This window comes from Paenibacillus sp. GCM10023252, assembly GCF_042653305.1.
In the GTDB taxonomy this organism is placed as follows: Bacteria; Bacillota; Bacilli; order Paenibacillales; family Paenibacillaceae; genus Pristimantibacillus.
Genome location: NZ_JBHSHW010000003.1, coordinates 1 through 57,671 on the forward strand (window position 1 = coordinate 1; position 57,671 = coordinate 57,671).

Annotated in this window: 48 protein-coding genes, 8 tRNA genes and 1 other RNA gene (1 of these 57 running past the window's edge); 52 read left to right on the forward strand and 5 right to left on the reverse strand. The window is 51.9% G+C overall.

Annotation, left to right across the window (positions count from 1 at the left end):
* The first annotated feature begins 195 nt into the window (after window positions 1-195).
* The 33 genes from ACFO9Q_RS02620 to ACFO9Q_RS02780 all read left to right on the forward strand — a co-directional run bounded on the left by ACFO9Q_RS02620 (window position 196) and on the right by ACFO9Q_RS02780 (window position 26,444).
* Window positions 196-272, forward strand: a tRNA-Met gene (locus ACFO9Q_RS02620).
* Between the two features lie 16 nt (window positions 273-288).
* A tRNA-Val gene (locus ACFO9Q_RS02625) sits at window positions 289-364 on the forward strand.
* Between the two features lie 7 nt (window positions 365-371).
* Window positions 372-448 (forward strand) — tRNA-Met (locus ACFO9Q_RS02630).
* A gap of 42 nt (window positions 449-490) precedes the next feature.
* Window positions 491-567: transfer RNA gene (locus ACFO9Q_RS02635), tRNA-Asp, on the forward strand.
* Window positions 568-586: 19 nt separating this feature from the next.
* A tRNA-Phe gene (locus ACFO9Q_RS02640) sits at window positions 587-662 on the forward strand.
* 42 nt (window positions 663-704) lie between these two features.
* Window positions 705-789, forward strand: a tRNA-Tyr gene (locus ACFO9Q_RS02645).
* 13 nt (window positions 790-802) lie between these two features.
* A tRNA-Lys gene (locus tag ACFO9Q_RS02650) sits at window positions 803-878 on the forward strand.
* A gap of 111 nt (window positions 879-989) precedes the next feature.
* Window positions 990-1,937, forward strand: coding sequence for an MraY family glycosyltransferase (locus tag ACFO9Q_RS02655; protein WP_379178403.1), 948 nt, complete (start codon window positions 990-992; stop codon window positions 1,935-1,937).
* Between the two features lie 72 nt (window positions 1,938-2,009).
* The gene (locus ACFO9Q_RS02660; protein ID WP_379178405.1) at window positions 2,010-3,155 is read left to right on the forward strand and encodes a PucR family transcriptional regulator; all 1,146 of its coding nucleotides are present in this window, start codon (window positions 2,010-2,012) and stop codon (window positions 3,153-3,155) included.
* Window positions 3,156-3,247: 92 nt separating this feature from the next.
* Window positions 3,248-4,369, forward strand: coding sequence for an ABC transporter ATP-binding protein (locus ACFO9Q_RS02665; protein WP_379178407.1), 1,122 nt, complete (start codon window positions 3,248-3,250; stop codon window positions 4,367-4,369).
* A gap of 115 nt (window positions 4,370-4,484) precedes the next feature.
* Complete coding sequence (locus ACFO9Q_RS02670; RefSeq protein ID WP_379178409.1) at window positions 4,485-5,060, forward strand: sigma-70 family RNA polymerase sigma factor; 576 nt, start codon at window positions 4,485-4,487, stop codon at window positions 5,058-5,060.
* Complete coding sequence (locus ACFO9Q_RS02675) at window positions 5,011-6,390, forward strand: DUF4179 domain-containing protein (protein ID WP_379178411.1); 1,380 nt, start codon at window positions 5,011-5,013, stop codon at window positions 6,388-6,390. Before ACFO9Q_RS02670 ends, ACFO9Q_RS02675 begins: the two co-directional genes overlap by 50 nt.
* Window positions 6,391-6,522: 132 nt before the next feature.
* Window positions 6,523-7,461 (forward strand): HPr(Ser) kinase/phosphatase, encoded by a 939-nt coding sequence (hprK, locus tag ACFO9Q_RS02680; protein WP_379178413.1) that lies wholly within the window; start codon window positions 6,523-6,525, stop codon window positions 7,459-7,461.
* Between the two features lie 29 nt (window positions 7,462-7,490).
* Window positions 7,491-8,489 (forward strand): prolipoprotein diacylglyceryl transferase, encoded by a 999-nt coding sequence (lgt, locus tag ACFO9Q_RS02685; protein ID WP_379178415.1) that lies wholly within the window; start codon window positions 7,491-7,493, stop codon window positions 8,487-8,489.
* 59 nt (window positions 8,490-8,548) lie between these two features.
* A complete protein-coding gene (ppaX, locus tag ACFO9Q_RS02690) occupies window positions 8,549-9,217 on the forward strand; it encodes a pyrophosphatase PpaX (RefSeq protein ID WP_379178417.1) in 669 nt (222 codons plus the stop codon).
* Complete coding sequence (locus ACFO9Q_RS02695) at window positions 9,204-9,704, forward strand: acyltransferase (protein WP_379178419.1); 501 nt, start codon at window positions 9,204-9,206, stop codon at window positions 9,702-9,704. The genes ppaX and ACFO9Q_RS02695 overlap by 14 nt, the downstream gene beginning before the upstream one ends.
* Before the next feature lie 422 nt (window positions 9,705-10,126).
* On the forward strand, window positions 10,127-11,356 hold the full coding sequence (locus ACFO9Q_RS02700; RefSeq protein WP_379178421.1) for an ATP phosphoribosyltransferase regulatory subunit: 1,230 nt from the start codon (window positions 10,127-10,129) through the stop codon (window positions 11,354-11,356).
* The gene (gene hisG, locus ACFO9Q_RS02705; protein ID WP_379178423.1) at window positions 11,353-11,994 is read left to right on the forward strand and encodes an ATP phosphoribosyltransferase; all 642 of its coding nucleotides are present in this window, start codon (window positions 11,353-11,355) and stop codon (window positions 11,992-11,994) included. The genes ACFO9Q_RS02700 and hisG overlap by 4 nt, the downstream gene beginning before the upstream one ends.
* A gap of 134 nt (window positions 11,995-12,128) precedes the next feature.
* Window positions 12,129-13,424: a histidinol dehydrogenase gene (hisD, locus tag ACFO9Q_RS02710; protein WP_379178425.1), complete on the forward strand. Its 1,296-nt coding sequence runs from the start codon at window positions 12,129-12,131 to the stop codon at window positions 13,422-13,424.
* A 42-nt stretch (window positions 13,425-13,466) separates the two neighbouring features.
* Window positions 13,467-14,072, forward strand: a complete 606-nt coding sequence (hisB, locus tag ACFO9Q_RS02715; RefSeq protein ID WP_379178427.1) for an imidazoleglycerol-phosphate dehydratase HisB — start codon at window positions 13,467-13,469, stop codon at window positions 14,070-14,072.
* A gap of 1 nt (window position 14,073) precedes the next feature.
* Entirely contained in the window at window positions 14,074-14,691 is a 618-nt protein-coding gene (gene hisH, locus ACFO9Q_RS02720) for an imidazole glycerol phosphate synthase subunit HisH (RefSeq protein WP_379178429.1), read from the forward strand.
* Between the two features lie 92 nt (window positions 14,692-14,783).
* A complete protein-coding gene (hisA, locus tag ACFO9Q_RS02725) occupies window positions 14,784-15,515 on the forward strand; it encodes a 1-(5-phosphoribosyl)-5-[(5-phosphoribosylamino)methylideneamino]imidazole-4-carboxamide isomerase (RefSeq protein ID WP_379178431.1) in 732 nt (243 codons plus the stop codon).
* 36 nt (window positions 15,516-15,551) lie between these two features.
* The gene (hisF, locus tag ACFO9Q_RS02730; RefSeq protein ID WP_379178433.1) at window positions 15,552-16,310 is read left to right on the forward strand and encodes an imidazole glycerol phosphate synthase subunit HisF; all 759 of its coding nucleotides are present in this window, start codon (window positions 15,552-15,554) and stop codon (window positions 16,308-16,310) included.
* On the forward strand, window positions 16,307-17,059 hold the full coding sequence (gene hisIE / locus ACFO9Q_RS02735; RefSeq protein WP_379178435.1) for a bifunctional phosphoribosyl-AMP cyclohydrolase/phosphoribosyl-ATP diphosphatase HisIE: 753 nt from the start codon (window positions 16,307-16,309) through the stop codon (window positions 17,057-17,059). The genes hisF and hisIE overlap by 4 nt, the downstream gene beginning before the upstream one ends.
* Window positions 17,060-17,182: 123 nt before the next feature.
* On the forward strand, window positions 17,183-17,989 hold the full coding sequence (gene hisJ / locus ACFO9Q_RS02740; protein ID WP_379179148.1) for a histidinol-phosphatase HisJ: 807 nt from the start codon (window positions 17,183-17,185) through the stop codon (window positions 17,987-17,989).
* Between the two features lie 96 nt (window positions 17,990-18,085).
* Complete coding sequence (locus ACFO9Q_RS02745; protein WP_379178437.1) at window positions 18,086-19,036, forward strand: ribose-phosphate diphosphokinase; 951 nt, start codon at window positions 18,086-18,088, stop codon at window positions 19,034-19,036.
* 225 nt (window positions 19,037-19,261) lie between these two features.
* Window positions 19,262-21,013 carry a tetratricopeptide repeat protein gene (locus tag ACFO9Q_RS02750; RefSeq protein ID WP_379178439.1) on the forward strand — a complete coding sequence of 584 codons (1,752 nt, stop codon included), beginning with the start codon at window positions 19,262-19,264 and terminating at the stop codon, window positions 21,011-21,013.
* A gap of 17 nt (window positions 21,014-21,030) precedes the next feature.
* Window positions 21,031-21,978: a thioredoxin-disulfide reductase gene (gene trxB / locus ACFO9Q_RS02755; protein ID WP_379178441.1), complete on the forward strand. Its 948-nt coding sequence runs from the start codon at window positions 21,031-21,033 to the stop codon at window positions 21,976-21,978.
* Window positions 21,979-22,222: 244 nt separating this feature from the next.
* Window positions 22,223-23,173 carry an ROK family glucokinase gene (locus ACFO9Q_RS02760; RefSeq protein WP_379178443.1) on the forward strand — a complete coding sequence of 317 codons (951 nt, stop codon included), beginning with the start codon at window positions 22,223-22,225 and terminating at the stop codon, window positions 23,171-23,173.
* 26 nt (window positions 23,174-23,199) lie between these two features.
* Window positions 23,200-24,087, forward strand: a complete 888-nt coding sequence (rapZ, locus tag ACFO9Q_RS02765; RefSeq protein WP_379178445.1) for an RNase adapter RapZ — start codon at window positions 23,200-23,202, stop codon at window positions 24,085-24,087.
* A gap of 33 nt (window positions 24,088-24,120) precedes the next feature.
* Window positions 24,121-25,086 carry a gluconeogenesis factor YvcK family protein gene (locus tag ACFO9Q_RS02770; protein ID WP_379178447.1) on the forward strand — a complete coding sequence of 322 codons (966 nt, stop codon included), beginning with the start codon at window positions 24,121-24,123 and terminating at the stop codon, window positions 25,084-25,086.
* A gap of 6 nt (window positions 25,087-25,092) precedes the next feature.
* Window positions 25,093-26,022: a DNA-binding protein WhiA gene (whiA, locus tag ACFO9Q_RS02775; RefSeq protein ID WP_379178449.1), complete on the forward strand. Its 930-nt coding sequence runs from the start codon at window positions 25,093-25,095 to the stop codon at window positions 26,020-26,022.
* Between the two features lie 152 nt (window positions 26,023-26,174).
* Entirely contained in the window at window positions 26,175-26,444 is a 270-nt protein-coding gene (locus ACFO9Q_RS02780) for an HPr family phosphocarrier protein (RefSeq protein WP_379178451.1), read from the forward strand.
* Between the two features lie 131 nt (window positions 26,445-26,575).
* Here the strand turns inward: ACFO9Q_RS02780 and clpP are convergent, their stop codons facing one another.
* Both clpP and ACFO9Q_RS02790 read right to left on the reverse strand, forming a co-directional pair.
* Window positions 26,576-27,157 (reverse strand): ATP-dependent Clp endopeptidase proteolytic subunit ClpP, encoded by a 582-nt coding sequence (clpP, locus tag ACFO9Q_RS02785; protein WP_379179150.1) that lies wholly within the window; start codon window positions 27,155-27,157, stop codon window positions 26,576-26,578.
* 172 nt (window positions 27,158-27,329) lie between these two features.
* Window positions 27,330-27,404, reverse strand: a tRNA-Arg gene (locus ACFO9Q_RS02790).
* A gap of 246 nt (window positions 27,405-27,650) precedes the next feature.
* Here ACFO9Q_RS02790 and ACFO9Q_RS02795 point away from each other — a divergent pair.
* The 7 genes from ACFO9Q_RS02795 to ACFO9Q_RS02825 all read left to right on the forward strand — a co-directional run bounded on the left by ACFO9Q_RS02795 (window position 27,651) and on the right by ACFO9Q_RS02825 (window position 35,938).
* Window positions 27,651-28,694: a sugar-binding transcriptional regulator gene (locus ACFO9Q_RS02795; protein ID WP_379178453.1), complete on the forward strand. Its 1,044-nt coding sequence runs from the start codon at window positions 27,651-27,653 to the stop codon at window positions 28,692-28,694.
* Window positions 28,695-28,815: 121 nt separating this feature from the next.
* The gene (gap, locus tag ACFO9Q_RS02800; RefSeq protein WP_379178455.1) at window positions 28,816-29,820 is read left to right on the forward strand and encodes a type I glyceraldehyde-3-phosphate dehydrogenase; all 1,005 of its coding nucleotides are present in this window, start codon (window positions 28,816-28,818) and stop codon (window positions 29,818-29,820) included.
* A gap of 233 nt (window positions 29,821-30,053) precedes the next feature.
* Window positions 30,054-31,235 (forward strand): phosphoglycerate kinase, encoded by a 1,182-nt coding sequence (locus tag ACFO9Q_RS02805; RefSeq protein WP_379178457.1) that lies wholly within the window; start codon window positions 30,054-30,056, stop codon window positions 31,233-31,235.
* Between the two features lie 35 nt (window positions 31,236-31,270).
* Window positions 31,271-32,023: a triose-phosphate isomerase gene (gene tpiA / locus ACFO9Q_RS02810; RefSeq protein ID WP_379178459.1), complete on the forward strand. Its 753-nt coding sequence runs from the start codon at window positions 31,271-31,273 to the stop codon at window positions 32,021-32,023.
* Between the two features lies 1 nt (window position 32,024).
* Window positions 32,025-33,560, forward strand: a complete 1,536-nt coding sequence (gene gpmI / locus ACFO9Q_RS02815; protein WP_379178461.1) for a 2,3-bisphosphoglycerate-independent phosphoglycerate mutase — start codon at window positions 32,025-32,027, stop codon at window positions 33,558-33,560.
* Between the two features lie 87 nt (window positions 33,561-33,647).
* Window positions 33,648-34,940 (forward strand): phosphopyruvate hydratase, encoded by a 1,293-nt coding sequence (gene eno, locus ACFO9Q_RS02820; protein ID WP_379178464.1) that lies wholly within the window; start codon window positions 33,648-33,650, stop codon window positions 34,938-34,940.
* A gap of 224 nt (window positions 34,941-35,164) precedes the next feature.
* Window positions 35,165-35,938, forward strand: coding sequence for a sugar phosphate isomerase/epimerase family protein (locus ACFO9Q_RS02825; RefSeq protein WP_379178466.1), 774 nt, complete (start codon window positions 35,165-35,167; stop codon window positions 35,936-35,938).
* Window positions 35,939-35,975: 37 nt separating this feature from the next.
* On the opposite strand, the gene ACFO9Q_RS02830 is transcribed toward ACFO9Q_RS02825, so the two are convergent.
* A complete protein-coding gene (locus ACFO9Q_RS02830; protein WP_379178468.1) occupies window positions 35,976-36,902 on the reverse strand; it encodes a DUF3221 domain-containing protein in 927 nt (308 codons plus the stop codon).
* 213 nt (window positions 36,903-37,115) lie between these two features.
* Between ACFO9Q_RS02830 and secG the strand changes: the two genes are divergently transcribed.
* The 9 genes from secG to ACFO9Q_RS02875 all read left to right on the forward strand — a co-directional run bounded on the left by secG (window position 37,116) and on the right by ACFO9Q_RS02875 (window position 50,221).
* Window positions 37,116-37,352 (forward strand): preprotein translocase subunit SecG, encoded by a 237-nt coding sequence (gene secG, locus ACFO9Q_RS02835; RefSeq protein ID WP_379178470.1) that lies wholly within the window; start codon window positions 37,116-37,118, stop codon window positions 37,350-37,352.
* A gap of 172 nt (window positions 37,353-37,524) precedes the next feature.
* Window positions 37,525-40,494, forward strand: a complete 2,970-nt coding sequence (gene rnr, locus ACFO9Q_RS02840) for a ribonuclease R (RefSeq protein WP_379178472.1) — start codon at window positions 37,525-37,527, stop codon at window positions 40,492-40,494.
* Between the two features lie 252 nt (window positions 40,495-40,746).
* Window positions 40,747-40,947, forward strand: coding sequence for a cold-shock protein (locus ACFO9Q_RS02845; RefSeq protein WP_028609190.1), 201 nt, complete (start codon window positions 40,747-40,749; stop codon window positions 40,945-40,947).
* Window positions 40,948-41,171: 224 nt separating this feature from the next.
* Window positions 41,172-42,542 carry a cytochrome P450 gene (locus ACFO9Q_RS02850; RefSeq protein WP_379178475.1) on the forward strand — a complete coding sequence of 457 codons (1,371 nt, stop codon included), beginning with the start codon at window positions 41,172-41,174 and terminating at the stop codon, window positions 42,540-42,542.
* Window positions 42,543-42,676: 134 nt separating this feature from the next.
* Window positions 42,677-43,156 carry an SsrA-binding protein SmpB gene (smpB, locus tag ACFO9Q_RS02855; protein ID WP_379178477.1) on the forward strand — a complete coding sequence of 160 codons (480 nt, stop codon included), beginning with the start codon at window positions 42,677-42,679 and terminating at the stop codon, window positions 43,154-43,156.
* A 216-nt stretch (window positions 43,157-43,372) separates the two neighbouring features.
* Window positions 43,373-43,738, forward strand: a transfer-messenger RNA (tmRNA) gene (ssrA, locus tag ACFO9Q_RS02860).
* A gap of 214 nt (window positions 43,739-43,952) precedes the next feature.
* Window positions 43,953-46,490, forward strand: coding sequence for a GH39 family glycosyl hydrolase (locus ACFO9Q_RS02865; protein ID WP_379178480.1), 2,538 nt, complete (start codon window positions 43,953-43,955; stop codon window positions 46,488-46,490).
* A gap of 195 nt (window positions 46,491-46,685) precedes the next feature.
* The gene (locus ACFO9Q_RS02870; RefSeq protein ID WP_379178482.1) at window positions 46,686-47,930 is read left to right on the forward strand and encodes a PTS sugar transporter subunit IIC; all 1,245 of its coding nucleotides are present in this window, start codon (window positions 46,686-46,688) and stop codon (window positions 47,928-47,930) included.
* 89 nt (window positions 47,931-48,019) lie between these two features.
* Window positions 48,020-50,221, forward strand: a complete 2,202-nt coding sequence (locus ACFO9Q_RS02875) for a beta-glucosidase family protein (RefSeq protein ID WP_379178484.1) — start codon at window positions 48,020-48,022, stop codon at window positions 50,219-50,221.
* A gap of 170 nt (window positions 50,222-50,391) precedes the next feature.
* Here ACFO9Q_RS02875 and ACFO9Q_RS02880 read toward each other — a convergent pair whose 3' ends face one another.
* Both ACFO9Q_RS02880 and ACFO9Q_RS02885 read right to left on the reverse strand, forming a co-directional pair.
* Window positions 50,392-51,507 carry a Gfo/Idh/MocA family protein gene (locus ACFO9Q_RS02880; RefSeq protein WP_379178486.1) on the reverse strand — a complete coding sequence of 372 codons (1,116 nt, stop codon included), beginning with the start codon at window positions 51,505-51,507 and terminating at the stop codon, window positions 50,392-50,394.
* Window positions 51,508-51,536: 29 nt separating this feature from the next.
* Window positions 51,537-52,622: a glycoside hydrolase family 172 protein gene (locus tag ACFO9Q_RS02885; RefSeq protein ID WP_379178488.1), complete on the reverse strand. Its 1,086-nt coding sequence runs from the start codon at window positions 52,620-52,622 to the stop codon at window positions 51,537-51,539.
* Between the two features lie 126 nt (window positions 52,623-52,748).
* On the opposite strand from ACFO9Q_RS02885, the gene ACFO9Q_RS02890 reads away from it, so the two are divergent.
* From ACFO9Q_RS02890 to ACFO9Q_RS02900, 3 genes are all read left to right on the forward strand, one after another.
* Window positions 52,749-53,639, forward strand: coding sequence for a helix-turn-helix transcriptional regulator (locus ACFO9Q_RS02890; RefSeq protein WP_379178490.1), 891 nt, complete (start codon window positions 52,749-52,751; stop codon window positions 53,637-53,639).
* Between the two features lie 143 nt (window positions 53,640-53,782).
* Entirely contained in the window at window positions 53,783-54,832 is a 1,050-nt protein-coding gene (locus ACFO9Q_RS02895) for a peptidyl-prolyl cis-trans isomerase (protein ID WP_379178492.1), read from the forward strand.
* A 40-nt stretch (window positions 54,833-54,872) separates the two neighbouring features.
* Window positions 54,873-57,671: the 5' portion of an S-layer homology domain-containing protein gene (locus ACFO9Q_RS02900; protein ID WP_379178494.1), read on the forward strand. The gene runs 909 nt beyond the window's last position; the window shows 2,799 of its 3,708 coding nt (coding positions 1-2,799); the start codon lies at window positions 54,873-54,875; the stop codon falls past the right edge of the window.

Below are 57,671 nucleotides of genomic sequence, written 5' to 3' on the forward strand. Positions count from 1 at the left end.
CTACTATGTAAGACTTTAAGATGACTTCAGCACTCATCGCTTTCGCATCCAGTTTTCAGGGTACAATTCCCATTGACCTAGATGGCCAAGAGCCATTATAGTCATAAGTGTTGTGATTGACATGTACTCATGTCGAACACCTGAATTGCATGTCATCCCCTGGCATTGCAAGGTAAGATCGTAGGGGACAAGCGTGGCGGTGTAGCTCAGCTGGCTAGAGCGTACGGTTCATACCCGTGAGGTCGGGGGTTCGATTCCCTTCGCCGCTACCATTACCATAATACCCAAGGACGCTTAGCTCAGCTGGGAGAGCATCTGCCTTACAAGCAGAGGGTCGGCGGTTCGATCCCGTCAGCGTCCACCATGAATGCCGCGAGGTGGAGCAGTCCGGTAGCTCGTCGGGCTCATAACCCGAAGGTCACAGGTTCAAATCCTGTCTTCGCAACCAAATCATTTTTCTTACGGACTTATTATCCGAAGAAGCATCTGTGGAGCTGTGGTGTAGTGGCCCAACATGCCTGCCTGTCACGCAGGAGACCGCGGGTTCGAATCCCGTCAGCTCCGCCACTAATTAAATAAGCAAGAAGGCTCGGTAGCTCAGATGGTAGAGCAGAGGACTGAAAATCCTCGTGTCGGCGGTTCGATTCCGTCCCGAGCCACCATTTTTTTATTCCTGCAGCATATGGCAGCATGAATGAATCTATGGAGGATTAGCGAAGTGGCTAAACGCGGCAGACTGTAAATCTGTTCTCTACGAGTTCGGTGGTTCGAATCCATCATCCTCCACCAGTTATCACAGCAAGAGCCATTAGCTCAGTTGGTAGAGCACCTGACTTTTAATCAGGGTGTCGTAGGTTCGAGTCCTACATGGCTCACCATTATACTTACCACTCAACCGTAGACAATTGTCTACGGTTTTTTTGTTTGCAACTGAGGCCTTATGGGGACAATGTGAACAAACAACCGTAGACAAGAGGGGACACATACAGATGGTTTATTTGGCAGCAGGATTGATTAGTCTTGCACTTGTATTCGCAGGTGTGCCGCTCTTCCGCAAATATGCACTTAGGCATGGATTCGTTGACCGTCCATCTGCTCGGAAAATTCACCATAAGCCCATTCCCTTAATGGGAGGAGCAGCGATCTACCTAGCATGTATAATTACCTTGCTCCTGTTCCAAGGGATAACACCGCTCAGCCTTACAATCACATCCGGCGGGCTGCTCCTAGTCATTACGGGGCTGATTGATGATGCTTACAAAGCTAAGGAGAAGGAGTTCCCCGTCTGGCCTCGCGTAATCATCTATCTTGGCGTATCCATGCTGCCGCTGTTCTTCGGAATCTCAATTGCAGGTGTGGCAAGCCCCAGCTCCGGATCCTTCATTGCGCTTCCAGAGTGGATATCCTGGGCGGGAACCATCCTGTGGATATTCGCGCTCATTAACATGATCAACTTCATTGATGGTGTCGATGGCCTGGCATCTGGCGTGTGCACCCTCTCCTCGCTGACGTTATTCGTAACGGCGATTGTGAAGGGCCAGCCGGATACGGCGTTGCTTGCTTTTATACTGGCGGCTGCTTGTATCGGATTCCTCACTTATAACTTCTATCCTGCTCGAATCTTCATGGGCGATGCCGGCTCTACCTTCCTTGGATTCACTCTCGCTGTCATTGCAGTAGATGGAGCCTTCAAGAAGGCGACCTTCATCACTGTCCTGGTTCCTATGCTAGCGCTTGGGCTTCCGATTCTGGATACGGCTATTGTCATGCTCAGAAGGTTAATCAGCGGCAAGGGTCTGCATCGCGCTGACAAGCTTCATACGCACCATGCCTTGATGAGATGGGGACTCAGCCAAGTTCAGACCGTGTCCTTCATGTACCTTATTGCTGCACTATTCTCCTTGCTGTCCATCATCCTGCTGCTGGTGATGGGCTGAACAACGATGTCGTTGTATGTTACAATGATGGCAAAAGCTGTTCATGGGCTATAGATAGGGGATAGGCAGAGAATGAGCAAGACAGACTGGGTCACTCCGCTGCAGCACATACTGAACTGTCCAGTTCAATTGGCGACCATGTCGCTTCCGGAGTGGAGAGCGATAGCGGAAGCAGCTGAAGCAGCGGAAGATCATGAGGAAGCAAGCCTGCTACAACCGAGAAGTGGCCATTATGTAGAGCACGAAGGACATTCATATCTTGTCATTCAGCAGCAGGATGCGACGAGCGTGCAGCTCCTTCACCTCGAAGGCAGAAGACTGACAGACACGGAGAGGGCACTGCTCATCTGGACCGTGCAGTCTCATACTCCGAAGGCAGGCCAGCGTGACGATGGACTGTCGGAAGCCGAGCGATTGGCAAGAAATCTGAGCGATTGGGTTGCTGAGCAGCTGGAATCGAGCGAGCCCAGCTATATGCTGCCAGATCATCTAACGAGTGGGGGGCGGCTGTTCGGGGAGATGATTCCATTCCTGCTGTTCACCGAATATTCGAGTACAGCGAAGACGACCTTCCCAGAGCTTGAGAAGCTGCTGCGCTCGTTCCTGGGAGACGACATTCTGCTCATTCCGTTGAAGTCACAAGAATGGTTGATCTGGGCACCAACCTCTATCCTCAGAGATGCGGACAGCGACTTCCTGCACGATGAAGAAGAGGAGTCTCTGGAGGAGAGCCTGTCTTCCATCTGCTTCGGCTTGCATGAGATGCTGGCCAGTGAATGGATCGGGGAGTGCCATCTATCCGTTGCCCATCCCGTATCGCCTGCACAGTCTCTGCTGGAGACAACGATTCAGCTAAGAGAGACGGTCTATCTTGGCCGCAAGTTCCATGTGGGCAGGAATATTCACCTCCCATGGCTGCTGCACCTGGAGCGGCTGCTCAACAGCATTCCCGAGGCACAGCGCACGAGATATGTCGAAGGAGCGCTTAAGCGTACAGACCTGTTCGTGGAGCCGGAGATTCTGAGTACACTGGAGACCTTCTTCTCATTAGACTGCAATGTGAGCGAGACGGCGAAGAAGTTATTCATCCATAGGAACACTTTATTATACAGGCTGGACAAGCTCAAGCAAGAGGCGGGGCTTGATGTTCGGCAATTCCGCGATGCGGTTCTTGTGAAAATCATTTTGCTTTTGTACAAAGTCACGAAAAGGAATTAGTTTTTTTGTAAAGTATGTGCATAGTCAGATATGGGCGGAAGAGATAAGATAGATCTATAAACTGAATCTTCTTTTATAGGGGGAAATGACACATGGCTGGCGTACGTTTAGAAAATGTGTACAAAAAATATCCAGGTTCCGACAAAGCATCGGTTACTGACGTAAATATTGATGTAAAAGACAAAGAGTTCCTAGTATTGGTAGGACCATCCGGTTGCGGTAAATCTACAACTCTTCGTATGATTGCAGGTCTTGAAGAAATCTCTGAGGGCAAGCTGTTCATCGGCGACCGCCTTGTGAACGATGTAGCTCCTAAAGACCGCGATATCGCGATGGTATTCCAATCTTACGCTTTGTATCCACATATGAACGTATATCAGAACATGGCATTCGGCCTTAAACTTCGTAAATTCAAAAAAGCAGACATCGACAAGCGTGTTCGTGAAGCTGCTAAAATTCTAGATATTGAACATCTGCTTGACCGTAAGCCTAAGGCATTGTCCGGTGGTCAACGTCAGCGTGTTGCCCTAGGCCGTGCGATCGTTCGTGAGCCGCAAGTATTCCTCATGGATGAGCCGCTCTCCAATCTAGATGCTAAGCTTCGTGGTCAGATGCGTGCGGAGATCTCCAAGCTGACTAAGCGTCTTGAGACAACTACAATCTATGTAACGCATGACCAGATCGAAGCGATGACTATGGGCGATCGTATCGTTGTTATGAAGGATGGCTTCATTCAACAGATGGCATCACCTGAGCAGCTGTACAACCACCCAGTGAACATCTTCGTAGCTGGCTTCATCGGTGCTCCTTCCATGAACTTCATCTCCGGTTCATTGTCTGAGCAAGGCGGCGCTCTTCGCTTCAAGACTACTGGCGTAGATGTTGCTCTTCCAGAAGGCAAGGCACAAGTGCTTCGCGACAAGGGTTATGTTGGCAAGGAAGTTATCCTAGGTATTCGTCCTGAGGATCTTCATGAGGAGCCAGTATTCATCGAGGCATCCCCTAACACGATCGTTAACGCACACATCGAAGTTGCTGAGAACCTAGGTCACGAGATGTACCTGTACCTGAACGGTATTGGCACTGAGACCGTTATCGCACGTGTAGACGGCCGCTCCGGTATGCGTGATGGCACAAGCGTGAAGCTTGCGCTTGACATGAACAAGGCTCACCTGTTCGACAAGCAATCCGAACTGAACATCTTCGAAGCGTAAGCTTCGTTCCATGGATAGAGGCTGTCCCCGAGAGGGGGCAGCCTTTTTTGATTCTAACACAAAACCGTATGGGGTGTTCACGCGTCTAATTCATGTGAAGGCTGGGAGGGCAGATATGAGGATAGAGAAACAGAGCGATAGGACTGATCAGAATGAGGACGGAGAGTGGCTGAACATCATAGAGATGGAGCGTAAGCGGATGTATGGCATAGCTTACGCGTATCTACGGAATCAAGCCGATGCCCTCGAGGCCATTCAAGAGACAGTCTGCCGAGTATGGATGAAGCGTCATACGGTTAGGGAGCTCCAATATCGGCGTACATGGATGATTCGTATCCTCATACGAGTCTGTATGGATACTAGGAAAAAGAAGAGGCGCGAGCTGCCTTCTGAGCGGACGGCGGACCGAGTTGCGGCTGAAGGAGAGGCAGCGGCTGGAGAGCGTCTGGATATGGCTGCCGCAGTGGAGGAGCTCCCGCCGAAGTACCGAATGGTTATTGTGCTTAAGTATTACCGGGATATGACGATTACGGATATCGCACAATTGCTGGAGAAGCCAGATGGTACGATTCGCACCTGGCTGAATAAGGCGCTGAAGCAGTTAAGGATAAGCCATTGGCTGAGGGAAGGGGGAGTGAGCCATGAGCAAGCAATGGGACGAGAGCCTAGAACTGCTGGAGAGGGAGATTGAGCAGGATCGTCTCCAGGTGGAACAAGGAGTGGCTCGGGTTGATGAGGCATTGCTGGAAGCGGCTATGCAGAGAGGCATACAGCACAGTGGCCGAAGAAGAACGGCAGTGACGCGCCGTCGTGTTGGTCTTGGTGTTGCCGCATCGATGCTCAGCCTATTGCTGCTGCTGACTGGCTTCGTCCGCGTATCGCCAGCCTTCGCAGCACTCATGCGAGATATTCCTGGATTCAGCGGCTTCGTTGAATTGATACAGAGCGACCAAACCTTAGTTGATGCCATTAATAATGAATATTATCAACCTGTTCATGTATCGGATACTAAGAATGGCTATACACTGACGGTTGACGGAATTATTGCCGATGAGCGGCGGCTCGTTATCCTATACTCTGGCAGCGGTCCAGGGGTGAAGAAGACGACAGGGTTCAAGGATTATGAGCTGAAGGATGAGAATGGCCGGGAGCTTGAGGCAGGAATTACCTCCTTCTACATGCCTGAAGATGAGAAGGACTGGCAAGATCAGAAGTTCTACGACAAGATTGAAGTCATTCTCGGAGTAGGAGGAGAGATGCCTCAGGGTATCCAGTTAAGCGGTATGCTCAAGAATCAGCGGCTTCAGGTGAGCTTCCCTATTGACCATAAGAGATTCAAGGGGAAGAAGGAAGTAATTCATATCAACCGGGATGTCTCGATAGGCGACCAGACTATCCATATCGGCAAGGTGTCCATTACTCCACTTCAAGTAGAGATTGAGATGGATGCGAATGAGCGTAATTCACGTCGCACGAATGGATTCATCGGATTAGCTCTCAAGGACGAGAAGGGCCATACATGGAACTGGAACTTCGGAATGGGGATTCTTGAGGAGGGAACGGTGGCTCAATTCCACAGCAGCTACTTCGAGAAGCCGAAGGAGCTACGACTGGTAGCCAAAGGGCTGAAGCTGTCAGATAGGGGGAAGTCCTTCGTCGTTAATACGAAGACTAATGACACGATAAGTTCGCCATGGGAAGGAATGACACTTGAGAGTGTGAGACCATTGGATGAACAAGAGCTGGAGCTGGTAGTGGAATTGAAGGGTCTTGACGATATTGATGCGGTAACGGGTTATAGTCTATTCGATGAATCTAAGATCTTCACTGATGCAAGTGGGAAGGCTTACTCATTCCATGGGATTGAGGGAACGAGAAGTGAGCATATGCAGGAGAATGGAATGAGGCTGGCTAGGTACTACTACCGCATCCCTAATGCGAACTACAAGCAGCCGCTTACCTTCCCCGTGGTCGAGTACCCGGGGTATGTGCTTGAGCAGGTGGATATCCGAATCAAATAGGCTGGGTAAGGCGCCGGGCGCAGCGAGGAAACGTTGCGTTTGGCGCTTTTTTCAGCTAGGATGAAGACATTGGGAAGTGAAGGGATCTTACATAAATAGACGACAGCCGTAAGGTTAGAGGAGGCTTGGGCAATGGCCAAGAAAGTGAAGGTGTCGGAGCTGGTCCAGCAATTCCAGCTTGAGATTATAGCAGGGGAAGACGGCCTGAAGCGAGCCATTACGGTGGATGATCTGTATCGGCCGGGCCTTGAGATGGCGGGCTACTTCCATTACCATCCGACTGAGCGTGTGCAGATGCTGGGACGTACAGAGATCTCGTTCCTGAACACGCTGGACAGCGAGGAGCGTAAGGATCGTCTGGACAGGCTCTGCCATGAGGAGACGCCTTGTATTATTATTACTCGCGGGCTTGAGCCTCCGCAGGAGCTGGTGGAGCAATCGAACCTCTCCCACGTGCCGGTACTGAGAAGCAATGGGGCGACAACGATTCTGTCCAGCCGCATCACAGACTTCCTGGAGCGCAAGCTAGCTCCTACGGCAACGATTCACGGCGTACTCGTAGACGTGTACGGAGTAGGGATGCTGATTACTGGCGGCAGCGGTATCGGTAAGAGTGAGACGGCACTGGAGCTGGTCAAGCGCGGACATCGCTTAGTCGCAGATGACGCGGTTGAGATTCGCCAGACGTCCGACGGGCAGCTGCATGGCAGCGCGCCGGAGCTGATTCGCCATCTACTTGAGATTCGCGGCCTCGGAATTATTAATGTCATGACCTTATTCGGTGCGGGCGCGGTTCGAACGATGAAGCGGATTGGCGTTGTCATTAAGCTGGAAAACTGGCAGCAGGATAAGCAGTACGATCGTCTTGGACTGGATGAAGAGACGACCAGAATTATCGATACAGACATTCCGCTCGTAACCGTGCCCGTACGTCCCGGTCGTAACTTGGCGGTTATTATTGAAGTTGCGGCGATGAACTTCCGCCTGAAGCGGATGGGCTACAATGCCGCGCTTCAATTCACGAACAAGCTGACCGAGACGATCGCTGACGATATGGACGATTACGATTGATTCAACTATTAATGGGGGCGTAAGAGAACATGCAGACGTTACTGCTTAATCCGGTGGCCTTCTCACTGGGATCATTAGAAGTGCATTGGTACGGGATTATACTCGGGACGGCCGCGCTCGTTGGCCTGCTGCTTGCGGTACAGGAGGGGAAGCGGTTCGGGATTCATCCTGATTTTTTCATGGACTTGCTGCTGCTTGGGGTCCCCTCCGCTATTATCGGGGCAAGGATCTACTATGTCGCCTTCAAGTGGAGTGAGTACAAGGACAATCCGCTCAAGGTATTCGCGATCTGGGAGGGCGGCATCGCCATCTATGGTGCGCTGATCGGAGCGTTCATCTGCGGCTACTTCTACTTCAAGCACAAGGGCTACAGCTTCTGGAGAATCGCTGACATCTGCGCGCCTTCGCTACTCGCTGGACAGATGATTGGGCGCTGGGGCAACTTCATGAACCAGGAAGCGTATGGCGGACCTGTAGAGGAGAGCTTCCTGAGGGATTCCCTGAACCTGCCCAATTGGATCGTAGAGCAGATGTATGTGGTTCAAGATTCCGGAGCTGCCTTCCATCACCCTACATTCCTGTATGAATCACTGTGGAACTTGGTGGGCATTCTGCTGCTGTTCGTCCTGCGCCGCCTGAGATTCACACGTGCGGGTGAGCTGTTCTTCGGTTATCTCATCTGGTATTCCATCGGAAGATTCTTCATTGAAGGGCTGCGTACGGACAGCTTGGCCTTCGACGGACCAGTGTGGCTGACGACGATGGTGAATACGCTATGGTCGCCGATGAAGGTTGCATTCGAAGCGGGGTATCTGGATCCGCAGTATGGCGATGTTCGAATCTCGCAGCTGGTGGCGATCCTCACTGTACTCGCGGCTATCTTCATGATCGTGCTGCGGCGTACTTCGGGGATGAGGCTGGAGCGGTACTCCGATCCTGTCGTATCTACGAAGCCGGAGCGGAACCAGGGCAAGGACAAGGACAAGGGCTCGAAGACGGACTCGACTGTGAATACAGATAATCCATAACGTATAGAGATACAGCATTCGGCTGGAGGCTGGAGCAAGAGCAGGAGGAAGACGATACTATGACTACAATAAGAACGATGCTGTTCGATCTCGACGGCACTATCATGGATACGAATGAGCTGATTATTCGCTCCTTCATCGATTCGCTTCAGGGGGTTGTACCCGAGGGGTTCTCAAGAGATCACATCATCCCGAGCATGGGTCAGCCGCTTACTGCGCAGATGCAGTTATTCTCCGGCCTAGAGGAAGTCTCTCATCTCGTTGCGGCTTACCGCGAAGTGAATCTCCGTCTGCATGATGATCTCGTGGAGGCCTTCCCGTATGTGAACGAAGTGCTGCGGCATCTCCATGAGAGCGGGATTCAGATCGGCGTGGTCACGACGAAGATGCGTCTAACGACGGAGAGAGGCCTGAAGTTCGTAGGACTGGACAAGTTCGTGGATTGTATCGTGACGATTGATGATGTGACGAATCCGAAGCCGCATCCGGAGCCAGTTCAGCAGGCGATTGAGCTGCTGGGAGCTGACCCGGCGACGACTCTCATGGTAGGAGACAGCACCGTGGATATTCTATCAGCCGAAGCGGCTGGAGCGGTATCTGTGGGCGTGGCCTGGTCGCTGAAGGGTGAGGACGTGCTGAGGGAAGCGGGGGCGCGACACATCATTCACGATATGCGGGACTTATATGCATTCGCTGGATTGGAGAGGGAGTCGTTTGCGGAGCGTTGAGCGCTACAAGATGGAAGGCCCGAACGCGCTATGGCAGGTGTATCGGACGGTAAGCCGGTTCAAGGCGGTTCGGAACTTCATCTTCATTCAGTTAGCTAGATACTGCCCGATCCTCCCTTGGAAAAACTTCATCTACCGCCGCATTCTAGGCATGAAGGTAGGAGAGCATACCGCCTTCGCCCTAATGGTCATGGTTGATGTATTCTTCCCGGAGCGGATTGAGGTCGGTGACAACTCCATAATTGGTTACAACACGACGATCCTGACGCATGAGTATCTCATTGATGAATATCGGCTCGGATATGTGCGGATCGGCTCCTCGGTCATGATTGGGGCGAACACGACGATCCTGCCTGGGGTGACGATTGGCGATAACGCGGTTATAGCGGCCGGGTCGGTGGTTCACAAGGATGTGCCGGCAGGCGCCTTCGTCGGGGGGAACCCGATGCGGGAGCTGAAGCGGCGGGGAGAGGCGGACGCCGAGTAGTCGTGAAGCGGAGAGCCGACGGTGAAGCTGAGAAGCGACGACGAAGCTGAGAAGCGACCATAAGGAATCATGAAGCGGAGATGCGACGATGAGGCTGATAAGCCAACTATGAAGCGGAGAGTCATGGTTGTAGAATAGCAAGCAGGAGAGAAGCCGCCTAGGGTGGCTTTTTGTCGTAGAGAGCGGGAGTACGGGCGCTGTTGGCAGGGAGGATGGACATGCGAGGGATGATTAGGTAGAACGAGGACATGGTGATGCAAATAGCGATGGCGATCGATTGGACTGCCGCTCCGTATCCGCGCGCCTCTGGATCTTGACGAGGGGTAGAAGTCGTGCTACGATAACGACTAATTACTTTATACTGATAGTATGGTAACTTGGTAGCACTGTAATATACTAAAGCATCTGAAGGTGAATAGATAATGTCCAAACCGAAGGTATTCGAGAAACCAATAGGCGTCAAGGATTACTTGCCGGAAGCGGTAACCAGGCTGCGGCGGATTGAGCGCAATGTGCTTGCCTGCATGCAGGGCTGGGGCTATGAACAGATTATCACTCCAACGATGGAGTATTATGATACGGTTGGCGTAGCAAGCTCGACGTCTGACCAGAAGCTATTCAAGCTGCTCAACAATCGCGGCACGACGCTGGTGCTGCGCTCCGACATGACGGCTCCAATCGCGAGGGTGGTCGGTTCACTGCTGAAGGAAGTCTCATTCCCGATCCGTCTGTCCTACCACTCGAACGTATTCCGTGCGATTGAGGAAGAGGCCGGGCGTGAAGCGGAGTTCTACCAGACAGGAGTGGAGCTCGTAGGTGATTCATCTGCTGAGGCGGATGCTGAAGTGGTCGCGCTGGCGATTGCTTCCCTGCAGGCGGCAGGCGTTGACCGGTTCAAGATAGCGATTGGCCATGTAGGCTTCCTGAATGGCCTGTTCGAGCAGCGGCTGGCTGGACGTGAGGAAGCGCAGGAGCAGCTGAAGAGCTGTCTGCTGGGCCGTGATTATGTCGGGTACCGGCAGAAGCTGCGCGATCTTGAGCTGGATGAGCCGGTACAGCGTGAGCTGGAAGGGATCCTGCGGCTAAGAGGCGGGCAGGAGATCTGTGATCAGGCGCTGCAGCTTAGCGATGATGAGACGTCTCAGGCTTCGATTCGCCATCTATGCGAGATCTGGGACGTGCTTGGCGCTTATGGCGTATGCGAGCATGTGCTCATTGATCTGACGATGATTGGCGACTTCTCCTATTATACAGGGATGACCTTCGAGGGATATGCAGCAGATATGGGCTTCCCGGTCGTAAGCGGGGGACGCTATGATAATCTGCTCGGCCAGTTCGGCCGGCCGGCAGCGGCTACCGGCTTCGCGCTGAAGACGACGCGCATACTGGAAGTAACACAGGGCGAGACGAGTGCTCAGCTCCAGCGTGTGCTGATCAGCTACCGCGCGGCGGAGCGGGGAGCCGCGCTGGCGAAGGCGCAGGAGCTGCGCAAGCAGGGTGCTGCGGTGGTGACGGAGCTGATGGCAGACGAGGATTCGCGGCTTGCTCATGATACTGCAGGAACGGGGAACGTTCCGTTCTCGCACAAGGGACTGGAGTATACGTCACATATACGGTACGACCAAGATCAGGAAGGGGGCGCAGGCGAATGAGCGGCTCTAACGATATTTTGAAGGTAGCGATGCCGAAGGGGCGGATCTACAAGCAGGCTTCTAAGCTTTTTCGCGAGGCGGGCCTTCCGATTCCAAGTGACTTCGATGATACGCGCAAGCTGATTATAGAGCTGCCTGAGGCAGGCATGGAGTTCATCATGGCGAAGCCGGTCGATGTGCCGACGTATGTGGAGTATGGCGTAGCGGACATTGGCATCGTGGGCAAGGACGTGCTGATGGAAGAGAACAAGGATGTGTATGAGCTGCTGGACCTTGGCATTGCGAAGTGCCGGATGTCGGTCATCGGGCTGCCGGATTGGAAGCCGGCTATTCATCCGAGAGTCGCGACGAAGTATCCGAGTGTAGCGTCGCAGTACTTCCGTGAGCGCGGGCAGCAGGTAGAGGTTATTAAGCTGAACGGCTCCATTGAGCTGGCGCCGCTGATTGGTCTCGCTGACCGCATCGTCGATATGGTGGAGACGGGCCAGACGCTCCGGGAGAACGGGCTGGTGGAGATGGAGACGATCTTCGGTATTACGAGCAGACTGATTGCGAACCGTGTCAGCTACCGGATGAAGAATGAAGCGATTCAGAGCCTGTGCGACCGGCTGCAAGGTGCGATTACGGCTAAGGTGTAAGGCAGTGTGGATGAGCATGAACAGATTAATTGTGCAAAATATAAAGCAATAAATGCCCAGTGAGATGGGCGTGGACATTATAAGGCAATAAATGCCCGAAGAGATAGGTTAGTGGGTGAAAGGGGATGGAAGCGATGAGAGTGATGCGAGCTGAGCAATTCGGGCTGAAGCGCGAGGTGGAGTACGGCTCCCCCGAGCAGAATGAGACCGTTCGGACGATCGTCGAGGCCGTCCGGACAGAGGGGGACGCGGCGCTGCTCCGGTACACGGAGCAGTTCGACCGTGTGGCCCTCACGCCTGCGTCGCTGCGCGTGACGCAGGAGGAGATTGAGGCGGCGTACGAGCATGTGGACGCCGCGTTCCTCACAGCCATCCGCGAGGCGGCTGTGAACATTCGGGTGTTCCACGAGAAGCAGAAGCGCAGCTCGTGGATGGACCTGCAGCCGGACGGGACGCTGCTCGGGCAGATTCTGCGCCCGCTGAAGCGGGTGGGCGTGTATGTGCCCGGCGGCAAAGCCGCGTATCCCTCGTCCGTGCTGATGAACGTCATTCCGGCACAGGTCGCCGGGGTGCCGGAGATCGTCATGGTGACGCCGCCTGCAACCGGCGGCACTGCGGGCATCGACCCGTACATTCTCGTTGCCGCCGCCGAGGCGGGCGTGAGGGAGATGTACCGGGTCGGCGGCGCACAGGCCGTGGCCGCGCTTGCTTACGGCACGGCGTCAATCGCGCCGGTCGATAAGATCTGCGGCCCGGGCAACATCTACGTGGCGCTGGCGAAGCGCGCCGTGTTCGGAGCCGTCGACATCGACAGCATCGCCGGGCCGAGCGAGATCGTCGTGCTCGCCGATGATTCGGCTGAGCCCGCTTATGTAGCAGCCGACCTGCTGTCGCAGGCGGAGCATGATGAGATGGCATCGGCCATCCTCATCACCCCGTCAGCGCAGCTGGCTGAGGCGGTAGCCGCGGAAGTGGAGCGTCAGCTCGCGGAGCTGCCGCGCGCTGCCATAGCACGCAGCTCCATCGACAGTTATGGAGCTATCTTATTGGTCGATTCCCTCGAAGAAGGAATCGATGCGGTCAATCGCTTAGCTCCGGAGCACCTGGAGATCATGACTGCGGATCCGATGGGGCTGATCGGGGCAATTGAGAATGCTGGGGCGATTTTCATAGGGGCCTATAGCTCTGAACCTGTCGGCGACTACTGGGCGGGACCGAATCATATTATTCCGACGAACGGAACGGCTAGATTCTCCTCGCCAGTTAATGTGGATGACTTCCTGAAGAAGTCGAGTCTCATCTACTATAGCAAGGAAGCGCTGATGAGGGATGGCGACAAGATTATTACGCTCGCACGTCATGAAGGACTGGAAGGGCATGCGAGAGCAATTGCGATCAGGCTGGAGCGGGAACGCGGTCAGCAGCTCTAATAGAGGCAAGGCTTAATTCGATGAGGAAGAAGGTAGGAGCAGATGATGGTGGACAATCAACCAAGCCGCACAGCGGAAGTGGCTCGCAAGACGAATGAGACGGATATTAAGCTGAAGTTCAGTGTTGATGGGACGGGGACGACGAAGATCGATACGGATGTTCCCTTCCTGAACCATATGCTGGACCTGTTCACGAAGCATGGTCAATTCGACCTGGAGGTCGAAGCGCGCGGTGATATTGATATTGATGATCATCACACTGTTGAGGATATCGGCATCTGTCTCGGCCAGACGCTGCGTGAAGCGCTCGGCGACAAGCGCGGCATTAAGCGCTATGCTAGCGTGTTCGTACCGATGGATGAGGCACTGGCGCAGGTCGTCATCGACGTCAGCAATCGTCCTCACTTCGAATACCGTGCAGAGTATCCTTCTTCGCAGGTAGGCAGCTTCTCGACGGAGCTCGTCCATGAATTCCTGTGGAAGCTGGCGCTGGAGGCGCGCATCACTCTTCACGTCATCGTTCATTATGGTTCGAATACGCATCACATGATCGAAGCCGTGTTCAAGGCTCTAGGACGCGCCATTGATGAAGCGACCAGCATCGATCCACGCGTACAAGGAGTACCTTCCACGAAGGGAGTGCTCTAGCATGATAGCCATTATTGACTATGGCATGGGCAATCTTCACAGCGTGAGCAAGGCGGTTGAACGGCTCGGCTGCGAAGCGGTCGTGACGGATGATCCGCGTGTGATTCTCGAAGCGGATGGAGCGATCCTGCCGGGGGTCGGGGCATTCGGCGATGCGATGGACAATCTGCGTCAGACAGAGCTGGATGAGGTGACGAAGGCGTATGCGGCCTCCGGCAAGCCCTTGCTGGGCATCTGTCTCGGCATGCAGCTGCTGTTCAGCGAGAGCGAGGAGCATGGCCGCCATGAGGGACTGAGCTTGCTGGAAGGCAAGGTTGTCCGCTTCCAGGGAGACTTCAAGGTGCCTCACATGGGCTGGAACAAGCTGAGGGTAGAGCAGGCGGCATCGCCGATCTTCAGCGGTCTGGAGGAAGGGCATGTGTACTTCGTCCACTCCTACCATGCGAAGCCGGAGCAGAGCTCCGATCTGCTCGCTACGACCGACTACAACGGGCAAGTAACAGCAATCGTCGGCAGAGGTAATGTGTACGGCATGCAGTTCCACCCGGAGAAGAGCGGGGACCTTGGCATGCAGCTGCTGGGCAACTTCCTGAACCTGACTCGTATGCGGAAGCAATAGCTTATGGAGGTTCCTCCTTCGGAGGTTCCTTGCCCTAAGCTTATACAACTCCTATTCGTACTAATACTATAGATTCCTGGAGGCTTAATTCGATGTCTAACTTCACGATATATCCCGCGATCGATATTCGCGGCGGCAAGTGTGTGCGCCTCATTCAAGGCGATTATAATCAAGAGACGGTATACAATGAGAGTCCGCTCGCAGCAGCGAAGGACTGGGAAGCCCAAGGCGGAGCGTGGATACACTTGGTCGACCTAGACGGAGCCAAGGCAGGCCAGCCGGTCAATGATGCGGTCATTGGCGAGATCGCTCGCAGCGTGAGCGTTCCTGTGCAAGTAGGCGGAGGACTGCGCAAGCTGGAGGATGTGAAGCATCTGATCAGCCTCGGCGTATCCCGGGTCATTCTTGGAACAGCAGCGATTGAAGATCGTGAATTCGTACGCCAAGTACTTGGTGAGTATGGCGACAAGGTAGCGATTGGTATCGATGCCCGGAACGGCTATGTCGCTACTCGCGGCTGGCTGGAGACTTCCGAGGTGAAGGCTGAGGAGCTGGCAGTTGAATTAGCGGCTCAAGGCGCGTCCACGTTCATCTTCACTGATATCTCGCGTGACGGCATGATGAAGGGTCCGAACATCGATGCTATCGTGCAGCTGGCGAAGGTATCCGGCAAGGAAGTCATCGCATCCGGCGGAGTAAGTGTGATGCAGGATCTGACGAACCTCGCGGAGTACCGCAAGGACGGCGTAGCTGGAGCCATCGTAGGCAAGGCGCTGTACACCGGCAGCATCGTGCTGAAGGATGCGATCAAGCAGCTATCGTAAGATTAGATACCCATATAGCAAGGAGGAACGAGCGCTATGCTTGCCAAAAGAATCATTCCCTGTCTCGACGTGAAGGACGGCCGGGTCGTGAAGGGCGTCAACTTCGTCAACCTGCGCGATGCAGGCGATCCCGTGGAGCTGGCTGCGACGTATGATCAAGAAGGCGCAGACGAGCTGGTCTTCCTCGACATCTCTGCTTCCGTAGAAGGCCGTGCCACCATGATCGAAGTGGTGAAGCGGACAGCGGGCGAGATTACGATTCCCTTCACCGTGGGCGGAGGAATCTCCCATGTGGATGATATGAAGCGGCTGCTTCGTGCAGGTGCTGATAAGATAGGCATCAATACTGCAGCGGTGAAGAACCCTTCCCTCGTGCAGGAGGGCGCGCGCAAGTTCGGGTCCCAATGTATCGTAGTCGCGATTGATGCGAAGTTCAATCCCGAATGGGGCGAGTGGGAAGTGTACACGCACGGCGGACGGCAATCGACCGGCATTAAGACCCTCGAATGGGCTCGTGAAGTGGCCAGACTGGGAGCGGGCGAGATTCTGCTGACCTCGATGGATGCAGACGGCACGAAGGATGGCTTCGATGTATCGTTGACACAGGCCGTGTCGAGCTCCATCTCCATTCCGGTTATCGCCTCGGGCGGAGCAGGAAGAGTGGAGCACTTCAGCGAGATATTCGAGCAGGGTCAGGCGGATGCTGCACTTGCGGCTACAATCTTCCATTACAAAGAGATGACGATTCGGGAAGTCAAGGACGACCTGAGGCGAAGGGGAGTCGAAGTAAGATGAGCAACTTAGAGCAGCTAGCACAGCTTGCAGCGAAGATTAAGTGGGACAGCAACGGACTCGTTCCTGCCATCGTCCAAGATGCGGTATCCAAGGAAGTCCTCATGATGGCGTATATGAATGAAGAGTCCCTAAGGCTGTCCATCGAGTCCGGCGACACCTGGTTCTGGAGCCGCTCGCGCAGCGAGCTGTGGCACAAGGGCGCAACGAGCGGCCATACACAGCGCATTCGCAGCATGAGCTATGATTGCGACGGCGATACGCTGCTCGTGAAGGTCGAGCAGCAAGGTCCCGCCTGTCATACCGGTCGCTACAGCTGCTTCTTCCATCCCATTCAGGTGGAGGGCGCAGCAGGGACATTGCCTAAGAGTGAGTCAGATTCCTCTGCGACGGGCGAAGGTGCCAGTCATGAATCTCAGTCTCAGGTATCTCCGTCTCAGTCCGACCGCTACTCCGTACTAGGCACTCTGGAGACCGTCATTGCAGAGCGATATGCGGAGCGTCCGGAAGGCTCCTATACGACCTACCTCTTCGAGAAGGGTGTCGATAAGATCTTGAAGAAGGTAGGCGAGGAAGCATCGGAAGTCATTATCGCTGCCAAGAATCAGGATAACGACGAGCTTCGCTCCGAAGCGAGCGACCTCCTCTTCCACCTCATGGTGCTCATGCGCGAACGCGGCTTGCCGCTCGATGATGTGCTCCGTGAGCTTGGCGGCCGCCATGGCAAGCCGACGACGAACAAGATGCGCTAATATCATGCTAACCACACGCACAGCGGCTGACAATAGACGCTGTGCTGTTGCGCATTCTAAGTGATAAGCGCTGCCTTGTGATGATGCACCTATATGATTACCTACAGAGAGGCCGGTATGTCCATGCTAATCGATTACCATACTCACCATGCCCGCTGCGGTCACGCATCAGGCTCGCTGGAGGATTATGTGAAGAGGGGGATCGAGATTGGTCTTAAGCAGCTCGGCCTATCTGATCATATGCCTCTCCTGCATGTAGATCCTGCTTCCTATTATCCGGAGATGGCTATGCCGATGGATGAGCTGCCGAGATATGTGGAGGAGTGCCTTCACCTTCGTGAGCAATATAAGGATCAGATTGATATAAGAATCGGCCTGGAAGGCGATTATATAGAAGGTCATGAAGAAGCAATCGAGCGTATCATCGAAGCTTATCCGTGGGATTATGTTATTGGCTCTGTTCACTTCCTGGGCACTTGGGATGTCACCGACTTCCGGCAGACGCATGAGTGGGACGGACGCGACCGGATGGCGGTCTACGAGCAGTACTATGACGCGGTTCAGAAGGCAGCGGCGACCGGCTTCTACAGCTACATCGGGCATATTGATGTCATCAAGCGGTTCGGCTACGCACCGGACGGTGATGTCACCCATCTGGAGAATGCGGCTCTGGAGGCGGTTAAGCGGCACGGAATGGCGATCGAGCTCAATGCGTCTGGTCTTAGAACCCCTGCAGCGGAGATGTTCCCGAGCAGAAGAATGATTGAATACGCCAGAGACCTCAGCATTCCTATCACAATTGGATCCGATGCCCATCTGCCCGAACGGCTCGGCCAATATCTGGATGAGGCTCGAAGTCTGCTCTCTGATGTCGGAATTTCGAAGCTTGCTACTTTCAAGAATCGACAATTAACAATGATTGATTTTTGAATTATTGTAGAATCAATGTATAATAGGAAGTAGGAACAAGCATCAACTAGGTATAATGATTCAACATTAAGTGGTTCTAACGCTCAGGAGGGTATCATGTTAAGCGACAAGTTGCGTATTTTTTCGGGTTCGTCCAATCCTATCTTAGCTGAGAAGATCAGCGCAGAGCTTGGACTTACACTCGGCTCCATTAAGATGTCCCGCTTCAAGAGCGGTGAAATCTACGTTCACTATGAAGAGACGATTCGGAATTGTGACGTATTTCTCGTTCAATCGTTCTCGCATCCGATCAACGAGCACTTCGTCGAATTGCTGGTCATGATTGATGCGGCTAAGCGCGCTTCCGCTAAGACGGTTAATATTATTATGCCTTATTACGGGTACGCGCGTCAGGAACGCAAGGCGGCACCACGGGAGCCGATCTCCGCAAAAATGCTGGCGGACGTCCTGACGACCGTCGGCGCGAATCGGGTCATTACCATTGATCTGCACGCCCCTGCGATTCAAGGCTTCTTCAACATTCCGGTCGATCATATGACTGCGCTTGACCTGATCAGCGATTACTTGAAGACGAAGAATATTAAGAATCCGGTCGTCGTATCGCCGGATGCAGGACGCGCATCCACCGCTGAGAAGCTGGCTAACTATCTCGACTCTCCATTCGCGATTATGATCAAGAAGCGTCCGGCTCACAATGAGTCCGTCATCACTCACGTCATCGGGGACGTAGAGGGACAGACGCCGATTATTATCGAGGATCTCATCGACACGGGGACGACCATTGTCAACGTTGTAGAGGGACTGAAGGAGCGCGGAGCGGAAGACGTATACGTCTGCGCGACCCATCCTCTATTCTCAGGTACAGCCATTGAGCGCTTAGACCATCCTAATATTAAGGAAGTTGTCGTGACAGATTCCATTCTGCTGCCGGATATTCGTCCGGAGCGGTTCACGGTACTGTCGGTCGCCCCGCTGCTTGCGGATGCGACACGAATTATTATTGAGGGCGGATCGATCTCCACCCTGTTCAAGAATGCTGGAATGTAGGCAAGACTGCTGCCTCAGCTGTATAGCATAACCTTGTGAGAATCGCGGGCGTCGCATATGACTCCCGCGATTTTCATCGCGATAAGAGCTCATAACGCCAGAGGACGGCGACCGTAGATGGAACGTTGTGGATTCAAGCAGGCGTGTTAGGATAGGCCGTGCTGTGGTATAATCGGGAGAATATTCATGAAGCAGCAATGGGAGCAATGGGGAGGTGCCTTGTAGGTGAAAGGTAAGAAGCGTGCTGTAATAGAACAGAGAGCTAAGATTATTCCTATAGAGTGGGATGCCACGTTCTTCTTCGAGCGCGCAGTTCAGTCACTGGATCGATATCATTACGACAAGGCACTGAAGTATTTCCGTCGCGCCGTTGAATATGAACCGGACAATCCAGTCAACCATTGCAATATGGCTGGCATCCTCTCTGAGATGGGCTCCTACGAGGATTCTAATGGAATTCTTCGTTATATTATCGAGGAGCTTGACCCGATGATGACGGAATGCCACTTCTATATGGCTAACAATTATGCGAACTTAGAACAATACGAGAGCGCTGAGCACTCGCTTATTCGATATCTAGAGGAAGACCCGGACGGACAGTTCTTAGGCGAAGCCGAAGAGATGATGGATCTGCTTCATTATGAGTTGGAACGTCCGACTCCTTATACCAATATTAAGTCCCGCGAAGGAATGGCGCAGCATGACAAGGCGCGTTCACTGCTGGAGGAAGGGAAGTTCACGGAGGCGGTACGCATTCTCGAAGAGATTGTCGCATCGCAGCCGGACTTCCTTGCCGCACGCAATAATCTAGCATTAGCCTATTATTATATGGGGCTGTTCGATCGGGCGATGGAGACGATTGAAGATGTGCTGAAGCTGGAGGAAGGCAATCTGCATGCGCTGTGCAATCTGGCGATCTTCTATCAGCACAATCAGGATGAGGAATCGCTGAAGCCGCTTGTGGAGCTGTTGCGCAAGACGGTTCCTTTTCACCAAGAGCATGTGTTTAAGCTGGCAACGACAATGGGTATCCTAGGGGAGCATGAGGCAGCACACCGGCACTTCATCCGCCTCTTGAAGGAAGCGGAGCAGGAGGACCCATCCCTCTATCATTATGCTGCGGTAGCGGCGTGCAACATTGGCCGGTATGCAGAGGCGGACCGTCTGTGGAAGGTTGCAGGCAAGCTGGATACGGGCTCAGGCATTGCAAGCTACTATCTCGATCAGATGGAGCAGGTGAAGAAGGGGCTCAGCACCGGGCCGGTCAGCTATCATTACCATCTGCCGTTCGAAGAGCAGTTCAAGCTGTGGGAGAAGCAGGCAGACGGGTTCCCTGACCATCTGAAGCGGGACCCGCTCGTGCGGTCCTCCTTCTTCTGGGCACTCCGGCATGGCGATGACAAGACGAAGCTGCAGGTTATTCAAGCACTTGGCATGATAGCGGACGGAGAAGTGAAGGATGCCTTGAAGGCGTTCCTCCTCGAAGAAGGCGAAGATGATTACTTGAAGCGGATCGCGATCTTCGTCCTGCGGACCATTGGCGTACAAGAGTCGCTTGAGGCGAGACTCGAGGGGGAGCAGACGATCATTGAAGCGAATCGGGTTCCCTCTCGGCTGCCGGAGTGGGATCCGAAGTGGCAGGAAGTAGTGGAGGCCGCACTCGTTCGCATGAACAAGACCTATGATCTCGTGCAGCAGCATGATCTGATGACGCTGTGGGTAGAGTTCCTCACTAGAGTCTATCCGGACACACCGAAGCTGACTCGCGTGGAAGGCTGGGCAGCAGCGCTGGAATATCTGACGGCGAAGATGCATCGCAGAGAGATCTCCTATCATGAGGTGGCGCAGCGGTATGGAACATCTATCGCAACAGTCAGCAAGAATGCGAAGCGAATCGACGAGATATGCGGCATTCGAGAGAAGATGAAGTCGATCTCTACCGTATTCAGCGGCGGAGACACCACTATAGAGGACTAATTGAAGGAGGCTATCCCATGTACAAATCCATTATTATCGGTACCGGCCCTGCCGGACTAACGGCAGCGATCTATCTGGCGCGTGCGAATATGAGCCCGCTTATTATTGAAGGACCGGAGCCGGGAGGACAGCTCACGACAACGACAGAGGTCGAGAACTTCCCTGGATTCCCGGAAGGGATCATGGGACCTGACCTCATGGCGAACATGCGGAAGCAAGCCGAGCGCTTCGGCGCGGAATTCCGCACAGGCTGGGTGAATAGCGTGGATCTGTCGCAGCGCCCGTTCAAGCTTCAGGTGGAGGGTCAAGGCGAGCTGATTGCCGAATCCGTCATTATCTCTACAGGAGCATCCGCCAAGTATCTCGGAATTCCAGGTGAGAAGGATAACGTAGGCCGCGGCGTCTCCACTTGTGCCACCTGTGACGGGTTCTTCTTCCGCGGGAAGAAGATTATCGTCATTGGAGGCGGAGACTCTGCGATGGAGGAAGCGGGCTTCCTGACGCGCTTCGCGACTGAGGTTGAGCTGGTGAACCGCCGTACGGAGCTGCGGGCTTCGAAGATTATGCAGGATCGCGCCAGAGAGAATGAGAAGGTGAAGTGGAGCCTGAATCGTACTCCTGTTGAGGTGGTAGCCGGCCCGATGGGCGTAACCGGTCTGAAGGTCAAGAACAATGAGACCGGCGAAGAGGAAGTCATCGAGACGAGCGGCATCTTCGTTGCCATCGGCCACACGCCGAACACGAAGTTCCTCGGCGGTCAGATTGATACCGATGATCATGGCTATATTCAGGTGAAGCCGGGCACTTCCGAGACGAACATCCCAGGCGTATTCGCATGTGGAGACGTCCAGGATAATAAGTATCGTCAAGCGATTACTGCTGCGGGCAGCGGGTGCATGGCTGCGCTCGACTGCGAGCGGTTCCTTGAAGGCAGCATTACGCATGACTGGAGCCAGACGCTGTAACACTGTAACGCTCCATGATATCACCTTGGAGAGCCACGTGTGTGATCAATTAAGGAGCGCATGTATGCCAGCGCTCCTCTAGGAATGATGAGCCGTACCTGTCAGGCTGCTTGCTGATGGGTATGGCTTTTTTTGTACCCATGATACGCCTGGCTCAGTCTCTCTTCTTGACCTCAATGTACCGTTGGCTTATAGTGAGAAGGATACGATGCTCTATTACTATTTAATTAGAGGTGGACTAGTGATGTCTGATAAGATTTACGTTGGGGTCGATGTCGGCGGAACCGCCATTAAGGTCGGGATATGCAACGCAGACGGAGATCTGCTCCATACGTTCGAAGGACCTACGGAGACAAGCAAGGGTACGGATACGATTCTACAGAACATAGCCAAGTACGCTCAGCAGATCGTAGAAGAGTCTTCCTATGAATGGGAGCAGGTAGACGGGGTTGGCGTTGGTATTGCCGGATTCCTGGATATTCCGAACGGCATCATTAAGTTCGCGCCTAACCTTAAGATTGAGAACGTGAACTTGAAGGCTTATCTGGAGCAAGTGCTGGGCAAGCGAGTGCTTGTGAACAACGATGCGAACGTGGCGGCGCTTGGCGAAGCTTGGGCTGGAGCGGGCAAGGGGATTCCTAACTGTGTCTGCTATACGCTCGGGACGGGTGTCGGCGGCGGCATTATTATACATGGCAAGATCTACGAAGGTTACGCAGGGATGGCTGGAGAGCTCGGTCATATTGCAATCGTGCCTGACCTTGAAGCGATTCAGTGCGGCTGCGGCAAGATGGGCTGCCTGGAGACGGTATCCTCCGCTACAGGCATCATTCGCATGGCGAAGGATGCGGTAGAGCGCGGAGACCGGACATCGCTGTCACTCGTCCCGAATATAATGGCTAAGGATGTACTAGATGCAGCTAAGGCTGGAGATGAAGTAGCTTCCCGTATCGTGAATCGGGCGGCATTCTACTTGGGCAAGTCCATGGCTACCTTGTCTGTCGTGCTTAACCCGGAGTGCTACATTATCGGCGGCGGAGTAGCGAAGGCAGGAGAGTTCCTCTTCGCACAGATTCGCGAAGTGTTCGAGAAGTATACGCAAGACCAAGCGAAGGAGAATGTGAAGATTCTTCCGGCTACGCTTGGCAATAATGCTGGTGTTGTAGGTGCGGCTGGTCTGTTGCTGCGTTCATAGAGTGAGCGAGGTGCGAGGTGAATCAGATGGATACGAGCGTTAAGGTAGCGAAGCTTGTTATAATCACCGGAATGTCAGGCGCGGGCAAGACGATTGCTGTGCAGAGTCTGGAGGATCTGGGCTTCTTCTGCGTCGATAACTTGCCGCCGGTCCTTATTCCCAAGTTCGCTGAGTTAATTGAGCAGTCTAATGGCAAGATCGGCAAGGTTGCCCTGGTCATTGATCTGCGCGGCCGTGAGTTCTTCACGGCCTTGTCGGAATCCTTGAGCTTCATTAAGGATCACTACACGATCTCCTGTGAGATTCTGTTCCTCGATGCTACCGATGAGATTCTGGTGCAGCGGTACAAGGAGAGCCGGAGGAGACATCCGCTGGCGCCAGACGGCATGCCGCTCGAAGGCATCCGGATGGAACGCCGCATGCTGGAGGATCTGAAGGGCTCCGCTTCCCAAGTCATTGATACGACGAATCTTAAGCCGCTTCATCTGAAGGAGAGAATCATCTCGAGGTTCACGAATCTGGAGCAGAATGGCATGTCGGTGAATGTGACGTCCTTCGGCTTCAAGTATGGAATCCCGATTGATGCTGATCTCATCTATGATGTGCGATTCCTGCCGAATCCTCATTATGTGGAGCATCTGCGTCCGAATACCGGCCAGAATCCCGAGGTCTATGAATATGTGATGAAGTGGCCGGACACTCAGGCCTTCCTCACCAAGCTGCTCGATATGCTGCAATTCCTCATTCCTCTCTATCATAAGGAAGGCAAGAGCCAGGTCGTTGTTGGGATTGGCTGTACGGGAGGGAAGCACCGTTCCGTTGCCATTGCAGAATATTTGGGCCGCATGCTCGGCAGCAGTGACACGGAGCGCGTCCGCGTCAGTCATCGAGATGCCGACCGTGACAAGCACTGATGGGGTGAATGGATGCAGAGCAGGCAGAAGGTCATGAGGCGCCCCAAGATCGTCGTCATTGGCGGCGGGACGGGGCTGTCCGTCATGCTAAGAGGACTTAAGGAGAAGCCGCTCGACATTACGGCGATCGTCACCGTAGCTGATGACGGCGGCAGCTCCGGCGTCCTTCGCAATGAATTACAGATTCCTCCACCCGGCGACATCCGCAACGTCCTCATGGCGCTTGCTGATGTCGAACCTCTCTTAACAGAGGTGCTGCAGTATCGCTTCACGAACGGCACAGGACTTGCCGGCCATAGTCTGGGCAATCTCATGCTGGCTGCTATGACGGACATATCCGGTGACTTCGTCACAGGTATACGTGAGCTGGGACGCGTACTGGCTGTAAGGGGGCGTGTGCTTCCGGCTGCCGGTCAAGCGATTGTGCTGAAGGCGGAGATGGCGGACGGCACGATCGTGACCGGCGAATCGTCCATTCCGCTTGCAGGGCAGCCGATTAAGCGCGTATTCATTGAACCTGAGGACGTTGTGCCGCTTCCCGAGGCCATCGAGGCCATCGAGGAGGCGGATGCGATTCTCATCGGCCCTGGCAGCCTCTATACGAGCATCATTCCTAATCTGCTCGTGCCGAAGCTGGCGCAGGCGATCGTGGATTCCGATGCGGTGAAGCTGTTCGTGTGCAATGTCATGACCCAGCCCGGGGAGACGGATAACTATACAGTCAGCAACCATCTCGATGCGGTGCACGCGCATATCGGTCACCATCTATTCGACTACGTCATCGTCAATGACGGAGAGATTCCACCTCAAGTGGAGAGTAAGTATGCGGAGCTGGGGTCGAAGGCGGTCCATCTGGATCTGGAGGAAGTGAAGAACCGAGGGTATGAGGTCATCGCGGATAAGCTGGTGCTGTTCCGCACGTTCCTGCGTCATGACGCGGAGCGTCTCAGCCATCATATCTACAAGCTAGTGGAGAATTGGATGTTAAGGAAGAGGTGAAGAGACATGTCATTTGCGGCACAGACCAAGAAGGAACTTACGATGGTGGAAGCAGACGCTTGCTGCGAGAGGGCAGAGCTGTCGGCACTCATTCGGATGAACGGTTCCATTAATCTCTCGAGCCGCAAGGTCATTCTGGACATCTCAACGGAGAATGCCGCAATTGCAAGACGAATCTATTCCCTCGTGAAGAAGCACTTCGAAGTGCATACCGAGCTGCTCGTCCGCAAAAAAATGCGTCTAAAAAAGAACAATGTGTACATCGTTCGAATTCCAAGCCGAGTTCAGGAAATATTAAGCGACCTTCGTATCGTGTCCGAAGGCTTCATCATGGGCCAGGGCATCGACAAGGACATGATTCGCAAGTCCTGCTGCAAGCGTTCCTACTTGCGCGGCGCGTTCCTCGCCGGCGGGTCAGTGAACAACCCGGAGGGTTCGTCCTATCACCTGGAGATTGCGGTCATGTATGAGGAGCAATGCTCCGCACTCGTTGACCTTGCGAATAAGTTCAGCCTGAACGCCAGATGTATTGAGCGGAAGAAGGGCTTCATCTTCTACATCAAGGAAGGCGAGAAGATCATTGAGCTGCTCAATATTATTGGTGCGCATCAGGCGCTGTTCAAGTTCGAGGATGTCCGAATTATGAGGGATATGCGCAATTCCGTTAATCGTATTGTGAATTGTGAGACGGCGAACCTGAACAAGACGATTGGGGCAGCGGTTAGACAGATTGATAATATTAAGCTGCTTGAGAAGGCAGTAGGTCTTCATAATCTTCCGGATAAGCTGAGGGAAGTAGCGGAGATCAGGCTTCAACATCCCGACCTGAATCTGAAGGAAGTCGGAGAGATGCTGAAGGGTGTTGTGAGCAAGTCCGGCGTGAACCACAGGCTGCGCAAGATCGATGAGCTAGCGGAAAAAATACGAGGCAGCTAGCTTTTATCCTAGTGCTTACAGTGGTATAATGATATAATAGTGTCAGCCTTTTGTGTGCACGTTTCCATGAGATAGCGCCGCCATAGGGGACTAACCTGACTTACAACTGCCGCAATTTCATGTTTGATTATTATATAGGGGGTATGGTTTCCATGACAAGGCATCCGGTTGTCGTTCGACTGAAGACAGGTCTTCATGCAAGGCCGGCAGCGCTATTTGTACAAGAAGCGAACAAATTCTCTTCCGAAGTGTTCGTCGAGAAAGACGACAAGAAAGTGAATGCCAAATCGATTATGGGAATTATGAGCTTGGCGATTAGTTCCGGTACCGAGGTTTTCATTAGTGCGGAAGGTTCGGACGCAGAACAGGCTGTAACCGCTTTAGTCAACCTGGTCAGCAAGGAAGAACTCGAGAATCAATAATTCGTATGAGCGGGGCTCCCTAAGGGAGCTTTTTGGCATTCTATAGCAGACATAGCAGCGACAAAAAAAGACACCGAAGCGTTCGTCCCGATGTGGGCGGTGCTTCGGTGTCTTCCTATATCAGCAGGTTGTTAGATCTTCTCGATCACCTTGTCAACGAGTCCATACTCTCTAGCTTCCTCTGCGCTCATGAAGTAGTCGCGGTCCGTATCCTTCTCGATACGGCTGAGCGGTTGACCGGAGCGGTCGGCTAGAATGCCGTTCAGCTTGTCACGCATCTTCAGGATGCGGCGAGCGCGAATCTCGATGTCGCTAGCTTGCCCTTCGGCTCCTCCGAGCGGCTGGTGAATCATCACTTCGCTGTTCGGCAGCGCATAACGCTTGCCCTTCGCTCCTGCTGTCAGCAGGAAGGCGCCCATTGAAGCAGCCATACCTACGCAGATTGTGGAGACGTCCGGCTTAATGAACTGCATCGTGTCATAGATGGCCATCCCAGCAGTGATGGAGCCGCCCGGGCTGTTAATATAGAGCGAGATATCCTTCTCCGGATCATCGGCAGCGAGGAATAGCATCTGCGCAATAATCGAGTTGGCAACGACGTCATTAACCCCTGTTCCTAAGAAAATAATACGATCCTTCAATAGACGTGAGTAAATGTCGTAGGCGCGTTCTCCCCGATTGTTCTGTTCAATAACCATAGGTACGAAATTCATATCCAACTTCAGTCCCCTCCTTAAAAATAAAGCGAATTGGCTTAAGCGTAATCTCATCATAACGGATGCTCGAATAAAAGTCAAAGATAGTCAAACCAAGGTTAAAAAAACAGAAGCGGCCCTTGAATAGGGCCGCTTCGTATCGTTAATAATAGTTGATTGTTGAGAGTAATGGCGCGCCCGCTAGGAATCGAACCTAGATCTCAGGCTCCGGAGGCCTACGTCATATCCATTGGACCACGGGCGCATGTAAAAACGATAGCAAGGGTTATTATATGGGATTGCCAAAGTAAAAGCAAGTCCATATCAAAAATTAAAATTGTGAAAATGGTGACAGTAATCGTTTTCATCCGAACATCACACCTTGTCAGCTCATAAGGAATTCGCTACAATAGAGGTGGGACTAAAACAGTTACCGCGGGACATTAATAGTCCAACCGCTATAACGGCTCATATGGCCATGGCATGGAGACAATGGAGTGAGTAGGTAGAGATGCGCGATATCATTGAACTTCAGCAGCAGCTGGTGCCAGATCTCCTAAGTGAGATGAGAAGAAGATACTTCATCCTGCATCAGATTATGCTGTCCGACCTCGTGGGTCGCCGGTCGCTCGCCGCCTCGCTCGGGTTAACCGAACGCGTACTGCGTGCGGAGACGGACTTCCTGAAGTCACAAGGTCTGCTGGAGATTCATACGGCAGGCATGCGAATCAGTGAAGCAGGCAGACAGCTCATTGCTGAGATGGAGCCGGTCTTCAAGTCCCTGTTCGGCCTGTCCGATATGGAGGAACAGATTCGTGAAGCATTCGGACTGACGCAGGTCATCATCGTAGCTGGCGATTCAGATGGATCACCGCAAGTGAAGCGTGAGCTTGGAAGAGTAGGCTGCCAGGTGCTTCGGCGAGTGATGGAGCGTGATGATGTCGTCGCCGTAACGGGCGGCTCAACCATCTCGAATGTGGCGAGCTTCCTCACGACACCGACACCGCTTAAGGGCAACTTGTTCGTTCCAGCCAGAGGCGGACTCGGAGAGAGCTTGGATTACCAAGCGAATACGATTGCCTCAACGATGGCGAAGCGGACAGGAGCAGGCTATCGCATGCTGCATGTGCCAGACCATCTGGGAGACGAAGCGTATGCTTCCATTATGCAAGAACCGAACATTCGAGAGATTGTCGACGTGATTCGCAGCGCACGCATAGTCGTTCACGGCATTGGGGATGCGATGGTCATGGCGCGCAGACGGAAGCTGGATTCGGAAGTCATAGAGGCGATGAGGCAGGACGGAGCATTAGCGGAGGCATTCGGCTTCTACTTCGACCGGAACGGCCAGGTCGTTCACAAAATGCAAACCGTAGGACTTAGACTCGAGGATATTGTGAAGACTGAAGTTGTAATCGGCGTGGCAGGCGGCAAGAGCAAGGGCGAAGCCATCGCGGCGATTATGAGATTCGGACATAACGATGTGCTCGTTACCGATGAAGCTGCTGCTATGGAGATTGTCGCCATTCTCGGCACTGAGCAGAGTCAGGCATAGCTTGCAGCACGACCCCATCGTAATCATAACTTTTCATGACAGGCTTTCGCGGCCTCGCCTGAATCGTTTTGACTTATATACATTCAAGCCTTACCCAAAAAAAACCTAGGAGGAATTAACAATGGTTAAAATCGGTATTAATGGTTTCGGACGTATCGGACGTAACGTATTCCGCGCAGCACTTAACAACTCGGACGTTCAAGTGGTGGCTGTCAATGACCTTACTGACACAGCTACACTGGCTCACCTTCTTAAATATGACACGACTCACGGTACGCTTGATGCAACAGTAGAAGCTAAGGAAGGCGCGCTGGTTGTTAACGGCCGCGAGATCAAAGTATTCGCAGAGCGTAATCCTGAGAACCTTGCTTGGGGCCAAGTAGGCGCTGAGATCGTAGTTGAATCCACAGGGATCTTCACTGCGAAGGAGAAGGCTGAGCTTCACCTGAAGGGCGGCGCGAAGAAGGTTATCATCTCCGCACCTGCAACTAACGAAGATATCACTATCGTAATGGGCGTTAACGAAGATAAGTACGATGCAGCTTCGCATACCGTTATCTCCAACGCTTCTTGCACAACGAACTGCCTTGCTCCATTCGCTAAGGTATTGAACGACAAGTTCGGTATCGTCAAGGGCATGATGACAACTATTCACTCTTACACGAATGACCAGTCCGTACTGGACGTACCGCACAAGGACCTTCGTCGTGCTCGTGCTGCAGCTGAGAACATCATTCCTTCATCTACAGGCGCTGCTAAGGCCGTATCCCTGGTGCTTCCTGAACTGAAGGGCAAGCTGAACGGTATGGCTATGCGTGTACCTACACCTAACGTATCCGTAACAGACCTTGTTGCTGAACTGAAGGTTAATGTAACGGTTGAAGAAGTGAATGCAGCACTGAAGGAAGCAGCAGATGGCGCGCTTAAGGGCATCTTGAACTACAACGAGCTTCCGCTAGTATCCAGCGACTACAACTCCGACCCGGCTTCCTCCACCATCGACGGTCTGTCGACTATGGTTGTTGAAGGCAACATGGTTAAGGTGATCTCTTGGTATGACAACGAGTGGGGCTACTCCAACCGTGTAGTTGACCTTGCTGCTTATATCGCAGGCAAAGGCCTGTAAGACTAACGATTCGTTAGAGTAGGAACGGATCTGAGGTGGGCCGCGGCTCCTGAGCGGAGCCTCGGCCATCGCCTGCAGGGCCTTTTATCTGGCCTGCAGATATGGAGCGTTCCTTCGATCGTCGAAGGGACGCTTTCTTTCTTTTTTTTTCATAGAGATACAGACACAGATAGATAGCGGAGAGAAGCATCGGATCGGCCTCTATACCATAATCAGGGAGGAATTACCTACTTATGAATAAGCAAAGTGTGCGTAATGTTGAAGTAGCTGGCAAGCGAGTATTCGTCCGCGTTGACTTCAATGTACCGTTAGAGAATGGCGTCATTACCGATGATACAAGAATTCGTGCTACACTTCCTACGATCAAGTTCCTGACCGACAAGGGAGCTAAGGTTATCCTTGCAAGCCATCTTGGCCGTCCGAATGGCGTGGTAGTGGAAGAGCTTCGTCTGACAGCTGCAGGCGAGCGCCTGGCTGAACTGCTTGGTCAGCCGGTTGCCAAGGCGAATGAAGCGGTAGGCGAAGCGGTTAAGGCGCAGGTTGCTGCTCTGAACAATGGCGATGTGCTGCTGCTAGAGAATGTTCGCTTCTATCCAGGCGAAGAGAAGAATGATCCTCAGCTCGCTCAGGCCTTCGCAGAGCTGGCTGATCTGTATGTGAACGATGCATTCGGAGCCGCTCACCGTGCTCACGCTTCGACAGAGGGTATCGCGCATCACCTTCCGGCTGTGTCCGGTCTCCTGATGGAGAAGGAGCTTGAAGTACTCGGCAAGGCGCTTCATAATCCTGAGCGTCCATTCACAGCAATCGTGGGCGGATCCAAGGTCAAGGATAAGATCGATGTCATTAACAAGATGCTCGAGATTGCAGACAACGTAATCATCGGCGGAGGCCTGTCCTATACGTTCTTCAAGGCGCAAGGCCATGAGATCGGACAATCTCTGGTAGATAACAGCAAGCTGGATCTGGCGCTTGAGTTCATCAACAAGGCGAAGGAGCTGGGCAAGAACTTCCTGTTGCCAGTAGATATTATCGTTGCCGACGACTTCAGCAAGAATGCGAACACACGCGAAGTGGATATCGATGGCATCCCTGCTGACTGGGAAGGTATCGACATCGGGCCTAAGACCCGTGCCATCTACGCGGATGTCATTAAGAACTCCAAGCTCGTGGTATGGAACGGACCGATGGGCGTATTCGAGATCGAGCCATTCTCCCACGGCACTCAGGCCGTAGCTCGTGCTTGCGCAGAGACTTCCGGCTACACCGTAATCGGCGGCGGCGATTCCGCAGCGGCAGCAGAGAAGTTCCACTTGGCTGACAAGATGGACCACATCTCTACAGGCGGCGGAGCATCCCTGGAATTCATGGAAGGCAAGGCGCTTCCAGGCGTCGTTGCTCTTAACGATAAATAAGATTAGGATTAGGTTCCTATTAGGAGGTACATGACATGAGAACACCTATCATTGCGGGCAATTGGAAAATGTTCAAAACAGTCGCAGAAGCTCAGTCCTTCTTCACGGAAATCAAGGGCAAAGCTGAGGTTGCTGGTGTAGAGAGCGTCATCTGTGCACCTTACACCACGCTTCCTGCTCTAGTAGAAGCAGCAAAGGGAACTTCGATTGCAATCGGCGCACAGAACCTTCACTTCGAAGACAACGGCGCTTATACCGGTGAGATCAGCGGTGTGATGCTGAAGGATCTAGGCGTCAAGTATGTCATCATCGGTCATTCCGAGCGTCGTGCTTACTTCGCTGAGACGGATGAGATTGTGAACAAAAAAGTTCATGCCGCACTGAAGCATGACCTCGTTCCAATTGTATGCGTAGGCGAGAAGCTGGAAGAGCGTGAAGCGGGCCAGACGAAGGAAGTATGCAAGGTGCAGACGGTAGCGGCATTCGCAGGCGTATCCGCAGCACAGGCTGCTGACATCGTCATCGCTTATGAGCCAATCTGGGCAATCGGTACAGGCAAGTCCTCCACTTCAGAGGATGCACAGGATGTTATCGGCTATATTCGCGGCATCGTCGCTGAGCTGTATGATGCTGGCACAGCAGCAGCTGTTCGCATTCAATACGGCGGCAGCGTGAAGCCAGCTAATGTGGCGGAATATATGGGTCAAGCGGACATCGACGGCGCGCTCGTCGGCGGTGCCAGCCTGGAGCCTGCTTCCTACATCCAACTGGTCGAGGGGGCCAAGTAAGATGTCACGGGCACCTGTAGCATTAATTATTATGGACGGGTTCGGCATTCGGAATGATGTAACCGGCAATGCAGTTGCACAGGCGAACAAGCCGAACTATGACCGATATATGAGCCTCTATCCGCATACTACCCTCACCGCTTGCGGCGAAGCGGTAGGCTTGCCGGAAGGCCAGATGGGCAATTCCGAGGTCGGTCATCTTAACATCGGCGCTGGCCGGATTGTCTATCAGGATCTGACTCGAATCTCCAAGTCGATTCGGGACCGTGAGTTCTTCGATAACGAGACGATTCTCGGTGCGATTAACCATGTCAAGGCGAACAACAAGAAGCTGCACCTGTATGGCTTGCTGTCAGATGGCGGAGTGCACAGCCACATCGCGCACTTATTCGCTCTGCTGGAGCTGGCGAAGAAGGAAGGACTGACCGACGTCTACATTCATGCCTTCCTGGATGGCCGTGATGTAGCCCCGGACAGTGCGAAGGGTTATCTGGAGCAGCTGCAAGCGAAGATTGAAGAGATTGGCGTCGGCCAGATTGCAACGGTCCAAGGCCGCTACTATGCCATGGACCGGGACAAGCGCTGGGAGCGTACGGAGAAGTCCTATCGCGCCATGGTGTATGGCGAAGGTCCGCAATATACAGATCCTCTGCATGCGGTTGTTGAATCGTATGAGAAATCCGTATATGATGAATTTGTTATGCCAACGGTCATTGTACGTGAAGAAGGCAAGCCCGTCGGACTCGTGGAGTCGGAGGACGCCGTCATCTTCTTCAACTTCCGTCCAGACCGCGCGATTCAGCTGTCTCAGGTGTTCACGAACGATGACTTCCGCGGCTTCGATCGCGGCCTCGCTGCTCCGAAGAACCTGTACTTCGTCTGTCTGACGCTGTTCAGCGAGACGGTAGGCGGCTTCGTTGCCTACAAGCCGAAGAACCTCGACAATACGCTTGGCGAGGTGCTCGTTCAGAACAACAAGACTCAGCTGCGCATAGCCGAGACTGAGAAGTATCCGCACGTTACCTTCTTCTTCAGCGGAGGACGTGATACGGAGCTTCCGGGTGAGACTCGTGTGCTCATTCCTTCACCGAAGGTCGCTACGTATGATCTGCAGCCTGAGATGAGCGCTTATGGCGTTGCAGCTGCTGCAGTGGCAGAGATCCAAGCGGACAAGCATGATGCGATCATCCTGAACTTCGCGAATCCGGATATGGTCGGCCATTCCGGCATGCTTGAGCCAACGATTAAGGCAGTCGAAGTGACGGATGAATGCATGGGCATGGTCGTGGAGGCAGTGCTGGCCAAGGGCGGCGTCTGCATCATTACTGCAGACCATGGCAATGCTGATATGGTATTCGATGAGAACGGCCGTCCCTTCACCGCTCATACGACGAATCCGGTTCCGTTCATCGTGACGAAGTCCGGAGCGACGCTGCGTGAAGGCGGAATTCTGGCCGACATTGCACCTACCATCCTAGATCTGATGGGACTTGCGAAGCCGGTCGATATGACGGGTACGACCCTTATTAATCCTTAATTCCAATGCATCCAGAGAGCGGCCAATAAGCCTCTCTTCTCTTGATAACCTGACCACTATTACAAATTCAGAGGAGTGTTCACTCACATGTCTATCATTATTGACGTATATGCACGCGAAGTGCTTGATTCCCGCGGTAACCCAACAGTAGAAGTTGAAGTATCCCTAGAGTCAGGCGGCAAGGGCAGCGCAATCGTTCCTTCTGGTGCTTCCACTGGCGCTTACGAAGCAGTCGAGCTTCGTGACGGCGACAAAGGCCGTTACCTTGGTAAAGGCGTAGAGAAAGCTGTTGACAACGTCAACTCCATCATCGCACCTGAGATTATCGGTCTGGACGCACTGGACCAAGTGTTGATCGACCGTAGAATGATTGAGCTGGACGGCACACCGAACAAGGCTAAGCTTGGTGCTAACGCAATCCTGGCTGTATCCATGGCAGTAGCTCGTGCAGCTGCTGATGCTCTGAACGTGTCCCTATACACGTACCTTGGCGGCTTCAATGCGAAGACCCTTCCTGTTCCGATGATGAACATCATCAACGGTGGTGAGCATGCCGACAACAACATCGACGTTCAAGAGTTCATGGTTCTTCCAGTAGGCGCTGAGAGCTTCAAGGAAGCTCTTCGTATCGGTGCTGAGATCTTCCACAACCTGAAGTCCGTACTGAAGGACAAGGGTCTGAACACAGCGGTTGGCGACGAAGGCGGCTTCGCTCCTAACCTGGGTTCCAACGAAGAAGCGATCACAACAATCATCTCCGCAATCGAGCGCGCAGGCTACAAGCCAGGCGTTGACGTATTCCTTGGTATGGACGTAGCGTCCACTGAATTCTTCAAGGATGGGAAGTACCACCTGTCCGGCGAAGGCAAGTCCTTCACGCCAGCTGAGTTCGTTGACCTGCTTGCTTCATGGGCTGACAAGTACCCAATCATCACCATCGAAGACGGCTGCTCCGAAGACGATTGGGAAGGTTGGAAGCTGCTTACCGAGAAGCTGGGCGGCAAGGTTCAACTCGTTGGTGATGATCTGTTCGTAACGAACACGACTCGTCTGTCTGACGGTATTGAGCAAGGCGTAGGCAACTCCATCCTCGTTAAGGTGAACCAGATCGGTTCCCTGACTGAGACCTTCGATGCGATTGAGATGGCTAAGCGCGCAGGCTACACGGCTGTTATCTCCCACCGTTCCGGCGAGAGCGAAGACAGCACGATTGCTGACATCGCTGTAGCAACGAACGCTGGTCAGATCAAGACAGGTGCTCCATCCCGTACTGACCGCGTAGCGAAGTACAACCAATTGCTTCGCATTGAAGACCGTCTGGGCTCCACGGCTCAATATGCAGGCAAGAGCGCGTTCTACAACCTGAAGAACTTCAAGTAAGATCATGCATACAGAGCGTCTCCCGTTACGGCGGGGGGCGCTCTTTTTTTTACCGGATATTGCGTTTTTTCTCCTTTTGCACACTATCCCCTTCGTTCAGGACTGAATGGGACTAGCTTGATGCGATATAGGGGTCAGACAAGATGACAGCCGTTTTCGCTTTTCGCGCAAAAAGGGTCATACTAAGCCTAGTCTGGAATACTATGCGACTGGAGCGTGAGCTTATGGCGAAGCCGGTGATCGGCATGCAGCTGCATTCGGTAAGGAACATCGCTGAGATTGATCTGTTGGATACTCTCGAGAAGGTTGCGGACCTCGGCTATGAAGCTGTAGAATTCTCAGGCTATTATCATACTCCTGCCGAGCAGCTCAAGACTAAGCTCGATGAGCTTGGCTTCAAGCTGGTCTCCTCTCATATCCCGCTGTCTTATGACAAGCCGGTTAAGATGGAGAAGGACTTGAATAGGGAGATCGCGTATGCGCAGAAGCTGGGGCTTAATTACTTGATCGTTCCTTGGTCTCCGCTCCCAGCTAAGCCAGATATTCATGATGTGAAGCTGCTCGCAGACTTGTTCCTTGCAAGGGGACAGCAGGTGAAGGCTGCGGGAGGGCAGCTGAGATTCGGTTACCATAATCATGAATTCGACTTCAAGCAGGTTGAGGGAAGGTCTGTGCTGGATCATCTGGCTGAGCTTGTCCCGCAGGAGCTGCTCGTGTTCGAGCTGGATCTGGGGTGGATCTACCTGGCGGGAGGCAATCCGGCGGCGGAGCTTCGGAAGCTTGCGGGACGTGTTCCTCTGCTGCACTTCAAGGACTTCACCACCGGCAGGATGGATGCGGAGGTTGGCGAAGGCAAGGTGCCCTTCGATGAGGTGCTGGATATCGCGGAGGAGTGCGGAGTCGAGGCATTCTTCGTGGAGCAGGAGCAGTATTCGTCGGATTCTCTGGAGAGTGCGAGGATTTCCATGGACTTTTTTAGAAGATCGGGATTTGGTTAATAAGGGGATCGGCTCCCTTATGGGGAGCCTTTCTTCATTATTTGATTTCCGACTCTAACGCCTTGCGTACGGATTCGAATTCTGTCTGCTGCTTTTCTGACAGTTGAGAGCTTTGGAGGACCTTAACTTCCAGCGCTTCATCCCGATCTGGATATTGATACATTGAGATTTTAGCGCCGTTCACGACGGTCACTTCAACGATATTGCCAATATCAATATCGGACGGTGCGTTTGAATACCAATTCGCTTGATAGGAGTGGCCAGAATCGTTCGTTTTTTGCTTTTCCGGATTTACGACTAGGATTTCATTATCTTTCTTGTCAATTACATAACCTTTGATGTCAATGTAAGTATTATGTATCTCGATATCTACAAGATCGAATCCGTATTTTTTGATAATTTCCTTTTGCAGGCTTTCATCTATGTAGGCCGAGACTCTTACCTTTTCCTTGATCGTATCTATACCAACGCCCCATCCTCCAACAAGCTCTTTCTTCTCCAACAGCTTCGTTATTCCATCTTGGACTTCCTTAAGCTTCTTCTGATTATGCTTAGATGGCCTGAACTCAACATGCTTTCCCATTTTGGCTTTCAGTGATTTTTCTAATTCCTTGACTAGCGGAGATTCCGGCTGATCAAGCAAGAACACGAATTTCATATTATTCATATCCTTGTCCTTAGTATCCAAGTACATCACACCATAAGCTTTGAAGGGGCTCTCCGTTGGAGAGGACGGGGGGAACAGCCTTTTTAACTCAGATTGTACGATGGGTGTGTAGGTACGTTCAAACTCAACTTGATTTTTGAAAGCTTGACTCTCGTCATCCTCATTTTTTTGTTGCGGGGGTTCAACCGCTGCCAACACGACTCGCGGGCTGTCTGATTGATTTGTAATACTGTAATTACCGCAAGCTGTTGACGACAATGCAAGAGCAGACAAGCAGATGGTTATAATTTTTCTCATGTCAATCATTCCCCTTAAGAGTTGAATACTTATCCCTGTAGACGAAGTTACGGCAAGAATGTTGCATTTAACATCTTTCCATATAATGGAGATGCTATCGTGATCATATGAAGACACGATGATTGGGCTTGAGTATTGATAATAGAGCCTAGCTATGCTATTATCAGAGTAATATTGTTTTTTAGCGGAGCTCCTGCGCAGGAGGTGGATATCTTGGACGTCTTTTTGAAAATATTGCTTGTAATCTTCTCCCTAGGTCTCATTGCAGTTGTATTGCTGCAGAAGGGGAAAAGCGCGGGGCTGTCGGGTGCGATTACCGGCGGTGCTGAACATCTATTCGGCAAGCAGAAGGCACGCGGTCTGGACTTGTTCCTGCAGCGTTTGACGATTGGCTTTGCAATCGGATTCTTCGTATTGTCACTTGTTGTTGCTTATGTCGTTAAGAACTAATATGCTGTGAAGCCAAGAGCGGGATGCTGATGCATCTCCGCTTTTTTTGTTTTTTATGGGAATTACGGATGCACGTCGAGTATTTCGTGTATACTAAATGCTATATGCTATTCTATCAACCCCTGCTCCATAGCTACTAGAGGCAGAGGGTTATGAGGTGAAGAGGAGAATTATGACGCAAGAGCAAGAATTGCTTGATTTCATGCGGGAGACCGCTTATAAACCGATGACCTATCAGGAGCTGGAGCAGCACTTCGGCATCAGTGATGCAGCCGACTTCAAGGAGTTCCTGAAGCTGCTGAACCGCTTGGAAGAAGAAGGCCAGATTATTCGCACGCGCAATGAGCGATACGGGGTCATTGAACGGATGAACCTTATTCGCGGCAAGCTGCAGGCGCATGCGAAGGGCTTCGCCTTCCTGCTGCCCGATGATAAGGAGCATCCGGATGTATACATCCATGCTAATGATATGAAGGGCGCGATGAACCGAGATATCGTGCTCGTTAGAGTCACGTCGAAGAGCGAGAGCGGCGGACGGCTGGAGGGCGAGATCGTCCGTATCGTTCAGCGAGCGGTTACGCAGGTCGTCGGTACGTTCGAGAATCATGAGACGTATGCGTTCGTTATACCGGATGACAAGCGGATTAACCGGGATATTTTCATCGCGAAGGGGCAATTCCAAGGTGCTGTGACTGGGCAGAAGGTCGTAGTCCGCATCATCTCCTATCCAGAAGGTCGTTCGGCGGCCGAAGGGGAGATTGTCGAGATCTTAGGACATAAGGATGACCCCGGTGTCGACATCCTGTCGATTATTCGCAAGCATCAGCTGCCCGAAGGGTTTCCCGAGGAAGTGTTGGAGGAAGCGGAAGCGGCGCCGGACTCTATCACCGAGGAAGAGATTGTTCAGCAGGGCCGCCGGGACCTTAGGAATGAAGTGATCGTCACGATAGACGGCGAGGATGCGAAGGATCTCGATGACGCGGTGCATGTGAAGCTGCTGGACAACGGCAACTACTTGCTTGGAGTACATATTGCGGATGTGGGTTACTATGTGCGCGAACGGTCGGCTCTAGATGAAGAAGCGTTCCGCCGCGGGTGCAGCGTCTACTTGGTGGACCGGGTCATTCCGATGCTGCCTCATCGCTTGTCTAACGGCATCTGCTCCTTGAATCCACAGGTGGATCGGCTGACGCTGTCCTGTGAGATGGAGTTCGATGCGAAGCTGAAGCGGGTTAGGCATGATGTGTTCACGAGTGTCATTCGGACGAAGGAGCGCATGACGTATACGAATGTACGCAAGATCCTGACTGCCACCGAGGAAGAGCCGGAGACGGAGCTTCATGAACGATACAGCGAGCTCGTGGATATGTTCAGGAAGATGGAAGATCTAGCGATGCGCCTCCGTCGGAAAAGAATGAAGAGAGGGGCAATCGACTTCGACTTCGTCGAGTCCAAGGTCATCGTGGATGCGGAAGGCAAGGCCGTCGACATTGTGAAGCGTGAGCGGTCCGTTGCCGAGCAGATTATCGAAGAGTTCATGCTGGTGGCGAACGAGACGGTTGCGGAGCACTTCCACTGGCTGCGTGTTCCATTCCTATACCGAATTCACGAGAATCCCGATACGGAGAAGCTGACGCACTTCATGCAGTTCGCGGCTAACTTCGGCTACGTCGTGAAGGGCAAGGGCAATACGGTGCATCCGCGTGCGCTGCAGACGCTGCTCGAGGAGATACGCGGAACGAAGGAAGAGACGGTCATCTCGAAGGTGATGCTGCGCTCGATGAAGCAGGCGAAGTATGATGCCTCAAGTCTTGGGCACTTCGGCCTAGCGGCGGACTTCTACTCTCACTTCACCTCACCGATTCGAAGATATCCAGACTTGGTCATCCACCGCGTCATTCGCGAGGTGCTTGAAGGTGGAGGGCACTTGACGGAGCAGCGCCATGAGGCGCTGACGGCGAAGATGCCGGAGGTTGCTCAGCATTCCTCCGAACGTGAGCGTGTTGCGGTAGATGCTGAGCGGGATACGGACCAGTTGAAGAAGTGTGAGTTCATGCTGGACAAGGTCGGCGAGGAATTCGACGGGATTATTAGCAGCGTGACTTCGTTCGGGATTTTCATCGAGCTGGATAATACCGTAGAAGGGCTCATTCGTCTGAGCGATATGCATGATGACTATTACCACTTCAATGAGATGCATATGCTGCTGCTCGGCGAGCGGACGTCGAAGACATACCGCATCGGGGACGAAGTGAAGATTCGCGTGGCCCGCGTGAATATGGAGGACCAGACCATCGACTTCGAGATGGTCGATGGCAGTAAGGGCGGCGGAGCCTCGTATGATGGCGGAGCCGCTTGGCGTAAGCGCGGCGGCGGAGCTGGCCGCGGTGGCGCGAGCGGACGCCCAGGCGGAGCGGGCGCTGGTGGCCGCGGCGGAAGCGGGCGTGGAGCGAGCGGCGGTGAACGCGGGAGCGGACGTGGCGGAGCGAGCGGCGGTGAACGCGGGAGCGGACGTGGCGGAGCGAGCGGCGGAAGCGGGAGCGCGGGTAGCGGGCGTGGAGCGAGCGGCGGTGAACGCGGGAGCGCGGGCGCGGCTGGCGGGAAGCGCCGAGGGCAAGGCGGCGGTGCTGGCGCTGGAGGCGCGGGCGCGAGCGGGCGTGGCGGCGCGGCAGGCGGAGCGCCGCGCGGCGGCAATGGCGCCGGCGGGCGCGGAGGCGCTGGCGGGCGCGGGCAAGGCAGCGCGGAGCGGAGTGCCGCTGGAGGCGGCCGCGGCGAAGCGGGCAATGGCGCTGGCGGCGGTGCACCGCGGCGCAAGCGCAAGGGCGAAGCCGGCGCGGGCAGCGGGAACGGTGCCGGCGCGCCGGTGCAGCAGTCGCCGTGGATCGAGACGGACCGTCTCGATTCAGGCGGTGATTCGCAGCGCGGAGGCGGAGCGCGCAAGGATATGTGGGGGCTGCCGATACGCAGCGGCAGCAGCAGCTCCGGCGGCAGCCGGGCACCTCGCCGGAGCACTGGCGAGAATGCTGGCGGAGCGGGAGATGCTCCTGGCTCTGTCCTAGCAGAAGGCGGATCAGCAGGGAATAAACGTAAGAAGAAGAATGGCAATTCCACTGCAGCTTTTGTCCGAAAAAATCGAAAATAGTAGATACAGCGCGGTTCTTCCCGCCTTCCAGCGGGAGGAACTGTTACTGGACAAGCTGGGAGAATTTATTTAAGTTAGGCTCTTGCAATTTTTTTCTGTGTGTAGTAAACTCAACTCAATTGATGATATGGACCTGAATTCACATATTGAAAAGGGTGTCATTCCATAGTCTGAGACCTTTTCCAATGTGTGAATTTTTTGTTTAATTACGAAACAGGCGCATATTAATTTATTTTTTGGAGGTTTTTACACATGCAACAAGGTACAGTTAAATGGTTCAACGCAGAAAAAGGTTTTGGCTTCATCGAAGTTGAAGGCGGCAACGATGTATTCGTACACTTCTCCGCAATCACTGGCGAAGGCTTCAAAACTCTTGAAGAAGGCCAACGCGTTGAGTTCAACGTTGTTCAAGGCAACCGTGGACCACAAGCTGAGAACGTTGTAAAGCTGTAATAAGCTTATAACAAATCAGTTATTCCCGAGACTGCTCTTAACCAAATTGGTTAAGGGCAGTCTCTTTTTGGTTGGTATAATGGGTGCGCTTACAGCACAGTCACTTGCCGTATAGCTGGCATGGAGTTCGCGACTTGTTATGCTACAATTACATAAGAGCTCGACTTGTCCCAATGAAATACTGTTCCCTGTGACAATGACTGAATGACTAGGAGTGATCCATCATGCCTTCCCGTGTAATAGGGATACCAACCTCTCGTACGGCTAACTTCTTGAGGTTCCAGCGCGATCCGCTTGGCTTCTTAGTAGATGCGCAGCCGCTCGGGGAGGTGGTGTCGCTGCGAACCAGCTCGATGCGTCCGACCTATATCGTGAACTCGCCGGCGTTCATCCAAGAGATTCTTGTACATCAGGAAGCTAACTTCCGCAAGGGAAGAAGCTCTAGTGTACTGCGCCGCACGATCGGTGATGGGCTGCTGACAGCCGAGCATGAGGTCCATCGGCAGCAGAAGAAGTACTTGATGCCGGTATTTTACAAGGAGAGGATAAAGGCATACGCCCAGATTATTAGAGAAGAGACGGAGCGGCTGGCGGACAAGATGCCAATGGATCGACCTGTGGCGATGCACGATCTGATGATGGAGCTGACACTCGGCATCATTGCTCGCAGCTTATTCCGTACGGAGCTGGCTGAGGACAAGGCAGAGCTTGCGGCAGCTGTAGATGTGACGATTCGCAAGACCGCACGAACGATCTACTCGCCTATCATCATCCCCTTCTCGGTGCCGACTCCTGGCCATGTGCAGCACAAGAAGGCCATTCGGACCTTAGAGTCCATGATCTATGAAGCGATAAGCAAGGCGAAGAGTAACCCCGAGGAATATGCCGGCAGCATGCTTGGGCTGCTAATGGACACGAAGGATGAGAACGGGGCGCCTATTAGCGAGACGGAGGTTCGCGATCAGATGATGACGATGCTCCTCGCGGGGCATGAGACGACCGCTAATGCGCTCGTATGGGCTTGGCATAGCTTGGAGCAGTCACCAGAAGCAGAGGAGAAGCTTCAAGCAGAGGCAGACAAGATGGCTGTCCTTATGAAGGACGGTTCAGCCTCAGCATCTGCAGCATCTGGAGGTCGGTTATCGGCTTATGAGGCATATAAGGAGCTCGCCTACACGAAGCAAGTCATCCAAGAGACGCTTCGCCTATACCCGCCGGCATGGGCAATTCTACGTGAATCGGAGCAGCCGGTTGAGATGCTCGGAGAGCGCTTCTCCGTGAACAGCAGCTTCTTAATTAGTCCCTATGCCATTCACCGCAACGAGGCTGTGTTTGGAGATGCGCTTGTCTTTAGGCCGGAGCGGTTTGACAAGGGAGCGTCGCAGTGGGCGAGGTTTGCTTATTTTCCATTCGGAGGAGGGGCTAGAGGCTGTATCGGTTCGCAATTCGCGATGCTGGAGGCGGGTCTAATCTTGGGGATCCTGGCTAGTCGATTCCGCTTCCGCTCTATCCCCGGGCAAGGTGACGCTGTGCCGGAACCGCTTGTTTCCCTTAGGATTAAGGGCGGCAGGCAGATGATTGCTGAGCGAAGGTAGAGTGTAGCTTGCTGATGAGATGACGTGACAGCCAAGGGGAGTGATTCTTGATTTACCCTCCGGAAGTTGATACAATGAAGGTCTGATAGCGTAACCATACGCTGCCAGTCAGTATGAAGGTTGAGGTGACCGGCATGGGCAAGAAGAGCGACGGGAAACAACTCGCCCAGAACAAGAAGGCTTCCCATGACTATTATATCGAAGACACGTACGAAGCGGGCATGGTGCTGCTAGGGACAGAGATTAAGTCCGTTCGAATGGGCAAGGCGAATATAAGTGATGCGTTCGCTACGATTCGGAATGGCGAGATCTTCATCCATAATATGCATATCAGTCCGTTCGAGCAGGGCAATATTCACAACCCATCTGATCCGACTAGAGCGCGCAAGCTGCTCATGCACAAGCAGCAGATACACAAGCTGCTCGGACAGTCCAAGCAAGAAGGATATTCGATTGTTCCGCTTAAGATCTATGTGCGCAACGGCTACGCCAAGCTGCTGATTGGCCTCGGACGAGGGAAGAAGCAGTATGACAAGCGGGATACCGCGGCGAAGCGGGATGCTCAGCGTGATATTCAGAGGGCGCTTCGCGAGAAGCAGAAGGTTGCGCGTTAAGGTAAGTTCCTGAGGTACCAGTGAACTCCTACATTGCCAGCAACATAGACGAGCAATTGATGGAGACACGTGCTATACTAGATGAGTACCAGCAAGTAACACGGTACAGAGTAACACTTAGTGGAGTGCATTCTTATTATGCATTCGCGCTCATGAGAGCTAACAGCATCTCCTATAGATGTTGTTCCCAATCCATGAGAGCGTCATTCCCAATTCGGGGGCGTTCTTGGATTCGACGGGGGTAGTACGAGCGCGGGTTGCGGGTAGCAGGGAGTCGTCTGCTTCATCAACGCTAAAGCCTATTAAACGGCAAACAACAAACAAACTACGCTTTAGCAGCTTAATAACCTGTTAGCGTGCTCCTCCTCAGCATCGCCCATGTGACTGGGATAGGGGCTCACATGTAGTGGGATACGCCGCTTCGGTCTCCGCCTGGGGTCGACGGAAGAAGATAATCAGGCTGACCCGAAGGGAATCCGGTTACGGGGAGTTCCTAGGGTGACATCAAAACCGTGACTACACCCGTAGAAGCCTGTGTGGCGTTGCCTTCGGACAGGGGTTCAAATCCCCTCGCCTCCACCAAACCTATCAGAAGAAGCACCGTGCCAGGTGCTTTTTTTGTTTGTTATGAATACCTGTTGGTTAGAGAAGCACTGTATAATCACTGGGTTTTGCCAACAATCACAAAGCATCATAATATAATTATGTTCAACTCAAGATGTGGTACCGTCACGAATTATCATCTTGTGTTATTTGGAGCGTCAAGCAGAGCTTCCCTGTATCCTGTAGTACATGTATGTCTATAATAACTGTAAGTGGGGAGGAATCGAATATCCGCTATCTATATGAGTTTATCGAGCTTCAGGATGATCTTCCTATCAAGCTCTTCGTGAATAGTGTGAAGCATATCGATTTTCATTGGCACAAAGAGGTTGAGATTGTTTATGTGCTGAGTGGCTCAGTCATCATGTACCTGGATCAGAAGCAATACACGCTTCATGAAGATGACATTATCGTGGTGAACAGCATGTCGGTTCATAGAATCGAACAGACGGGTGAGGAGAACGTACTGTTGACCCTGCAGTTCGGCACTGAGCTGCTTCTGAGCAATCATACTTTTATCTCCTGTAATTCTGCCAATAGCAGGGATCAGAACACATCGAAGTTCTATATCATCAAGCATAATCTTGCGCAGATGATATGGGAATTAAACAAAAAAGTGCAGGGTTATCAAAGCTACACAATGGGCAGGTTACAGACGCTTTGCGGTGCTCTCCTGAGGTATTTTTCCAATGGGACGAATACCGCCACTAGCGAAGGCAGTAAAGATTATGACTATAAAAGACTAAATAGGGTTCTTACATATATCGGTAACCACTATAATGAAAAAATTACACTCCAGGACATGGCACACCTCGAGCATTTGAGCTTACACTATTTCTCTCATTTCTTTACCGACAAAATCGGAATACCTTTTCAAAAGTATCTGACGCTTATTCGCTTGGAGAAGGCTCAGGCTAAGCTTACAGGAAGCGAGAAGCGCATATCGGAAATTGCACTGGATTGCGGGTTCGCCAACGTCAAGCTGTTCAATAAGTATTTCAAAGAAAAGTACGGTTGCACACCTGGCTCTTATCGTGAAGCAGCCCTCAATCCTGAACCAGAGAGGATGAATCGCAAGCCCAAAACCTATGAGGAATCCTCCAGTGGTAATTATTATGAGATGGATACAGTGAATGCCATGGGATCACTGTATCGATATCTAGATCTTCCACTAGGTACAGCACAGGATACAATCTCAACGCCGGCTGTTCTTGTGGCGAATCACCAGCAGATAGAGCTCCAGGCCAACCAAGCTTCGGCTGCTTACGAGAAGCACTGGAACATTACGACGTCAGCAGGCAGAGCGGTCGAAGGATTGCGTGATGATTGGCGTAAGCAATTATCGGAGCTGATCAAGCGAATCCCGTTCCGTTACATCCGTTTTCATGGCATATTTAACGATGAGATGATGGTATACAGTGAACGAGATGACGGGACACCTGTGTATAATTGGTCATATATCGATAAACTTTATGATTTCCTTCTTCAGTTAGGAGTGAGACCATTCGTTGAGCTAAGTTTTATGCCGAATCAGCTTGCCCGTTCCAAGGAAACGTTGTTCTGGTGGAAAGGGAACATTAGTCCACCATCCGATCCGACCAAGTGGGAGGCGCTTGTTCGTGAATTCGTGCGGCATTGCTTGAATCGGTATGGGGCGGAAGAAGTGAAGAACTGGTACTTTGAAGTATGGAATGAGCCAGATCTGGCTGGAGTCTGCTGGGCGGGGAGCAAAGAGGAATACTTCGCTTTTTATGAATCTACCGTCCGTACCATCAAATCGGTATTACCCGAACTAAAAGCGGGAGGGCCAGCTATGGGTTATGGTTCAATCTGGAATGATACTTGGGCTGAGGATTTTATGGAATATTGCAGAAGACAGCAGGTTCCCCTCGACTTCTACTCCTTCCATATCTATTCGGAATACCCCCGGCTTAAAACGGAAGAGGATAGTCTGACGAGGCTGATGCCCCCTTCATTCTATAAGGAAAGCATTGATCGTGTACAGCAAAAAATGAATGCATCCATCTACGGTGCGGTCGAGCTTCATATTACCGAGTGGAACTTCTCGCTCTATGATCAGAATCTGCTGCACGATACAATGTTCATGGCTCCGTTCGTCATCTATCATGCAATGAATACGCTTGGCCAAGCAAAGGCAATGGCTTTTTGGTCCTTCACCGATGTATTTGAGGAAAGCATTGTTCCCTTATCTCCGTTTTATGGAGGCTTTGGCCTGCTGAACAGAAACGGACTGAAAAAACCGAGCTATTATGCCTTTGAGCTGCTGCAAAAGCTTGGTGATGAGCTGCTGGTTAAAGGCGACGGCTATGTGGGAAGTCGTAATAGCGATGGGAGCATACAGCTTTTATTGTATCACTACGTACACGTGGATCATTTATTTTCAAGCGGAGACTGGTCAGGACTGTCCAGTGCAAACCGTTATGACGTGTTTGAGGATAAAGGTAGTAAAGTATTTGATATCTCACTGAATCTGCTCTCCGTTCCTTATAAATGTACCAGCTATCGGCTGGACCGGGAGCATGGCTCCGTATTCGACGAATGGATCCGCATGGGATCACCGGAGTTCCTCACGGAGGAAGAAATATCCTGTCTACAAAGTAGAAGCGGGCCGACCATCCAGACCAGGATCTTGCAGGAGGAATGGTATCGGACAGAAATTGTGCTCCCTCCTCATGGTGTGATGCTCCTTACGTTCGACAGGCAGTATTGAATAGAATGGTATGCCCATACATCCCCTTTCATACAGAGGGATGTTTTTTGTTGTAGCCTCGGGTTGGGAAAGAACGAAGTAAACTAGACAAAAAACGAACCCTCATGCGGCAAGTTACAACAAGAAAGCGCCATCATCAAAGACTATACTTAATTTGAGTTAAGGCACCAGAGAAAATGACAGGGGGAATAAATAATGAAGCGTTTCATGAAATGGATGACTGAATCGTTTGCACCTAGAATGGATGCGTTTACAAAAAACATTTGGGTCGCATCTATTCAAGAAGCAATTATGGTTGCCATACCGATGATTTTTATCGGTTCGATTATTACATTGGTTACGATTCTGAAGGATTATATTCCGGGAATGCCGGATCTTACGCCGATCACAACCTTCAGCTTTGGTTTGCTGGGCTTATTTATCGCTTTCCTGACGCCCTATATCGTCATGGAAAAAAAGGGTTATCACAAAATTAAGCTGCTTGCAGGAATGAGCGGAGTTTCCTTGTTCGTCATGCTTCTTAATCCAATGTTAAATGATGACGGAACGATCCAATTCATTCTTGAACGATTCGGTCCTTCGGGGATGGTTACAGCGCTTCTTGTAGGGGTGTTTGTTGCGGTCATCATGAATGTTTGCAACAAGTTTTCTTTCTTCAAAAAAGGATCCTCTCTTCCTGAATTTATTATGGACTGGTTCGATTTCCTTGTTCCAATCGCCCTGCTGTTAGTAACGGGATGGATACTTGTCTACCCGCTTGATTTTGATATCTTTGCACTCATTGTAAATCTGTTTGAGCCTATCAATGTGATGGGACAAAGCTTGACGGGGTTTGTCCTGTTCAACTTCGTCGGGGTCGTCCTGTACTCCTTCGGAGTCAGCCCATATGTGTTGGCGCCGATCTGGTATGCGATCTGGATACCTGCAATCGAAGAGAATGCCGCTCTAGTTGCACAAGGTCTAGATCCAGTCAATATTAACACCTTCGAAACTTTCTTCTCCGGCTGGTTGGGCATTGGGGGAATGGGAGCTACCTTGCCGCTAGTAATCTGGTTCCTGCTTGCGAAGTCCAAAAAGCTGAAGTCTGTAGGTAAAGCGACGATTATCCCATCCTTGTTCAACATTAACGAGCCAGTAGTGTATGGAGCGCCAATTGCGTTCAATCCGCTTCTAATGGTTCCGATGTGGATTAGCGGCCTCATTACACCGATTATCGTGTATGTGGTGCTCGACATGGGACTTGTGCGGATACCAAGTAAAGTTTTTCAGCTTTGGTATACACCTATGGGGATATCGACTTACATCATGTCCGGATTTAACGGACTCCTGTTGCTTGCAGTCATCTTACTCATTGTTTTTGTCGTATGGTTCCCGTTCTTCAAGCTGTATGATGCTCAAGAGCTTAAGAAGGAACAGGAACAAGCAGATCAACTTGTATAAAAAGGATGGATACCATGAATCAATCAATTAAAGAATTATTGGAACAATTAACACTTACCGAAAAAGCCTCCCTCTGCGCAGGGTTAAATATGTGGATGACCAAGGGAATCGAGAGATTGAATATCCCGCCAGTTCATATGTATGATGGAACGAATGGCATTCGTAAAACAAACAGTGATGAAGAAATGGGCATTACAACAGAAAACCTGCCTGCTACCTGTTACCCTACAGGTTCAGCAATAGGCTCTTCTTGGAACACCGAGCTGCTGCATGAGGTTGGGGTAGCACTCGGGCTCGAATCCAAGGGAATGGGAGTGGAGCTGCTCCTCGGACCGGGGGTTAACATGAAGCGGACACCGCTTGGAGGAAGGAACTTTGAATATTACTCGGAAGATCCTTGCCTAACGGGTGAGCTGGGGGCAGCTTTCATTAACGGTATTCAGAGCCAAGGAGTAGGAGCTTCGCTCAAGCACTTTGCTGGCAACAATCAGGAATACGAGAAAATGGTGACAAGCTCTGAGATTGATGAGAGGACGCTGCGAGAAATTTATTTGAGCGCCTTTGAACGAATCATTAAAAAATCCGATCCATGGACAGTTATGTGTTCTTACAACTTGCTTAATGGAACCTACACAAGCGAGAACGAACACTTACTGAATGATATCTTGAGAGAGGAATGGGGATACGAGGGAGTTGTGCTGTCAGATTGGACAGCTGTTAATGACCGTGTGCGCGGACTAAAGGCTGGTCTCGATCTGGAAATGCCAGGGCCTGCTCATTACAACATGAAGGCGATTCTGGAGGCCATTGATCGTGGAGTCCTATCCGAAGAACAGCTCAATAAAAGCGTGGCTCGCATTCTCAAGCTTGTTCAACGCGTGACAGGTATAGAAAAGACAGCAACGCATGTAGATCAGGATTATCATACTCTTGCTAGAAAAGCAGCGGCAGAAAGCATCGTTCTGCTGAAGAATGAGAATGCGATACTTCCACTGCAGTTGGGGCCAGATTCATCGATTGCTGTCATCGGACAATTCGCCAAAAAGCCTAGAATTCAAGGAGCGGGCAGCGCGAATGTGACGCCTACACAGGTGGATATCCCTTGGGATGAAATAAAGAAGCTGGCAGGAGACTCGGTTACACTGGGCTATGCGCCTGGCTATCCAGCGGATGATTCTGCTAATGAAGAGTTGATTAAGGAAAGTGTGTCCTTGGCTATGAAATCCGATGTAGCGGTGCTGTTCGTCGGACAGCCTGAATATGCCGAATCCGAAATGCATGACTTGGAGGGAATCGATCTTCCTGAGCATCAAATCAAGCTGATCCAAGCGGTTGCAGCTGTTCAGCCCAAATGCATCGTGGTGACAAGCAGCGGCTCAGCGCTGACGATGCGTCCATGGGTTCAGTATGTGCCTGGCGTCTTGCATACTTGGTTAACAGGGCAAGGCATGGGTAATGCTGTCGCGGAAATCCTGTTCGGACACACGAATCCTTCCGGCAAGCTGTCAGAGACCTTCCCAGTTAAGCTGTCAGATAATCCATCGCATATGCGCATTCGGGGAGAAAATGGCAAGCTGTATTATCGAGAAGGACTGTTCGTCGGGTATCGGTACTACGATCGTAAGGAGCTTACACCGCAATTTCCTTTCGGACACGGTCTGTCCTATACTTCATTTGCTTATTCGAATCTGTCAGTTGTACAGCATGAGAGTGGGGTAGCTGTGTCCTTACAGCTTGAGAATACTGGTAAGCGACAGGGTAAGGAAGTTGTTCAATTGTACGTGCACGACGAGGAATGCAGATGGACGCGCCCGGAGAAGGAATTAAAAGCTTTTGTCAAAGTCGAGCTCGCACCAGGGGAGAAGCAGCAGATCAGCTTCGAGCTAGAAGAGAGAGACTTCGCCTATTACAACACCAAGTATAACCGTTGGGTAGCAGATAGCGGCTTCTTCCAGATTGCTCTTGGCAGCTCATCTCGAGATATCAGAGTTACGGAACGTCTGTATTGCGATTTCGGACAGGAAGAAATAACGTTCCACAAATTTAGTCTGCTCAGTGAATGGGTAAGCGAGCCGGCAGCGAAGATCGTACTGCAAGAATGTCTCGAAGAGATGAATCAGCACGTAACGGACAAGGTGTACCTCAATGAGGAATTTATAGGCTTCTGGGGGGACTTCCCCGTGGTGAAAGTATTCCAGTTGTACGGACAGACTTGGATGAATGAGCGGTCGCCAGATGAGATTATCAATGAGCTTATCTCTCGTGTCTATCAGCAGCGGCAGGTGAAATAAGGTTATTTTACGAGTTAGCAGAAACGAAAAAATGGCGATGCTAGGGAGGTTATCCCTGCATCGCCATTTTTGACTTTCGGTCTATTGCGGCCTTCTCAAGCAAATTGTGGGCAAGTGAAAGCCACCCGACCTCAAGGCTTACCTTGTGCAGGCTTTGGGTTACATATCGGTTAGAAAAAGCGAAGGGGTGATTCCTTGTTAATTGTCGTCTTCTCTCCATCTGGCGTACGACAGTATGCTTCAAACAGCTTGACGATTTCAAGTGCTTCGTCCAGTTTTCCTTTGGTGGGTGGATGGCCTTCAAGCACACTGTTGCAGAAATGGTTAACTTCCTGCACGTAGCCCAGCATGAAGATGTTTTTGTTGTACAGCTGGCCGAGTGAGAATTCTGGCTCCCAATGCAGCGCTGCCTCGGCTGTATCAACGAGGAAGGTGGAGGAACGGCCATAGCCAAGTCCTTTCGTCTTGCGGTAATACGTAACTTTTACACCATTGTCAACGACGACGTTAGCGTGTTCTCCGATGATCTCCAGTCGCTCGAGCGGGGAACTGCCAGAGGCGCCTGCCGCCATATGCAATGTGCCGATTGCACCCGAGAGAAAACGAAAGGTTGAGAGAGAAGCGCCATGAACTGGCTCTCGTTCGAGCTGCAGTGTGCCGATCTTACCCATCAAATAATGTATGATTGCAGCGGGATGGAAAATATGATCAAGGACGCTTCGCATCTCTGGAAGCTGAGAACGTCTCTCGAAAGGGGGCATACTCTGAGGATATCGAATAGACATTGAGGTTACCTCACCAAATTCAGTAGAGGAGACGATTTCCTTCACCTTCTCGATAGCCGGGAAGAAAATTTTCTTCAGTCCGGTCATCACATATTTGCCGCTTTCATGGCTAGCCGCTATTAGCTGTTGAACTTCTCCGACGCTTGCCGCTGTCGGCTTCTCCATCCAGACATGCAGTCCATGCCTCAGAGCTTCAAGCGCTATATCTGTGGCTTGTACGCGACCATCGGGATGATAGGCGGTCACGATGAAGACAGCGTCAAGCTCTTCTTGCTTCATCATAGCATGATAATCCGTGTAAAAGGTTTTGGCGCCGAATTGTCTTGCATACGCTTTTGCTCTTTGGCCATCTTGATCGCAAACCGCAACCAAATCAATAGGTGCATATTGAAAAGTAGGATACACATTGCGGAATGAGTGGCCGCCTGCGCCTATAAAGCCGATACGAATTGTACGCTCGAATTCAAAATTGTAAGTAACAAAATGGGACTGTTGTGTCATGACAACTACCCTCATTTCTTTAATTGGATTTAGATTACCTCTCTACTGTTGTTATCTGGCAACGTGGGAAATGGAGTATGTGGTTCAGCTTGGTACCAGAAAACGGTGGATGAAATATCGCTTTGCTGTGGCAGGTAACGATTGCCTGAACGCCAGCCCAAATCCTGAATAGTGATTGTCAAATTATTCTCAAATCGCACGGGGTCAAGCACGTGCCAGCGGTACATGCCAAAGCGTTGCTGGCTTCGATATAGTCCGTCCGGCTTGATGACCTGATGCATGCCGAGAAACGGTGTCGAATACGTGCCGTATTGCCCGGCAGGCTGCTCCCAATTATAGGCTCCACCGAAATAGTCCTCTGTCCCCGTTCCACAAATTGTAGGAAAATCTCTATCATCGTCTATGTAGAACTTGACCTCTCCTTCGCCCCACCAGCCCGTGTTGTTCACCTGCCAAGCCATATATGTGCCAACATAATGCCCTTTGCCGTATACGCCATCAAGCAGAGTGTAAACATCTTTATACGGAACAGGGTTCGTTCGTCGCCATTGGGCGTGAAAATAAGCCATATCATCCGGGACATGGGTAAGTGTATAATCCACTTGGTAGTACAGTTGAATGATCTCGTCACTGCTGTTTTCCATCGTCAGCTTGGCTGACTTGCGAAATGGCATCAACCAGTAACTGTTAAACCCCCCTGCTGGATTCACGACAATCGGATAGGAGTTGACGTTTGTCCGCTCACCCCAACCGTTGCAGAAGAAATCACCCAAGGGCACCTCGACAGAGGGCTCCGTTTCATCGTCCCAATACATGCGAAGCAGCATATTACGCCATAGTTTCGGATTCACACAAGTCATCCAAATATGCTGAATGGCGCCAGGTCCAATGATGCTTGCCAAGGTGAATGCAGCACCTGGCTCAATCAGGACACTGGGAGACATTTTCCAGCCAATACCCAGTTCGCGCGCACATTCCGAACCGCTTCCTTCGGAGGCCATGCCCCCTTTTCCTTTCTCGCCTGTCTGGTTTTCAGCGCTAATGGATCGGGTTAGCGCATTTGACAATCTAGGCAAGCTTCCTAATTGTATATCCAATCCATTGAAATATTGCATCTGACTCATCTCCTGTTATAGACTTGTATATGCGGATATTGTAGCACCTAATTCGTCGTTTTCGCTTTATCCGCAGCAGGTATTTCATATCCAATCTTGCTAGATTTCAAGGAGGTGGATGATCCATTGAAGGAGCTTGCCGACAAGCACGAGCTGCTGATGACCTTATCACCGTATATTAGACGCGCACTGAATCATAGGGTGACCAACATGCGCTTAAGGACAAGAATAATTTTCGACTATGAACTGTTGTACATGGAACGGGGGGAACTTCACATTCGCGTTGAAGATGTTGTGCACGAGCTGCAGGAAGGCGACTGGATCTTGCTGAAGCCTGGTGTGGAGCATGAATTTGTGAAGTCCTCGGCTGAATGCTGGAAGCCACATATTCACTTTGATCCGATTTATTTAGCGAACAGCGAGCAGGTGCCCATTAATTTCAAACCGAGGAGCGAGTGCACGACCGAAGAGATTGCTTATATTCGCCAGGATGTGCTTGGAGAGATACTAGAGATTCCAACGGTGCTGAGAATTCCTAGTCATAAAGAGCTTCATAAGCTGCTTACAGAAATTTTTCATGCACAGGCCCTTAGCCGTGAGGAAAGAATCATAATTGAGAAGATGTGTGTCCTTCGCATGCTGCACATTATTTTGCAGGACATGAACCGAGGGAAATCGAAGGAGCATTTGACTCATCAAAAGGGGGTAGAGACAGCTGCAGCCTATCTCATGGTACATTTCGCAGAAGCCGTCTCTCTGGAGGAACTGGCCAAGCTGGCTTGCCTTAGCATCTATCATTTCTCCCGCTTGTTTAAGGTCAAGTATGGAATATCGCCTCATCAATATCTAATTCGTTGCAGGATGGAGAAAGCGAAGGAGCTTATGCTGTACAGCCAGGCATCGCTTACCGCTGTGGCGGAGCAGGTCGGCTACAGTACATTGTTCTCGTTCAGTAAAGCATTCAAGCAGGCGGAGGGCCTATCGCCAAAGCATTTTCAGATGAAACACGGAGTGTGATATAGCTTGCAAGTTCAATCTATGAACAGGAACAACTTTTCATTGCTATCGAACGTAGATATCGTGCTGGCTGTCTTATAAAATATCATTGTGGTAGTAATTGAAAGCGTATACATAATTATTGAAAAGAGGTGTTGATTGGAATGCAAGTTGGTGCAACGAAGCGACACAGGGGCTTGTTAAGCATTCTCATCCTTGTCATTACTATAGTCAGCCTGCTTATTGCTTCATGCAGTGATTCCTCGTCTACGAAGCCTGCATCCATTGTGGCTTGGGTGGATGGCATTCCCATCGAGGAAGGGGAGATGCTGAAGGCGATGAACCAGAATCGCAGCTTGGTGTTTAACTATTTTCATGAGAAGCATGGGGCTGTGGACAGCTCGGAATTCTGGACGAAGTCGTATGATGGTGAGGTTCCTATGGAACGGTTGAAGAAACTTGCGCTGGATACGCTCGTCCGTATGAAGGTAGAGCGAGGGCTTGCCTATGAAGAGAAGCTCGTTACAACCTTGGATTACAAGAGCTTCTTAACCGAGTGGAAGCTTGAGAACAAGCGCAGGAAGGACATGGTAGCTAAGGGCGGCGTCATCTATGGGCCAGTTGAGTTCAGCGAGGATCAGTATCTGCAGTACAGTCACTCCAAGCTGATGATTGAGCTTAAGGAAGCTTGGGCCAAGAGCCAGCAGGTCAGTGAAGAGCAGCTCATAGCGGAATACGAGAAAACGAAGGAGGAACGGTATCGTAAATCTGATCAATTCGAGATTGAAGTGGTAACGATTCCTTACAACGAGGATAACCGCGAGAGCCTGCTGCTAACTATGCAATCCATTCAGAAGGCATGGAAGAGCGGGAATGGCTCTCTAGAGGAGCTGTCTAAGCTCAATCAAGCTTATTATGAACAGCACACCTATACCAGAGGGGAGGACTCTGTAGAAGCCAGCTATCCAGGCATATGGGAGGCCATTCATCAGCTGAAGACGGGTGAGAGCAGCGAGATTATTAGTGAGAGATCGGCGTGGGTATGGTTCCATGTGAAGGACCGACAAGCTGGCGGCTATGAGGAGTTCGAGAAGCTGAAGGATGCTGTCAAGAACCAGTACATCGAGGAGCAATTCATAGAGATGATTGAAGAGAAAATCAGGCTTGCTGATATGAAGATCAACGAAGACAGCTACAAGGCGTTATCGGTATGACGAGTATAACCAGCACTATGGAAGGGTAGTGATTGTTGATATGGTGAGATGGATGAGAGGAATGGCCATCTTCTGCTTAAGTCTTATGATGGCAAGTGTAGTGTCTATGTATGCTCCAGAAGGCAAGGCGTATGCAGCCGCCAATACTTATTATGTAGATAGTCTCGCAGGAGATGACAATGGGGACGGAATGAGTGAGCAGACGGCTTGGCAGACGCTCACGAAGGTCAATGCGACGACGTTCGAGCCAGGCGATACAATCTTATTCAAGTCCGGCGGGTCGTGGTCAGGCAAGCTTCATCCCAAAGGCTCTGGAGCCGCTGGAAGCCCAATCGTAATCGATAAGTATGGGACAGGTAGCAAGCCTATCATCAATGGAGGAGGGCTTGTAGGTACAGGCGCCGTCTATCTATACAACCAGCAATATTGGGAGATTAATAATCTCGAGATTACGAATACTGGACCTGCACAAGGGCAGAAGATGGGCGTATCCATTGAAGCACAGGATGCCGGTAATCTCAGCCATATCTACCTGAGGAATCTGACGATTCATGACGTTAACGGCCTGAATACGGATAAGCAGAACGGCGGGATCTGGGTCCATACGTTCGGTACGGCTGTTCAGACGAAGATTGATGATGTGCGGATTGAGAATAATACGGTCTACAACACCGATCGTGCGGGCATTGTTGTCACTTCAGATTGGTGGTGCAATGCAAGCTTAGTGACCTGTAATGCGCCAAGACCTGAGTATTACCCATCAAGCGGAGTGATTGTTAGGAATAACCTGGTCTATGATGTTGGCGGAGACGGAATTAGTATTCGTGATACGACAGCCCCTCTAATTGAACATAATGTCGTGTACAACGCCAATGCTCGTTCCGGAGATTACAACAACGGAATATGGAGCTATAATGCATCGAATGCCTTAATTCAATATAATGAAGTGTATCTGACCAAAACAACCAAGGACGGCTACGGATTAGGTGTAGATTATCTGCAGGAGGGTGCTATCCTTCAGTATAACTACACGCATGAGAATGAGGGCGGTGCGATCGGCATCTATGCGGATGGGACCTGGGCTCCGGGATCCAACCGCAACTTCAAGATCCGCCACAACATTAGCCAGAATGATGGTGCTGCCACGTTCGGCTTCTACGGCTCAGCGACCGATGGTGAGATCTACAACAACACCGTCTATATCAAGGGCGATTCCAATTCATCCCTATACAAGTTCAACAACTGGGGCGGCTATGCGTCGAACATCTCGTCCAAGAACAATATCTTCTACAACCTAGGCAATGGCGGCTACTCATGGGGCCAGAGCAGTAATATTACATTCGATCATAATGTGTTCTATGGGAATCATCCCATTACCGAGCCTACGGATCCGAATAAGATAACGAGTGATCCACTGCTAGTGAACCCTGGAAGCAGCGGGACCGGTATGAATACGGTTGATGGATACAAGCTGCTCACTGGCTCGCCAGCATTAGCTGCTGGAGCCGTCATTCCGAATAATGGGGGTCTGGATTATTGGGGCAATGCCGTCTCTGATACAGCTGCGCCTAACATCGGAGCCTATAACGGAGCCGGCACATCGCTGTCAGGTGTGGATCTGCAAGTTACCGAAGTTAAGGTGCAGGAAGCAAGCTTCGCTGCAGGAGATCCGATTCACTTCCAGCTGACGGTTCGTAATAACGGGACAACAGCAACGGGAAGTCAGACCGTGACGAACGAGTTCCAGGTGGATGGGCAAGTGGTGAAGAGCGAGTCCTCCCCGATTAACTTAGCTCCAGGGGAGTCTGTCACGTTCACATCGACAGCATGGAATGCAACGAAGGCCGGCTTCTTAATGAAGGGTTCAGCAGATGTAACCAATACGATATCGGAGGTTCAAGAGAACAATAATCAGATGTCGCGCTATATCAACCTCGTGGTTGGTAAGGATCTGGTACCGGTATCGGTTGGCATTCAGGAGTCCACCTGGGGTATAGGCTCCACGGTGCGTTTTGTTCTAGTTGTGAAAAATCAAGGCAATGTTCCAATCGTAAATAGTTGGTACGGCGCCAGATTCTACTTAGACGGAGCAACCGCGGAGGTGGACTGGGCAGGCAGTCCGGATGCGGGGTTCACGCTGAATCCCGGCGATACGATGACCCTGGTGTCCAAAAAAGGATGGAAAGTCGACCGCAAGCAATTCACCTTGAAGGGTGATGCGGATACTTGGAACCAGATTATTGAGGTAGACGAATCGAATAATAGCAAAACGGTTCAGATTGCGCTTAGCAGCGAGAACCAAATTCGCAGCTTCTCTATCGGCAATCAGCAAGGTACGATCACTCCTGCAACGTATCAGGTAGCCGTACAAGTGCCTTACGGCACTGATGTAACATCGCTGACACCGGTTATTACTGTATCGGACAAAGCAACCTTGACCCCTGCGAGCGGAGTTGTCCAAGACTTCACGAACCCGGTGGAGTACACAGTAACGGCTCAGGACGGCTCCATACAGAAGTGGACTGCAGCGGTGACGGTAGCACCAGCTCCACCAAACCCGGGCAACGGTAATGGCAACGGTAACGGCAATGGTAATGGCAACGGGAATGGGAATGGTAATGGCAACGGCAATGGTAATGGTAATGGCAATGGCAATGGTGTGCAGTCCCATCAGCAGATCATAACCGAAGCAGAGCTGAAAAATGATCTGCTGGACAAGATTCTTATCGATATGGCAGCCGGCAAGACGGAGATTCTGCTGCCTGCGAGTGCGGCTGCTCTCATTGGATCCAAGCCTATGGTCGTAAAAGCCGGTGAAGCAGCATTAACCATTCCGTCT

Bases quoted from the DNA above. Each gene is read 5' to 3' on its own strand.
- ACFO9Q_RS02655 (WP_379178403.1), top strand. From the start codon at position 990: ATGGTTTATTTGGCAGCAGGATTGATTAGTCTTGCACTTGTATTCGCA.
- ACFO9Q_RS02660 (WP_379178405.1), top strand. From the start codon at position 2,010: ATGAGCAAGACAGACTGGGTCACTCCGCTGCAGCACATACTGAACTGT.
- ACFO9Q_RS02665 (WP_379178407.1), top strand. From the start codon at position 3,248: ATGGCTGGCGTACGTTTAGAAAATGTGTACAAAAAATATCCAGGTTCC.
- ACFO9Q_RS02670 (WP_379178409.1), top strand. From the start codon at position 4,485: ATGAGGATAGAGAAACAGAGCGATAGGACTGATCAGAATGAGGACGGA.
- ACFO9Q_RS02675 (WP_379178411.1), top strand. From the start codon at position 5,011: ATGAGCAAGCAATGGGACGAGAGCCTAGAACTGCTGGAGAGGGAGATT.
- hprK (WP_379178413.1), top strand. From the start codon at position 6,523: ATGGCCAAGAAAGTGAAGGTGTCGGAGCTGGTCCAGCAATTCCAGCTT.
- lgt (WP_379178415.1), top strand. From the start codon at position 7,491: ATGCAGACGTTACTGCTTAATCCGGTGGCCTTCTCACTGGGATCATTA.
- ppaX (WP_379178417.1), top strand. From the start codon at position 8,549: ATGACTACAATAAGAACGATGCTGTTCGATCTCGACGGCACTATCATG.
- ACFO9Q_RS02700 (WP_379178421.1), top strand. From the start codon at position 10,127: ATGTCCAAACCGAAGGTATTCGAGAAACCAATAGGCGTCAAGGATTAC.
- hisG (WP_379178423.1), top strand. From the start codon at position 11,353: ATGAGCGGCTCTAACGATATTTTGAAGGTAGCGATGCCGAAGGGGCGG.
- hisD (WP_379178425.1), top strand. From the start codon at position 12,129: ATGAGAGTGATGCGAGCTGAGCAATTCGGGCTGAAGCGCGAGGTGGAG.
- hisB (WP_379178427.1), top strand. From the start codon at position 13,467: ATGATGGTGGACAATCAACCAAGCCGCACAGCGGAAGTGGCTCGCAAG.
- hisH (WP_379178429.1), top strand. From the start codon at position 14,074: ATGATAGCCATTATTGACTATGGCATGGGCAATCTTCACAGCGTGAGC.
- hisA (WP_379178431.1), top strand. From the start codon at position 14,784: ATGTCTAACTTCACGATATATCCCGCGATCGATATTCGCGGCGGCAAG.
- hisF (WP_379178433.1), top strand. From the start codon at position 15,552: ATGCTTGCCAAAAGAATCATTCCCTGTCTCGACGTGAAGGACGGCCGG.
- hisIE (WP_379178435.1), top strand. From the start codon at position 16,307: ATGAGCAACTTAGAGCAGCTAGCACAGCTTGCAGCGAAGATTAAGTGG.
- hisJ (WP_379179148.1), top strand. From the start codon at position 17,183: ATGCTAATCGATTACCATACTCACCATGCCCGCTGCGGTCACGCATCA.
- ACFO9Q_RS02745 (WP_379178437.1), top strand. From the start codon at position 18,086: ATGTTAAGCGACAAGTTGCGTATTTTTTCGGGTTCGTCCAATCCTATC.
- trxB (WP_379178441.1), top strand. From the start codon at position 21,031: ATGTACAAATCCATTATTATCGGTACCGGCCCTGCCGGACTAACGGCA.
- ACFO9Q_RS02760 (WP_379178443.1), top strand. From the start codon at position 22,223: ATGTCTGATAAGATTTACGTTGGGGTCGATGTCGGCGGAACCGCCATT.
- rapZ (WP_379178445.1), top strand. From the start codon at position 23,200: ATGGATACGAGCGTTAAGGTAGCGAAGCTTGTTATAATCACCGGAATG.
- ACFO9Q_RS02770 (WP_379178447.1), top strand. From the start codon at position 24,121: ATGAGGCGCCCCAAGATCGTCGTCATTGGCGGCGGGACGGGGCTGTCC.
- whiA (WP_379178449.1), top strand. From the start codon at position 25,093: ATGTCATTTGCGGCACAGACCAAGAAGGAACTTACGATGGTGGAAGCA.
- ACFO9Q_RS02780 (WP_379178451.1), top strand. From the start codon at position 26,175: ATGACAAGGCATCCGGTTGTCGTTCGACTGAAGACAGGTCTTCATGCA.
- clpP (WP_379179150.1), bottom strand. From the start codon at position 27,157: ATGAATTTCGTACCTATGGTTATTGAACAGAACAATCGGGGAGAACGC.
- ACFO9Q_RS02795 (WP_379178453.1), top strand. From the start codon at position 27,651: ATGCGCGATATCATTGAACTTCAGCAGCAGCTGGTGCCAGATCTCCTA.
- gap (WP_379178455.1), top strand. From the start codon at position 28,816: ATGGTTAAAATCGGTATTAATGGTTTCGGACGTATCGGACGTAACGTA.
- ACFO9Q_RS02805 (WP_379178457.1), top strand. From the start codon at position 30,054: ATGAATAAGCAAAGTGTGCGTAATGTTGAAGTAGCTGGCAAGCGAGTA.
- tpiA (WP_379178459.1), top strand. From the start codon at position 31,271: ATGAGAACACCTATCATTGCGGGCAATTGGAAAATGTTCAAAACAGTC.
- gpmI (WP_379178461.1), top strand. From the start codon at position 32,025: ATGTCACGGGCACCTGTAGCATTAATTATTATGGACGGGTTCGGCATT.
- eno (WP_379178464.1), top strand. From the start codon at position 33,648: ATGTCTATCATTATTGACGTATATGCACGCGAAGTGCTTGATTCCCGC.
- ACFO9Q_RS02825 (WP_379178466.1), top strand. From the start codon at position 35,165: ATGGCGAAGCCGGTGATCGGCATGCAGCTGCATTCGGTAAGGAACATC.
- ACFO9Q_RS02830 (WP_379178468.1), bottom strand. From the start codon at position 36,902: ATGAGAAAAATTATAACCATCTGCTTGTCTGCTCTTGCATTGTCGTCA.
- rnr (WP_379178472.1), top strand. From the start codon at position 37,525: ATGACGCAAGAGCAAGAATTGCTTGATTTCATGCGGGAGACCGCTTAT.
- ACFO9Q_RS02845 (WP_028609190.1), top strand. From the start codon at position 40,747: ATGCAACAAGGTACAGTTAAATGGTTCAACGCAGAAAAAGGTTTTGGC.
- ACFO9Q_RS02850 (WP_379178475.1), top strand. From the start codon at position 41,172: ATGCCTTCCCGTGTAATAGGGATACCAACCTCTCGTACGGCTAACTTC.
- smpB (WP_379178477.1), top strand. From the start codon at position 42,677: ATGGGCAAGAAGAGCGACGGGAAACAACTCGCCCAGAACAAGAAGGCT.
- ACFO9Q_RS02865 (WP_379178480.1), top strand. From the start codon at position 43,953: ATGTCTATAATAACTGTAAGTGGGGAGGAATCGAATATCCGCTATCTA.
- ACFO9Q_RS02870 (WP_379178482.1), top strand. From the start codon at position 46,686: ATGAAGCGTTTCATGAAATGGATGACTGAATCGTTTGCACCTAGAATG.
- ACFO9Q_RS02875 (WP_379178484.1), top strand. From the start codon at position 48,020: ATGTGGATGACCAAGGGAATCGAGAGATTGAATATCCCGCCAGTTCAT.
- ACFO9Q_RS02880 (WP_379178486.1), bottom strand. From the start codon at position 51,507: ATGACACAACAGTCCCATTTTGTTACTTACAATTTTGAATTCGAGCGT.
- ACFO9Q_RS02885 (WP_379178488.1), bottom strand. From the start codon at position 52,622: ATGCAATATTTCAATGGATTGGATATACAATTAGGAAGCTTGCCTAGA.
- ACFO9Q_RS02895 (WP_379178492.1), top strand. From the start codon at position 53,783: ATGCAAGTTGGTGCAACGAAGCGACACAGGGGCTTGTTAAGCATTCTC.